The following is a 57,671-nucleotide window of genomic DNA, read 5'->3' as shown; positions in this document are numbered from 1 at the left end:
TCAATGGAATATCATCTAGCCCATAAGTAGTGGGTATATTTAGTGACTGAATATTATCATCTTCAATAATAAATAACCCTGCATAACCTAAATATAATTGCTGATCACCAATATCATAGTTTAGAGGATGATACCAACAGGTTGCTGCTTCTTGTTGAATATGTAGTGTAGTATTCCAGCTTTCTTTTGGCGGTATTAACAAATGTGGACTGCCATCAGCATAGCTTGGTATTTGCAAACCATGCCAATGGTTCATAGTAGTCATATTGGTTTGGTTATTGATAGTCACCCCAACTACATCACCACGCTTTACCTTTATAGTAGGCCCTAAGTAATTCAATTCATGCTGATTGGTAGATAAGCCTATAGAAGATGATGATTTTTCTGGAAAAAAGCTATAGGTGCTATCCTTGACGGTTATTGATGGAAGCTGATAAAAATCTGCTAATGGTTCATATAAAAGAGGCGGAATAAAAAGTAAGTTATCACTTTTAGTGATTTCATATTCAGCCTCACTAGATTTGGAAAAAGAGTAGACAGTACCTAATACTCCTAACCCTGCAGTAACTGTCAAAAACTGCCTTCTATCCATTTTCTTCCCTTTAAACAAAACTTTTCGTTATAATCAAGGCTTAACTTTACCATGTTAATACTCATCATTAAAACATCATAAAAACATACAAAAACCAGGATTTGAATAGTCAAGAAATTGAAAACGGCAACTGTAATAAATCATAGATAATAACCACTTTATTAAAACATTGCATAACAATCAAGCTATTGCTAAAACTATCAAAAGTATAAATTGTCAACATTCATACTAACATGTAAATAAATGTAAACTATATTGACTAACTTTATAAAAACCCATATTAAATTACAAGATTGCCAAGCAACGGACCGCTTGTTTGCACATTAGTTAACATAACAAATTATTTAATAAAAATTGCTTAACAATTTTCCTCTAGCTTTTTGTATTAGAAACATATTACAGCCTAACTTACACCACAAATAAAACTTATAAGCACATATAAATTTACATTTCTATTAAAATAATGAGAGACTATTACATGGATCGTAGAAATTTTATCAAATATGGAGCTATATTTTCATCGGGAACAGCATTGGCTTCAGCAGGAATATCTGCAGTTGGTAAATCTAGACCATTAGAGGGGCTTACTTACCAACAAAAAAAAACCATTGCTGATCATAACCACCTACATATTCCGCCATTATTATATAACCCTTATGCAAAGCGTTATCGCATGCCAACACTTTATATACAAGATACCTTGCATGAGTTTTATCCAGGTAAACAATCCTATGCGACAGGCTTGTCTACCTTACAACACCATTGCTCCTATTTAGGCCCTACCATTAAAGTCAAACAGGGAGATATTGTAGATTTTTCTGTCGTTAATTTACGCTCAGAGCCTGTAACCAACCACTGGCATGGGCTGCATATACCTGGCCGTTTAGATGGCGGCCCTCATCAAATGATTCAGCCAGGAGAAACCTGGAATATCACCATGCCGATCAGACAAGAAGCAGCAACTTGTTGGTATCATGACCATACTCATCATAAGACAGGCAAACAAGTGTATTTTGGCCATGCAGGAATGTTTATTATTGAAGATAATAATAGCAGTTCTCTAGGTTTGCCAGATATCTATGGAGTAAATGATATACCATTAATTATTCAAGATAAGCTTTTTAATGAAACTGGACAACAGGTTTATGAGTTTGAAAGGAATCGAGTATTTGTAGGTAATAAATTTTGTATAAATGGAGTTGCTAATCCATTTATATATGTAATGCCAGGGTTTGTAAGATTCAGAATCCTAAATGCATCGAATGCGAGACCTTACAACCTATTCTTAAATAATACTAAATTTTATGTTATTGCTTCTGATGGTGGTTTTTTAAACCATCCTGAATTAGTCGAAAAAATTCTATTACTTCCTGGTGAACGAGTAGAAATAATAGTTGATTTCACTAAATTTAGAAATGATACATTAGAAATGATGGCAATTACACTACCTGAAGATCCCTTTGATCCAAATTATATTACAGTGAGTATTGCAAAATTAGTTGTAAGCTCTCATAAAACAAAAGAAATAATGTTAACTAAAAGCTTAAGAGCGAGTAAAATACAAAGGGATAAAATTACTAATAAGATATCAGCAGTATCTAGATCATTTGAACTTACAATTGATGATGAAATATCAAAAATGAGCATTAATAATCAAGAGTTTAATATGAATTTTATTAATGAAAAAGTAAGTATGGGCATACCTGAAATCTGGGAAATCAAATCTTTGACTGGTGGACATAACTTCCATATTCATGGCTGCTCATTTTTGATTATTGAATTATATGGAGAAGAGCCAGAAAATACACTGAAAGGATGGAAAGATACAGTTTCATTACCAAAACGTGTTGGTGAAATTAATACTGGTGAATATCATACATGCAAAGTATTAGTAATATTTCACCATGATACTTACCGAAAAGAATGTATGGGAAATATAGGAAGTCATTCAGATATAAACTGCCATATGCCGTATATGTACCACTGTCATGTTCTTGAGCATGAAGACAAAGGTATGATGGGCCAATTTATAGTATATCAACCATGATTAAGCTTATATTAAATACACCTTTAAAAATTGAAAGGAAGTGCAACCTATTTCAGGTAACTACTCATTCATGAATAACTTCCTCAGTAGATTCAATTGAATAAGCAAAAAAATGCTAACATACAAGAGTATCAAAAGCTACTAGAAATGAAAGAGCAAAGTTTTGGCTATCTGTATTTTCAGGACTCAATAATAGAGAAATTAATGGTATCCTGATTGACTATGTAGATGGAATTATGATTTTTCCTGATACTAACTAGCACCGCTATATTCTATAAATACATCAGCAAAGCTATGTATTATTAATCTAATTTGTAAAATAATTAAGAGTCAAATATTTCATTCTGAAAAATAAGTCACAAAATGGTGTATTTGACTACACAGAATTCAGCTAAAAAATGAAACCTGCCCATCAGTATCTAAGGTTTGACTATTCAATCTTTTTTAAGCTAATCAGCAGGTCTATCTCGTTTATCTCATGATATCGACTGATCTAAACTAAAGAAATCAAGATCTAATATTAATTTTGAGTTCACTACTTATGAGCACCACTACTCATAATATGCAGCCTGATTTTTAAGGATGTCCATGAGTATCTTAAGTTTTCTAGCCTAATCACTAACCTCCTCATCATATACAATAAATTGCCCCATCATACCTTTATCTTCATGCTCTAATAGATGGCAATGATACATATATGGAATATGATACTTTAAACCTTTAATATCCTCATCATCTTGGCTCAATATATTTGGCGATCTATAGGTGTCATGATTAAACTCGACCAATACTTTACAAGTATATAGTTTACCTATAGGAGTACCTGGTTCCGGAATTGGTAATACCACTGTATCTTTCCAACCTTTAAACTCCAAGGGAGGCGGTTCATCAACTACTTCAAGAATTAAAAAAGAGCATCCATGAATATGCAATGGATGTCCTCCAGTTAACGATTGAAACTCCCATACCTCTTTTTTCCCCTTTGGTACATACTCATTAATAAACTGCATATCAAAAGCCCTATCATTGATATACATTTCAGTAAGTGTTTCATTACTACTCAATTTGAATGATCGCGTTACTTCAGGAGCATTTTTAACTTCTTTGTCCCAATCAATAGGATTATTTCTAAGTTTCTCAGGTAAAATAGCCGGTAGTGCTTTGTAAGAAGTTATAGCTAGCTTTAGAATTTCTACATATATATCGCCCCCCCCAGTATCTACTACGATTGTCTTAGCCATTAAGTCAACAATACCTCCACTATCCTTTGTGAAGTCAACTACTATTTCAACACGTTCACCTGAGTAGAGAGTGATTTTATTTAATTCAATAGGGCTATTTAATAAACCCTGATCACTACCAATTACACTAAAACTACGTCCATCTTTGAAATAAAATTCATAGTGTCTATCATTTGACCCATTAAGTATTTTGAAACGAACAAGGCCAGGTGATAAAGCTAAAAATGGCTTTATTGTACCATTGACAATCATATCATCACCTAAAAAAATTGGTCCTCCTCTTACATCATAAATTTGATCCCCTCCAGAATTAAATAGCTTATCTTGTACAACTAAAGGTATCTCATTCTCTCCATAGTAATTTGGTAGGCCTAATAAATTGCTGTATTCATCTTCAATCATAAATAACCCTGCATGACCAAAATAAACATGCTCGGCGGTTTTTCCACAAGTATGATCATGGTACCAACAAGTTGCTGCTTCTTGCCTGATCGGCATGGTGATATTCCAGGTTTCTCCTGGCTGAATCATCTGGTGTGGTCCACCATCTAACCGCCCAGGTATATGCAACCCATGCCAGTGGTTGGTTACAGGCTCTGACCGTAAATTAACGACAGAGAAATCTACAACATCTCCCTGTTTGACTTTAATAGTAGGGCCTAAATAGGAACAATGATGCTGTAAGGTAGACAAGCCTGTCGCATAGGATTGTTTACCCGGATAAAACTCATGCAAGGTGTCTTGTATATAAAGCGTTGGCATACGATAACGCTTTGCATAAGGGTTATATAATAATGGTGGAATATAAAGAAAGTTATAATCAGCAATGACTTTTTTTTGTTGATTAGTAAGTCCTTCCATTGAATTCGAAATACCTAATGCAGAAAAACCGGCAGTACTCAATGCTAAGCCAGATGAGAGAGTTGCACTATATTTTAAAAAATTCCTACGATCCATTGCTATGCTTCCACTATCACACTTTACTATTGGCACGCTATATTATTAACCTTTCTTTTTTAGTATATTTTAAATAGTCAGTAATCCTTTTTTACATAACTTTTACATTTTATAGCAGTAGAACCAATTTAAAACTTTTGATTTAATACAAATATATTTCACTAAAATTACAATGTAAGATTTGTAAAACTCATTGCTCAACCCACACAAAAACTATAAAAACTTAACTACTAACAAGCTAAAACAAAAAAATGATAAGAAGAACTTTACTTACATTGGCTTTATTTCATATTTCTTTTTATGCAAAAAGCCTTGATAATTTATATGGCAAAAATAAAGTCTATACTGATCAACCAAAAGCCATTGAAGGTATATTTAGCCATAACCTTATTGATATCAGTATAGTAGAGTGTGATCTTGAAAATGACATCTCCCGTATTTGCTACAAACTAATTTTTAACAGTAACCCTATAACAGATGGCCCTTACTGCCCACTAACTATTGATGAAGTTGGTGGGCTATATATATACGACGGCTTGACCAATCCTGGATTTCAAGCCCTTAAACGAGCCTTTTTTGAGGCAATGGAAAACGATGGTTTTAATATTGTAGATGATGAGGGTAATATCAGAATAAGTCCACCTAAAAATACTGATAGTAAATTCAATTATTGTTTCGAAGCAGAACGTGATGATAGTTTAATCATTACTTATATTATTCCTGCCTTTCCCATTAATTTAGTAAAGCCTTCACCAAATAATACTGTGTTTGATATGGTGGGGTTTACACTAAATGGCATACCTATAGAAGGACCAGCCCCTTCAGTTGTAAACGGTCCACCATTACCAGATGGAGGAACTGGGGTTGCGGGTAATGTTCCAGCCATTGATCCATGTGGTGGGCATGTAGATCCCTCTGGTTATTATCACTTTCATATGCAGCCTGAAACAATAAACCAAGTACTAAAGAAGCATGAAATCAATGATGTATTGTGTATAAATGTTACACAAAAATTATATGCCCTTATCGGCTATGCTATGGATGGCTACCCCATTTATGCCAACAAAGATTTACCTGGCATGACACAAATGAAACTTGATCAGTGTAATGGACATTTTGGCCCGACATTTGATTACCCTTTTGGTATTTATCATTATCACGCCTCAAATGATTCAGTTCCTAATACCCCACCATGCTTGAAAGGTGCAAAAGCAAAATATTCATTTTCTATTGAATAAATGGTTAACTTAGATTGATACTCTTAAATTACCAACCAAAAATTTATACACTTTTTCTTAAATGAAAGCATCACTGACTTCTCTTTTATATAAATAAGCCCTAGAACCTGTTAACACTATTTGAACAGGCCCTAGCAAAAAATCCATGCTAGGGCTTTTAGTTTAAAATTCTAAATATCCTTTTCTATTAACCTAACAATTAACTATTCACTTGCAACACCAACTGGCTTTTTAGAAAAACTACCATCTGCCATACCTAAATAAACCAAAGTTTTAGGTGGATGTTTTGGATTGGGCTTTGGATCTGCAGTTGCACCATGATCATCAGGTCTTGGCCGGGGTTTCTTCATTGGTGGCATTACAGTCACTATTTTATCAGCACGCCCATCATTAGTTACATCAGCAAAGTTAAGAATTTTAGGTGCTTTTTTAGGTAGATGCTTATCACCATGAAAGATCGCTTTTTTACTAAAAGTACCATCACCATAACCTAGAAAAGTAACAGATTTAGAATGTCTGGGAGAGCCCCAAGCCACTTTATCTAAACTTCCATCACCATTAATATCTACAAATGCTTGGCGAGGTAAAGGTGGAGGTCTTTTTGGCTTCCTTTTCTTATCTTTTGGATCACCAGGCTGATCAGGATTTATATATGAAGATTGGTCAACTGTATACTGATCGTTCAACGTGGTATTTTCCGCAGATACAATACCACATATACATGTCGATAAAAGTAAAGCAAATGATTTTGTTACAGTATTTTTCATGATGTAATCCCTTACAATTAATTTATTGAATATATTTCTACGATTTATTTTATTACTACACAAAAACTTCATTCACAATGACACTCAAACACCCAGCAAAGTAGCAGAAATTTTTGAGCTTGAAAAATAATATATAGCTTTATCAACCAATATATTAAAACTCATTATTAAATTGCAAATATACTTCTAAAATGGTGGTTCAAATGGTTCATCATCAGGCAGACAGTGTTTATTACCTGTTAGTAGTATAGAATGTCCAGTAACTTCTTCTATGGCTTTTACATTATTTGGCCTATATAATAATTCAAGAATTTCTTGATAATCAGTACCTAGTTTAGTGAACTCTTTTGCTATATCAATATAATAATGCAAGCGAAGCCATTGAATTAGAATAAAGTCTTTAAATAATTTCTCTGATTTTAGCTGATTATAGTAAGAAACATGTGCTTTTTTAGCTTGTCTTAAATAAAGTTGTAAATGATACATATAAGCTGCTGCACTATCCATCGCATTACTTGCTTCATAGCCATCCACATATTCTCCTACAACTGCTACTCCAATTAGGCCAGTCAACCCTGCATTGAGCTCACTTAACACACCTTGCATTAGATAACTTCCTTGAGTACTATCTCGTAAATAAATATCATCCCATGGTTTGGTAACGTTGCTTTCTAATAAAGGAATAATTTCGTTACGCGGAAATCCCCCATGAATTGGTACTTTGGGTTGCCAATATTGATTCACAAATGCCGTTAGTTTTTGCTCCCAATCTGTCCGGTTTGAATCAAGATCATACATGTGTGTTTCTTCATGAATAGCTACCATCAATGATTCAGCCATTTTATTAAAGCTATTCTTATTAACAAACTGAGAAAAATAAGGATCATTAGCCTGAGCTTTTACTAGTACAACACCACTTTTCCAGCGTTTTTGATAAACTGATTGAATAGTTTGCAACCAATTATAACGATTAAATCTCCCTTTCAAGTCAGATATATCAGTATTACTTTGCACTGCTTCTTTATAGCAAAAACCAGTATTACTAAAACTACTAAACATATTTTTTTTATATTCATTTACTGTATTCACAAGTAAAGTAGAATCATTATTTTTTTCAATTTTTAGATAATATAACCCTTTATCGCTGATAGTTGCGACACAAGCATTTTTAACATTACTTATTGAATATGAAGTACACTTTAGTTCATAGCTATCTTTCTCTTTGCTCATAACAACATTAAATGTCTTTATTAAACTCGAAAATGATATAGTAGAATCACTTTCAGTAACTATAAGTTTATAAACTCCTTCCTTACTTTTGGGGCCGTTTAATAATAATACATTTGGTGAGATAGTGATTATATTATTTTTAACCTCAACAGGTAGTGACATTACTTGCCCACTGCATAATGCAGCAATAAAAAATATAGCTTGCTTTGAGCTATTATTTATCTGCTTCATTTCATTTATTCCTTATAAGCAAGGTTATTCCATTACCCCAACAACCATGAGTATACAAGAAAGAAAATAGAAAGAATAATCACCAGTAATGTTGTTTAAAATTTTACTACTCAATCAGCAAGCACAACCACTAAAAAAATTATTTTCAATAAATAAAATTTATAGATAACAAGTCAGATCAAGCAAAAAAATTTACATTAATTTACAAACAACATAAACCCCAATATATATACGCAACAAATATACTAACACCAACTAAATTCCAAAATACAATTTATGAACAAGAGTACAAAATAGTTAAAATCAGTAATTTTCCAACTCAGCTCTATATTTCAAAAAATATTTTTATAGCCATTCCTATATTAGGTTTTTGAATTTAAACCACTAATTACCAAAAGATATTTTTAATGCTAGATTTATAAAATAACGGTAATGTCGTTTTAGAGTAGTAATATGAAAGTAGTAGCAATCATTATAGGTATTTTACTTTTAATAACTATTTGTCTAATAGGCATAGGCTATTACTTCTGGAGTAATTACGGCGAACAGTTTATAGCAGATACCCAACAGGTCATTAATGAAGCAAACACGTTCGCAACGAATTCAAACTCATCTGACTGTCTAAATAAAGTCGATGAAATGATGAGCAACTGCAAAGAGATAAAATGTACTTTACATAATAGATTTTTTTTAAGTGAATGTTTAGTCGTTGCAAAATATGAAGCTACATTTTGTCATGATATTCCATCTGAAACTGACTTCATAAATGCTGCAAAATGGAAAAAACAATACTGTAGTAAAATTCTAAAAGATGATGCTTACTGTGAAGGAGTCATAGAAGAAGTGGTTATCTTCTGTGATTCTAAAAGGGATTTATTATAACTACGGAGACTGTCCTATAGCTTTAATTTATTTTGGCACTTTCATGCCATGACTAAGAAACTAAGTAAACGTCTGATTCGAGCATCTCAAGGTGCAGTATTTGCTTTAGGCGCTCCTTTAGGATGGTTATTAATTCGTTATTTTCAAGAATTTGCAATTTGGGAAGAATTAGCCAACTATGCTGGTGTTTACCTTTATATGTTGATAGGGACGACTATTACGTTTAGTTGTTTTGGCTGGTATGTCGGACACAATGAAGGTTTATCAGATGAATTAGCCATTAAAGATCATTTAACAGGGCTGTATAATTTACGCTATTTTCAAAATAGGTTAGCTGAAGAGGTCGCGTCCTCTAAACGGCATCAAATTCCTCTTTCTTTAATTATTTATGATATTGACTATTTTAAACAAGTGAATGACTTATATGGTCATCCGGTTGGTGATAAAGTATTAATCGCTATATCTGATGCAGCACAAAATAACCTGAGAAGTAGCGAGGTAATAGCACGAGTTGGTGGTGAAGAGTTTGCTGTATTGCTACCTTTTTGCTCAAAAGAGCATGCTATTCAAACAGCTGAACGAATTAGAGAAACAGTAAGCCAAGTATGCATTCCTATTGCTAATCAGGCTGTTATCACTCGAACCATTTCATTAGGAGTTGCTTCACTACATAAAGATGAAAACTGTGATTCACTATATCGACGTGCAGACACTGCACTATATCAAGCAAAAAACTCAGGTAGAAACAAAGTGATTGTTAGCACAACTTAATCTTGTCATCTTATAGGTTATTTTTAGTAACTATTAAGTGCCTACAAATTGATTTTTTATGTCTTAAGTGAGCCAAATGCTGCCACACCCACCAGCGCATAGCCTCCCAGTTAGCTCTATCTTTTCTATTTTCATTAGGAAGATGGGGAAACCAATCTAAAGGTGCATAGATATGAGTGCCATCAACCAAATAGATATCTATATGATCGAAGGTCATTGTAATATCTTGAATTTTCGCAAGATTTTTTTGATGAGAAGCCATGCTACAACCTCTTATATAGATAACACATAGAAAGCATGGACTCTTTAAGTATAGTGGTTACCAACCATTGGTCGCCAGTATTACTTTAATATGAAAGACTATAAACTCACCAAATAACTTATAATGAGTTAAAGGCACATCTAATACGATCATAGCGATAGGGAAATCACGTGTACAAAGCAGCCTTCTCCTCAATTACTTTTATCATGACAGTATCAATGCTTGCCTTTAACTTATTTTTTTGGAGTATCCTAGAAAAAAGTACGTTGTTTGGCACAACTACTCAATCACAGTGGCTGAAGTTATTAACATTTAACCCTATGGAATGGACAGAATCCTTTGGTTTACCTTTCTTACTATCCATTTTTTTTCATTCTTCTACAGAGCATCTGATATCTAACTTAGTAATGCTGCTTATTGTTTCACCTTTATGTGAGAGAAAGCTTGGGAAAATTAACTCACTTTTACTATTTTTTATAATACATTTATCTTCACTGATAATTATAGCAATTTTTTATGAGCTCAATTTATCAGAAAAACCCGTTATTTTATCTGGCGCATCTGTAGCTATTTTTGGCATGCTGGCATTTTACTTGTTAACCGTAAAAAAATGGTTCATTTGTGTATTTTTTTTCTGTCTTCTCTTACTCAATCAAACTAATATAATTAGTTTATTTCCGTATAAATATACTTTGATTGATCCTCACCTAATCGGTTACACAATAGGCATTATTAGTTCAATCTTATCTTCACAGCCAGTGTTAAAGAGTATTCTCATATTCAAGTGACAATTTTCGTATATTACCTTCTATGTCAACTGTAATCCAGTTTGATGCAATAGTAACAGCACTAGCATAAGTCTTTTCCCACTTGCCCTGCTCCTCTGTAGGCAAATAATGATAAAGCAGCTTACCTGTTGTCGGGTTTAAAAACATGATACCTTTGTTAGCTGTTGTATAGGCCAGAATATTTGTATCAGAATCATATGAAACAGAAGTCATATGTTTCCCAGTTACTTGAGAGTCAAAGCACCACTTTTTAGTTCTTTTATTGGTATCAACTCGACATACATTTCCAGAAAGATCACTGAATATTATGTCGTTATTCAGCACAAAAGGAATGCCAATAACAGGCTCTTTATTCAAGATACTGTATTGAGGCTCACCTGTTACTTTATCATAACAGTTTACCCCGCCCAGTTTTGTTTTAAAATAAATCTCTCCCATAATAAAACAAGCATGCTGGTTAGTTATTGCTGGTTCCATCCAGCTTGATGCTGGCATCTCATGTTTCCATACTTCTTTTCCTGTCATAAAATCGTAAGCGATTGCATAAGAACGGTGCTTTTGACTGTCTCCTTTTTCTCTACCAGTACCCACATAAACAATACCATTATCAATTCTGACGGCCGCATCCATATGCCCAGGAGTTTGGTGCCATACTTGTTGCATTGTATAAGGATCAATTGCATGTATCCCATCACTTCCAGCAACAGCAAATAACAATGTTTTTCCTTGAAACTCACCAATTACGGGCTGTCCCTCAGTATGACCTTTTGTCGTATAGTGTGCTTCATGTTTACCAGATGCTAAATTAATCTTATAAATACGTGCATGATGGGTATCGTGTGTACCTTCACCTGCAAATAAATAACCATCAAAAACTATTGGCGAAGGTGTTACTATTGTACCAATAAAAAATTTTCTTAACGTTAAACCATTTTCAACTGATAATTCATGGATATAACCATCATCAGCTCCAAGAAACAGTGAATTACCACTGACAGCGCCTGCTCTAAAGGCCCCCATAGGTATTTTAACTTTCCATTGTTGTTTTATAGTGTTAAACGTTTTAGGTAACAGTTTCGATTCTAATGCCTTATTAGGTCTATGAAGTACATTGGCATAATTGCTTTGAGTCTGTGAAACTGCTTGATGTTGATTATTAATAACCCACTCAAATGATGGCAAATTATTAACATATTGATAACTTTTATATCCTCCATAAACCAATATATTAACAACTAAAGCCATAAATAGTACTTTTGGCTTTAACAACAGTTCAAGCAATTGTTTAGGGCCTTCCGTTTTTAATTTTATTCCGAACAAACCAGCAATAAATGCAGCAACCACACTTAGTGCAACACTTAACATTGTAAAAGGAATAAGTACTGTAGGTACAATAAGAGGAATGTATTCTACACCATCGCTAATGTAACTCATAACTAATATGTCCATTATTTCCATCTAAACAAATTTTTTGTCCATCTCTAAGACGATTAATGCAGTTTCTAATACCACTAATTGCTGGTATTCCCATTTCTCTAGCAACAATGGCAGAATGAGATAGAATACCTCCTTTTTCAACAATAATTCCAACAGATCTTGTAAATAATGGCGTCCATCCAGGGTCTGTAGATTCAGCTACAATAATAGTGTCTTCAGGTAAAGATTCTAAATCACATTGGCTAATATCATTTACTATTTTAACAGTGCCATAAACCAAACCAGGAGAAATTGGTTCACCATTTAGACTATCAATATCTTCTGATTGATTTCCAGCAATAAGCTCATCAAGTTTATTTAAACTAACAATCATAGGCAGTGAGTAGCGCTTAAATACTAATCCTTGCTGCTTTCTTAATTTTATTTTTTCTTTAATTTCATTAGAAATATCAGCAGTTATAATAGCTTCATTATTTACAATTTCATTAATATCTAGCAAGTAAATATTATCAAATAATTTACTACGCTTACCAATTTCTTGAGCAATATATCTAATATGAGCAAAAGGTTTCAAAATTTCCATTTTCCATGATTCCCTCAGCTCAAGCATAGACTTCAAAAGTCGCCACTCTTGCAAAATTATTGACTTTTTAAATGTCTTTAATCCATTTATCTCTTCTTCTACTTTATCAGAAGTATGACTACTCTGTTCACTTGTTAAGCTTGTTTTTTTTAAGTTAATAAAAGCGTTTGGGCCTAACTCAATCCACCTAGGGTTTGATAAATCAAGCTCACCTGCACCTCGATGGCCATACCTAGCCATGAAAAAAGGTTGCTTACTAGGATCTTCACATGCTCTTTTAAAATACCTATTCATTTCATAACTAACTGTTTTTAAACCAACAGCCATCCATCGTTTTAAAGTTTTTTTTGCTTTTTGCTCTCCCTCCATATTGGTAAGAATGGTCTCAAGTGAATGTAATGTAGATTCTGTTAAAATAATTAAGATAAATGGCCATAATAAACTATTCTTAGTGAAAACATGGCACTCTTTAGCAAATCTCTTAAGTAGTTTTATATCATCCCAGCTTTCATACATACTTGGATCAATGGGCCTATCCATCTTATGCTTAAATTTTGCTAACTCTCTTAAACATTGATCTTGCCAATATCTTCGTCTACTACTCAAATTCCACCCAACTTTTACCATATTGTAAATTGCAACAGGTGTTCTTATCAAAGTTTGTGCAGTTAATTCTCTAATATTAAATTTTAAGTGGGGTCTAGGTTTTAAATCTATTGAGTATGGAATAGGCCCAAAATACAGCGGAAACATTTTATTTAGGTTTATATAAGCTCTACCAAAAACCCTATCCAAAATAGACTCATGAGGAGAAAACTCACTTTCAACAAAACTTAAATAACCTAGTTTTTTCAATGCATCGCCAAATGCATTATGTGGTGAAAAAGCTTTTTGCCACAGTGTATAGGTTAAATAGCTTTGTATACCTGTCCATTCAGCAAATGTTTGTCCGTCCCAGGTTGTTTTTTGATTATATTGTTGATGAAGCCTTTGCAATTCTTCTTCAACTATTTTCAAATGTGTAGAGTAAGTATATGCTGCTGTAATTGGTCTTGCTTGCAATAGCTTTAACTCATCTTGCTCATTAATGGCCCACTCCATATCAACTTCAACATTAAGTAATTTTTTTACTTTTTTACCCATTTTCTGAATATTATCAGTAAATGTGCTTTTCCAGTGAGGGTGATTATCCTGTTGAGAACCATCATAAACCCTATATGGAGTTTTCTTTCCTGACACTAGGTCCTCTCCATAACCTTCTATAAATTCAATTAAATCACCAGTATTTTTCCCTCTTGGGTCAGTGGAAAAGTAAACTCCAGAAAACTTAGGCTTAACCATTTTCTGCACAAGAACATTCATATTTCCACTGCTTGCTTTTCCTAAAAAATGCTCACGATAAACTTTAGAAGAATATTTATTTATTGAATCAAAGCATTTAGTTATTGCTACTTGTAATGACTGATTATCTCGCACATTCAAATAACTAGTATTTTGCCCTGCAAAGCTTAATTGTCCATCATCCTCATCACTTGCAGAACTTCTAATAGCAAGCGGTTGATATCTAATATTATTCCACCAGTCGAATATTTCATTCCACTCATCTTGTTGCATTGGCAACGATGTTAATATAATACCTTCTGGTACAGGAAACTTTCTTTGATATAAGTAGGCTAAGTTAAAAGCCTTACCACCAATATCTTTATTATTTTGTTTAATATCATTGAAATATAATAATGTCACAATCACTCCTTGATTATAGACATACTAAAATAAGATAAGTGTGCCCACTCAAAGGCATTAAAATAAGTAAAAACAAGTCAGGACTATGGATCACTAATGTTTTTAATAGACGCCCATAGCCCTATCTTATTAGATAGATATTTTCGATAGATTGCTCAACTTGCTTTTTTAATTTCTATTTTTTTAGCTTTGCTAGCTGGAAGCTCTTTTCGAGGAAATGTTATACATAGAACACCATTTTTAAATGATGCATTAATCTCTTCAGCATTTGCATCTTCTGGTATTGTAAGCATCCGTTGAAATTTCCCATAACTGCGCTCAACTCGATAAAGGTGCTCATCTTTTTCTTCTTTTTCATGTTTTTTTTCACCACTAATAATGAGCGTATTATCTCTCATTTCAAGCTTAATATCATTTTCTTCTACTCCTGGCACTTCTACGCTAATTATATACTCTTTATCTTTAGCACTAATATCAACATTAGGTTTAAACATGTTATTTGGAATTCTAGACCATTCCTCTGAAAAATTTGGAAAGCCGACTCCTTTAAACATACTGTCAAACAACCGATCAACTTCTTTATGAAACTGAATTAGTGGGTTTGCCATCGGGTCATAAGTCCCGCTAACACCTAATTTTTTACCTTCATGTTCTTCTTCATTTTTAAGCCAATTCCAGGGGATTAAGTCCTTTACGTTCATAACATAGTTTCCTTTTATCAATAGTTGAATTGATTTAAATCAATGTATACTATTTTTTAATACAACATATATATTACTTTAATATACATGTAAATTATTGTATATATATACAACAGACAAACACATCTATTTATAGCATAAGAAAGGATTATATACCTATAATATAAAAAAAATACCAAAAATAAAAAGAGATTAGCTTTCCGAAAGCTTTCTATCATAAATAATTAGTTACATTTTTTTATACTTATAGTTATGAGTGCAACTATTATATATCACTGCTGTCCCACATTTACAGCATCCTCATTTGCTTATGATCATCTGTATTATTCGGTGGTGAGGGTGTAAATAATGCTTTAAGCTCTCTACGCTCAAACAAAGTGAGTTGCATGAGTCGAGCTATTTGAGTGATCGATAGTGTTATTCCATGAGAAAATTTTAGATAAGCGACGAGCAAATAAGCACACATGGCTACCCATATCTGGGTTAACACGGCATTTTTAGAGGTACCGACAAACGATTTTATCTTTAGGTTTTGCTTTATCCACTTAAAAAATAGCTCTATTTTCCAGCGTTCTTTGTAAATAGCTGCAATGGTGCTGGCTGCGAGCTTACTATTATTAGTTAAAAAGTAATATTGGTTGCCAGTCTCTGGGCATTTAAAACCGATACGACGTAAATGACCTTTATAAACAGCCCCTTGTTGGCTAGTCAACTGAATGTGCTGATCAGAAGTGACTGTACTGCTATTGTCGGTAGGCTGGCGCTTTAGTACACGGTATTTGGCTTGCTTTTTTAGTCGGGTTACAAAGAAGATTCCTTGCTCATTTAAAGTATTAAACCAGCGATAATCAGTGTAGCCACGGTCTACAGCAAGAATACTCCCCTTGGGGAGATCAAGGCTGCGTGCTATCTGTATTTCATGACATTTCCCTTCAGTAATACTCATAAATGCAGGCAAGTAGCCATTATGATCAAACCCAACATGTAACTTGATAGCACCTTTACTTTTTCGAAAATCTGCCCAAGGAAACATGGATAAACACAAGTCGATCACTGATGCATCAAGAGAATACAATGGATTTTTAAAACGAAACTTATGCCCTGGCCGATGATGATGACATTTATTTAATAGCTTATAAAACAAGGCTTCATAAAGCGTAGCGGGTTGCTGTTCATTGACACGGGCCAAACTACTTCTGGTGATATTTCCAATACCATGGTGATAGCGTTTATGCTGCTGAATCGATAGGTGATCAATGATGTCACGCAAACTATTGCGACCTGAGAGTTGACCAAATAATAGCGCAACAAACTGCCCCCACCGAGTCATTTTACGTAGCCGTTGACCCGTATGATGCTGATTGGCTAGTGATTCAAACTCATGTCTAGAAAGCAACTGAAGTATTTGGTGCAAGATTGTGTTACGATGAGCCAAGGCTTAAATCCTCTGGTTTTGCAGTGTTTGGTTGCACTCTCATTGTAACAACTTATGGGGACTTAAGCCTTTTTTGTTTCAATCTTATGGGACAGCAGTGATTATATATACAATGTAAATTGCATATCACGCAGTTTCACTTTGGACCTGACACTATTTGAATATCACTGTTGTGATCCACATAGTGTTAACAGGCCCTAATCATTTCGCCCTGTTAATTGGTACTCACTTTTTATTTGCTTACGTCATTTGCTCCAGAACAGTCAACTTCAAATAAATAATAGACCTCTTTCGAAACCTCTTAACCCAGCTCAAAGTTGTGAATTCCAGCAATCAAATTAAATCGTAAAGAAAATCGTTTTCGCCGGTTGCGATAACGGCACGAAATAACTTTGAATCGCTTCAATCTCCCAATAACATGCTCATTCAACGCCCGTTCTGAAGCCCGCTTTTGATTCACTGATTTGGCCTCAGAGGTAAGCTCTTGGCCTTTTCTTTTTTTATCGGCAACGAAGTCTTCGCATGATCATGTAGAACCCCTTGATAGCCTGAGTCGACCTTCATCTCCGTCTCCTTCAAAGGCTTCACTTTCGATGACTGGTACAGCTTAAAATCATGCCGCTTACCTTCACAAAAATATGTACAAATAACCCGTTGGCTCTGCTGATCAACCACCACTTGGCTTTTTAAGGTATGCCTTTTTTTCTTTCCCGAGTAGTATTTTTTCTGCTTTTTTTAGGCCTTTCTATCGGTGTTTCAGTCGCATCCACCAAGATCACTTCTATTGGGTCATCGCTGGCATAGAGGGCTTTTTTTCCCGGTAACGAGAAACTTCCCTCTTTGATGAGTGTGTCTTCAACCCACTTTATTGTTTTATAAGCACTACTCTCACTAATACCAAAACTTAGAGAACAATGCATATAGGTGCGATACTCTCTCCAATACATCAGGCTCATGATCAACTGTTGTTCAATACTCAACTTATTGGGCCTACCTCCTTTCGATTTTTTGATCTTCTGCGCTTGGCTTAAAATAGCTTTCATTTTGTCAAATGTAGTGCGCTTAACCCCCGTTGAGCGACGAAACTGATCGTCGCTTAAACGCAGTAATCGTTCACAGTTCATACAGTCTTATTGCTTAAAAATCTAGGGATTATAAGCTATTAAAACTTAATTAGCTGGTTTCGAAAGAGGTCTAATTTATAAAATTTTACGGCCTTTTGTTATTGACATAATAGGATACAAGTCACTGCTGTCCCATAAGATTGAAACAAAAAAGGCTTAAGTCCCCATAAGTTGTTACAATGAGAGTGCAACCAAACACTGCAAAACCAGAGGATTTAAGCCTTGGCTCATCGTAACACAATCTTGCACCAAATACTTCAGTTGCTTTCTAGACATGAGTTTGAATCACTAGCCAATCAGCATCATACGGGTCAACGGCTACGTAAAATGACTCGGTGGGGGCAGTTTGTTGCGCTATTATTTGGTCAACTCTCAGGTCGCAATAGTTTGCGTGACATCATTGATCACCTATCGATTCAGCAGCATAAACGCTATCACCATGGTATTGGAAATATCACCAGAAGTAGTTTGGCCCGTGTCAATGAACAGCAACCCGCTACGCTTTATGAAGCCTTGTTTTATAAGCTATTAAATAAATGTCATCATCATCGGCCAGGGCATAAGTTTCGTTTTAAAAATCCATTGTATTCTCTTGATGCATCAGTGATCGACTTGTGTTTATCCATGTTTCCTTGGGCAGATTTTCGAAAAAGTAAAGGTGCTATCAAGTTACATGTTGGGTTTGATCATAATGGCTACTTGCCTGCATTTATGAGTATTACTGAAGGGAAATGTCATGAAATACAGATAGCACGCAGCCTTGATCTCCCCAAGGGGAGTATTCTTGCTGTAGACCGTGGCTACACTGATTATCGCTGGTTTAATACTTTAAATGAGCAAGGAATCTTCTTTGTAACCCGACTAAAAAAGCAAGCCAAATACCGTGTACTAAAGCGCCAGCCTACCGACAATAGCAGTACAGTCACTTCTGATCAGCACATTCAGTTGACTAGCCAACAAGGGGCTGTTTATAAAGGTCATTTACGTCGTATCGGTTTTAAATGCCCAGAGACTGGCAACCAATATTACTTTTTAACTAATAATAGTAAGCTCGCAGCCAGCACCATTGCAGCTATTTACAAAGAACGCTGGAAAATAGAGCTATTTTTTAAGTGGATAAAGCAAAACCTAAAGATAAAATCGTTTGTCGGTACCTCTAAAAATGCCGTGTTAACCCAGATATGGGTAGCCATGTGTGCTTATTTGCTCGTCGCTTATCTAAAATTTTCTCATGGAATAACACTATCGATCACTCAAATAGCTCGACTCATGCAACTCACTTTGTTTGAGCGTAGAGAGCTTAAAGCATTATTTACACCCTCACCACCGAATAATACAGATGATCATAAGCAAATGAGGATGCTGTAAATGTGGGACAGCAGTGGATACAAGTATAACCATCTCTAAAAGAGATAAATATTATGGGGTTAATTCATAGCGTGAACACAAGGAAATTAGTTACTTACTATAAACACTACAGCCCAAAAGAAGTAACTCCCTCTCTAATAGAAAAGAATGCAACAATACTTCATCAGATTTTCTTGCTAACGCATACTAATATCAACTTTGCCAGTTTTAAACGTAAAATCTTACCACGGTCAGGAATTGACTCACTAGCATTATTTTATAATGATAAAGACTTAATTATCGGCTTCGCTGTTGTAAATATTGATTGGGAGAACATAAACGATGTAAACCTTGTTGTTTTAGGAACAAGTTTTTATTTTAACCTACAATACAAACCAACTTACTATAAAGTCGGATGAAATGAATACCATCAGTATGTGGGTAAAAGCCATAAGTACTGTAAATAAAGGATTCTTGAATCACTTATATTACTATACGGTATCCTTTGCTACCGATTTTTTAGTATCTGTTAGTTAATTATTTCATTAATTCCTGGATAAGATTAAAATTAAGCAATCCTTTTACTAATATTGTATGCATTTCATCTACTACTTCTCCTGCTTCTTATTTATTTCACGCCAAAAAAGTGTATAAATTCTATCCAAGCTATAGGTTCAACCCTACTCCTTTAATAAATAAAATTGTGTATAAAGTTGCAATATCCAAAAACTGCCAGGTAGCGACCAAAGACAATCCATGGCAATTCAAAGTAAAGCCTACAATAATAAATATTAATCGGCTTAATAATAGTCTTAACAGTAGTTTTCCTCATTGTGAGTATTATAAATATATAAACCCTAACTTTTGCTCTGGTATAGGGATAAGAGTATATGTACCTTTAACTTTATTTAATTTTCTAGCTACCACTTTAAAAAATATAAAGCTGCTACTAACAAAAAATGATCAATAAAAAAACTAAAGAACTTGTATATAAAGTAAAACCTTATATAAATACAATACTGACAAGTGCAGGTGCTGCTAGAGTGTGTTTATATAATAATTTATCATCTCTGTCTAAGACTCTTGAGGTTGCTGAAAAGGAAGTAGAGCCCACACTAAAAAAATATGCATCTATTTATACAACTACTATTGTGGCAAAAGTGATCGGTATTACTGGCAGCTGCGGAAAAACAACTACTAAAGATATGATTTTCCATGTATGCAAGGATACTTTTAATACTATTGCCACTCCTAGAAATTATAATAATTCCATTGGAATTTCTTTTGCCTCTTTACAAATACAAGAAAATACAGACATAGCTATCATTGAAATGGGTACTAACAGCCCTGGCGATATAGAAGAGTCAGTTAACGTAATAACGCCACACTGGTCCATTATCACTAACATTCAAAATAGTCACTTAGAAGGTTTAAATAGCTTATATGGTGTATTATATGAAAAAAGCAATATCATTATTGATAAGCCTGGTTTTACTACTTTTATAAACTCTGATGATGATTTACTTAAACAATCTATTAACATTCATCATGCAGAATTTATTACTTTTGGTATAAATAGCAGCAAATTTAAACCAAGTCTTTTATTATGGGATGAAGAACAACTACCTTCGTTTATTATAAATGACACTTGCTTTATTTTACAGTTACCAGGTATTCATAATTTGTATAATGCTATTGCATGTATTACAGTTTACTCGAAGCTAGGTATTCCACTCCTCATAATTGCAGAGAGACTAAGAAGATTTAAACCTGCAAGTTTACGTTCAGGAATCATTTTTACTCCCTATGGAAAATGGGTTTTAGACTGTTACAATGCTAACCCATTTGCTGTTAAGCAGGTATTATTAAGCATCAGTAAAATGAAAGTTAAGGGTAAAAAAATTGTTATTCTTTCTGACATGCTTGAGTTAGGTGAAAAAAGTGTATTCTTTCACATTCAAATATTAATACAACTATCTTATTTAAACATACAGATAGTCATTACTATTGGGGGAAATTTTGCTCAAGCTCATTCTGAATTTAAAAATACAGATTATCAACTCTTAAGGTTTACCTCAGTTGATAATATTGCTAACTTTATTTATAAAAATGCGACTGAAGATGATCTAGTACTAATTAAAGGATCAAGAAAGTTCCACCTGGAACAATTGACAGAGCTAATATCAAGAAGTGAAGTTTTTTAGCCAAGATACTTCCTCTAAGATCAAAGATTCTAAGCATTTTGGCTAAATAGATTGCTTAATTTTCTAGAAACTCACTTTAGATCAAAGGCCTGAGAGACAAACAGCTTGGCTACTTCATCCCGATATATGAAATAACCAAGTCTTTAACAGAGTATTATTTTTTTACTGACTTAGGTTTTTTCCCGCCTTTTCCTTGCCTGCTGCTATTGCTTTTACGTTTACTACCCTTAAAAGCTTCTTTCTTTTTATGACGTTTGGGCTTCCGTTCCACTACAGGCAGTTCTTTGCTAGCTGCAGAAATATTCAATTTTTGGTTGCAAACATAAACCCGTTGTAGAATTTGCAGCACATCCTTAGGTATGCCTTTAGGTAAGTCAACTGTACTAAATTCGTCATAAATACAAATTTCGCCAATATACTGGCTTTCGATATCAGCTTCATTAGCAATAGCACCAACCAGGTTACCGGGTTTTAAACCATGATCACGCCCTACATCCACCCGATAACGTTTCATTTCAATATCTGGATGAGCTTTTAACGGCTCTGCCTGATGACTATATTGTCTGCGCCTACCTTTTTTATCACTCGCTTCTTCATCTACTAGCTTTTCTGACTTTAAATTAAGCAACAATGGTTGTTCACCCTGTACCATTTTTGCCAAGGCAGCCGCTATGTTAATAGCATCAACCTCATGCTCAACCTGATATTCTGATACTAATTTATAGAATAACTCCAACTCATTACTGGCTAAGGTATCAGTAATTCGCTGTTTAAAACGCACAATCCGTTGGTCATTAATATCCTTTGGAGATGGCAATGTCATTGCGGTAATGGACTGCTTAGTCGCTTTTTCTATTGCCCGCAGCATCCTCATTTCTCGAGGTGCCACAAATAATATCGCCTGCCCTTCTCGACCAGCACGCCCTGTACGTCCAATTCGGTGAATATAAGCTTCTGTATCATAAGGAATATCATAGTTCACTACATGGCTGATACGCTCAACATCTAAACCACGTGCAGCAACATCGGTAGCAATCACAATATCAAGTTGCTGTTTTTTCAGCCGACTTACAGTCATTTCCCTTTGCTTTTGTGGCATGTCGCCATTTAATGCCGCACAGGAATAACCACGCGCCTCTAGTTTTTCTGCCAGCTCAATAGTCGCTGTTTTAGTGCGAACAAAGATAATCATCGCATCAAATTTTTCAACTTCTAAAATACGGGTTAACGCGTCTAATTTGTTCACCCCACGAACAGACCAATAACGTTGGCTAATAGTTTCAGCTGTAGCCGTTTGCATAGCAATTTTGACTTCTTTGGGGTTTTTTAAATGCTGTTTGGCTACTTTTCTAATAACGGTAGGCATAGTGGCAGAAAAAAGCGCCACTTGTCGTGTGGCTGGCGTTTGCTCCATAATCCATTCCACATCATCGATAAAGCCCATTCGCAACATTTCATCTGCTTCATCTAATACCAGTGCCTGTAAGTTATCCAACTGCAGACTACCACGACGTATATTGTCCATAACCCGCCCTGGTGTACCGACAACAACATGTACTCCCCGCTTTAACTGCCTTAATTGCACCGAATAACTTTGCCCACCATAAATAGGTAATACATGAAAGCCTTTCATATACTTGGCATAGCTTTGAAAAGCTTCGGCTACTTGAATAGCCAATTCTCGAGTAGGGGTTAATACTAATACCTGGGGTTTGGTTTCCTTCAGGTTAAGTCTGGCTAGCAGTGGTAAGGCAAACGCAGCAGTTTTACCACTACCCGTTTGGGCTTGACCAATAATGTCACTACCTTCCAGCAAGTGCGGAATACATTCAGCTTGGATTGGAGAAGGTGTTTCATAACCCACTTCGTCCAAAGCTTTCAGTAATGAATCAGTCAGAGCCAAATCCGCAAACGTTGGCTGCGAAGGTGTTGAAGACATTAAGTTATTTCCTCAGTAATGGGGTAGGCTACAGCAATAGAGGCCAAACCAATCAGTAGATGTTAGAAATTGCTGTAGCAAGTTTATCATATTTCTAGGCTAAGCCTTACTGTTTTGTGTTGGTAGGCATTAGTTGTCTACACTAGACAGACATGAAGCACTTACATAATCCTATTCTGAGCTTAATAGGGCTTTGCACCTGTTCTATTACAATGGCTGAGTTTTGTGAAAAGCCTTTAACCATTAGCTTTGATAATCGTGCCGAACCCTGGTCTTATCTTAATCAAGCAGGTCAGTTGACTGGCTTAGACGTCGAGCTGATCACCGCTATTTTCAATCACACTGGTTGCCGTTTAAACATTCGCTTAAACATCCCTTGGCAGCGCCAGGTATTTTGGGTTAAACAAGGTAAACTGGATATAGCCGCACAAGCATCAAAAACCAAAAAACGGGAAGCATTCGCTTATTTTTCACAGCCCTATCGTCAAGAATACATTGCAATTTATATTCGTGCTCAAGACCAAAACAAATTTAACTTTACCAAGATAACAGAGTTACCTGACTTAAAATTTCGCCTTGGTATTCGTAGAGGTAACTACTATGGCGAAGCGTTTAATCAACTAGCTCAAAATAGTTTATACCAACAATATATTCAAAAAGCTGAAACTGAGCAGGATAATTTTTTAAAATTAATTGCTAACCGAATTGATGGTTTTATTGGCTATCCACCTGGTACGGAAATAGATTTGAAAAAAGCCAAAGTAGCAGCACAAATTATCAGGCACCCGATGCCAGCTGTTGATACTGGGGATATTCATGTAATGTTTAGTAAAAAGGCTTTTGACCAAACCATTGTTACGCGCTTCAATCAAAGCCTGCAAGCAATTAAAACAAGTGGTGAATACAACAAGATTGTCAATAAATATAATGGTAATTCAATCAACAGTGAACACTAATTGAGGGTAGATATACGGAGTACAAGGCTTGTGTAAACCTTTACTCAATTTAGATAAATACTAATAACCATATTGACTAAAATAGTCTATAAAACTATCTATACTCACTACGAATCATTTGGAAGTAGGTTATATAAAATGAAGCGAACACTTTTTACTTGCTTGTGCATCTGTTTATGCATATTTTCCACAGTGATGAATGCTGCAGAAACAGCATCTACAGCTCAAGACACAGTTAAAAGCTACTTGATGCAAAAAGTAAAAAAATCAGTAACACTGCATCTTGTTTCAGGCAAAGAACTCTCTGGCACCGTTGGCACAACTGGCCAACACCTGGTACAGCTGAAAAGCCTAACAGGCAAAGAGTTTTATGATGCTATGGTGCCTTACGATAAAATCGTGGCTATTGAAGTAAGAAATCGCTAACAATTTGTTAGCAGTCGTTGCTATCCCACCAATAAGATAGTTGGCCTAGCCACCGAACAGGCACCTTCTTCTCATACTTGAAGGTGCTGGCACCCTCCCTACCTTTACCCCACTATCTGGCAGATTACTGTCAAATTGGCTAATATCCCCACCTTTGTTGATGTTTTAGGGTAGAAATAAGTTATGTACAAATTGCAGTTTGCAACACCTGCTGCATGGGTTGAAGCAGTAATGGCTGATTTTGATGCCTTTTTACTAGATCATGCAACCGCAGAAAAAAAAGCGTCTGGCATGGCAATGTCAATGGTGTCTCACTACCCTGATAAACCTGAGTTAATCAAAGCCATGATCGACTTAGCTATTGAGGAACTAAGCCATTTTCGCGAGGTATCCCAGTTGATTTACCAACAAGGGTTGCAGCTTACTCCCGATGCTAAAGATCCTTATGTAAATGAGTTTCGTAAGGCTATTCGCCAAGGTAAAGAAGCTTATTTATTAGATCGTTTATTAATCGCCAGTATTGTAGAAGCACGGGGGCATGAGCGGTTTGGCCTAGTGGCAGAGGCTTTACCTGAAGGTAAGCTAAAGAAATTTTATACAGCCATTACCCGATCAGAAGGCCGTCATTACGAACTGTTTTTAGAGTTAGCCTATCGCTATATAGATAAAACCACTGTGAATGAACGCCTGCAGGAGTTACTTTCATTCGAAGCGAATATTGTTGCCAATTTACCAATTAGAGCTGCTCTCCATTAATTCCAGCTTTAGATTTCAAGAAATTATATGGCCAAGAATCCTGTCAGCCAGTATTTAACAACCTATGCAGAACCAGAAGTACTACTGGCCGCTAATATATCGCAAGTATTTCATCAGGCGTTAGTAATCCCTGTTTATAATGAAGATCCACTTTTTTTGCAGCAAATTTCGCCAGCGTTTAAAGCAGTTACTGCTCCCTGCTTACTGATTTTGGTCGTTAACCGACCAGAGCAAGCCAGCAGTGATAAAATAATAAAAAATAATGAGTTAATTCACTATATTAACCAAAACCTGCAAAAAGAGTGGCAACAGCAACATTTAACGCTTTACCAATGGCTTTCTGATCATTACCTATTATTAGTGGATAAAAATCAACCAGATCAATTAATTCCTATTCAACAGGGCGTTGGTTTAGCTAGAAAAATCGGAGCAGATATTGCCTGCCAGCTCTTCCAACAGCAGCAGTTATTAAACCACTGGTTGTTTTCATCTGATGCAGACGTTATCTTACCTGTAAACTATTTTAATGCTTGCCAACATTTAACCAATAAGACATCAGCTGCCGTATTTAATTTTATCCATCAAAGCATGGATATTAACGGCACAACACAACTAAATTGCCATACACAACAAGTCGCGCAATTGCTATACGACATTAAGTTAAACTATTATGTCGCTGGACTAAACTGGGCTAACTCCCCATTCGCCTACCATACTATTGGAAGTTTGTTAGCGATTAATATTCACCACTATTGCCAAGCTAGGGGCTTTCCTAAACGAGCCGGTGGCGAAGATTTTTACTGTTTAAACAAGCTAGCCAAATTAGGCGCTATTGCCAAACTAACCACTCAAATAAAGGTAAATGCCAGACTATCAGACCGAGTACCATTTGGCACTGGGCCAGCTTTGAATACTATTTGCCAATTAAATACACCATTAACCGAATATTATTACTATCACCCAGACTGCTTTAGCTGGCTAAAACTAACGCTTCACTGGTTAAGCAAAAACTTATCCATTTTGCTAAGCCCACATACCAACTGGCAACATGCTCTTACTGAGTATTGTTTACAACAAGGGCTGTCTCAGAACAACAGCCAATCAATACAACAAGTATTAACATGGCTTGGGATTAATAAATTAATCCAACATACTCTAAAACAACCACCGACTCCACAACAGTGGCCAATATCCATTAGCCACTGGTTTGATGGTTTTCGAACCCTTAAGTTTATCCATTTATGTAGAGACAACTTTCTGCCATCCCTACCTCTGTATCAGCTAATCGAAACACCTGTCTTCAAAGAGTTGTCCCTCTGGGGAACAGAGCCTTTACCAGATTTACAGGCGAACTTAGTTGAAGGATTGGAGGCAGTGCTGATTAAGTTACGAACTACTTAAAATACACATTAACACGCCTGTTATGGCGGCTTTTTTTCTCTATTTTACGCACATAAACTTCACCAATCTCATTGATATTGTTTACATGGGTTCCACCACAAGGCTGTAAATCAACACCTTGAACGCGAATCAGCCTAACTTGGCCATTATGAACGGGTGGAGAAACTTTAGCCGTTCTCACTAAAGCTGGCTCATCTGCAAGCTTATTACTAGGCCACCATTCAGCTAATACATCACCGCCCTTGCTTATCAGCTCATTTAATTGATCCGACAGTTGTTGCTTATCTAGTGTACTTTCCTGCAAATCAAAATCTAACCGCCCTTTTTCAGCTCCTATAGAACACCCTGTCACATCAGCCTCAACTAAACTACAAAGCAAATGCAGACAAGTATGCATACGCATATGTTTATAGCGTAAATCCCAGTTTATAGAGGCCTTTACTGGCTTGTTAGACAAATCTTCAGGTATGTTATCAACATGATGCAAAATTGCACCATCCTGATCGAAGGTAGTATTCAACACTTGTAGTATTGAGCCATTGTTTAATTCTACTTGTCCTATGTCTCCAGGCTGACCTCCTCCTTGAGGATAGAATATCGTTTGGTTTAGAACAATGGCATCTTCCCTTACTTCTGTAATTGAGGCATTACATTCCTTTGAATAAGAGTCCTTCTCATACAATTTTTGGCAGGATAATTCCTTCTGACTGACTATCTCACTCATCATCTCGTCCTTTTATATAATACAAATAGCAGGTGTAGAAATAGCCTGTTTCTTATACCCTCTGTAGTAACGAATACATTGAAGCAAATCTGGAGGAGAAAGCATAACTACTTCTTCACCATAATCTTCTATTTTTAAATGAACGGTTTCAACCTCTGAGATTACAGGAATAGTCACTTTTACTTTTATAAAAATAGATGTTTTCTCAACAACTACAGGATAAAGATCGGCGACAACCTGAAAGTTAGCGTCCAGTAACTTTAAGTCTGGTTTAATAAATCTATTTCCAAACAAAACTATATTGTTTTCTGTTACTGTTAACCCAGAAACTCGTAAACGGCGTATTTTATTTGAATAAGATGTGACCTGCAGTTGATTAACAATACTTATCCGGCTGTTAGCTGGTATTGATTCCGTTACAACAGAAAAAGGGGCTATAAAACTATTATCACCAATTGATATTGGGCCAAGTAGCCTAGCCCCAGCCCCCACTTGTACATTATCACCCAATGAAGGATGACGCTTGCCACAGGGGTTATTGCTAATACCATAAGCTCCAATAGTAACATCGCCTAAAATATAACACTCATCGCCAATAACAGTGGTTTCACCAATGACTGTATTGACACCATGATCTAATACAAATCGTTTACCAATATCAGCCGCTGGGTGTATCTCTGCTCCTGATACACTTTTTGCAAAACTAGTGATTTCTAACGCCAGCTGTTTTGCAAATTCACCATTACACTCCCCCAATAACCAACAGGCATGAGCTAGCCGATAATGCAAAACTGCCGTAAAAGACGAATAGCATAATATTCGCGCTACTTTTTTATCTGCTGCTGGATCATGAAGAGCAAACCAAGCTAAGTCTTCGACTATCAAATGGGTTATCGTGTCAATATCCAGCAGCGGGTGTAGTTTTACTCCTGCCTTTGAGTCTAATAATGAGTCAAGCTTTTGCTTAATCTCATTAATATGCCCGTAGGCAGTATCTAATATATCACTGTAATGCAAACTCATTTTCCCGCACCGCAGAATCATCAAAATAGCTTAAATATGACTCAATACTATCGTAGGCTATAGTTAGCAGGTTGCTACCTGAAACTAACTCTTTAGCCATTCCAACAGTTGCAACAAGGTTTGCACCTGTCGAAATGCCAACACTAATACCTTCGTATTTAAGTATTTTTTGCACCATATCCACTGCTTGCGATTTAGCAACTGGGTACATCTGGTCAATAATACAGGTATTTAAAACATCCGGAATTACTCCAACAGATAAACCCTGTATATCATGAGCATTAAACTTATTTTCCAGCAAGCTGCATTCTTCTGGTTCAACTCCGATAATTTTTATATTCGGATATGACTCTCGTAATATTTCCCCAATACCAGTAATATGTCCACCAGTACCTATGCCTGCAATAAAACAAGCTAACTCTTGTTCTGAAAAGTCTGATAAAATTTCTCTTACTGTTGTTTTTCGGTGCATATCAGGATTAGCAGGGTTTCTCTGTTGATTAAGCATTACCCACTCTGGATTTTCCAATACTAACTCCATAGCTTTTTCCCCATGAGAGTTATTTCCTAATCGGCTATCAGAAAGAACAATTTCTGCACCATACATTTTCAACAGCCGTTGTTTTTCTTTACTGTAATTATCAGGAATAACCAATACCAACTTATAGCCATAAATAGCTGCAGCCATTGCTAGGCCGATTCCTGTGTTGCCACCACTGGGTTCAATAATGGTTTGGCCAGAGCCTCGTTTTAAGACCCCTTTATTTTCAGCCTCATGAACCATATTAAGCGCTATTCTCGCCTTGTGGCTACCACCAGGATTTAGACTTTCAAGCTTGATAAATATATTACAGCCAAGCTTCAGGGCATGAGTTAAGCGTGATAATTTAATAACAGGTGTTTTTCCAATTGCAGCCAAGATTGAATCATAAATCATGGAACTTCTCATACTAAGAAAAAGATTATCAATAGTTTTTTATTCTATACAAAATTTTGTCTAAAAAATTAGACTACAACCATAGACTGATCGATTTCTTTAGCCCACCGTAACATACCACCTTTTAGCGATTTCACATTATGAAAATCATTTTCAAGTAATATCTGCACTGCTTTATCGCTTCTGACGCCAGACTTACAAATAACAACTATTTCAGCATTTTTATCCAAACTATCAATTTTTAAAGCCAGATCAGCTAAAGGAATTTTTATTATCGAAGGTAAATGACTTATTTTTGTTTCCTCTAACTCTCTCACATCTACTAGCTGCAAACTATGCTTATCATTAAGAATTTCTTTTAATTGCTCTGGCTCTATATAATTATTTTCTGATAAATAAATCTGTGTGCTAGTGTTGCATACAGCAATAGGTGGTTCTAATCCTGAAAGGTCAGCATTTTCACCACAAGCAAGACAGTGTTGTCTTTTATTAAAAGTAAATTCATTAAAAGTTAAGTTCAGCGCGTCATAACGCAAGAGACGCCCAACCAGCGGCTTGCCTATATTCAGTATTACTTTAATTGCTTCATTTGCTTGTAAGCAGCCAATAACACCAGGCAATACACCCAACACCCCACCTGCCGAACAACTGGGCGCTAATTCTGCTGGTGGAGGTTCAGGAAATAAGCATCGATAGCATGGCCCACCATCATAGTTCATTACTGATAACTGGCCTTCAAATCGATATATTGATCCAAAAATATAAGGTTTATTTAACTGTACGCAGGCATCACTTAACAAATAACGAGTTGTGAAATTATCAGTGCCATCTACAACCAAATCATATTGGCTAACCAATTCAAGTACGTTATCTTTAGTAAGTTGTTCGTTGTATATTTTAATATTGATAAAACTGTTTAATCCTTTAAGTCGTTGCCGTGCTGACTCAACTTTGGTAACTCCTACAGTACTTTCTGAATGGACTACCTGTCGTTGTAAATTACTACTGTCCACTACATCAAAATCAATCAACCCAAGCTGACCTATTCCTGCAGCTGTCAGATATAACGATACTGGGGATCCTAAGCCACCAGTCCCAACAATAAGCACACGACTTTTTTTTAACTTATCCTGCCCCTCTAAGCCAACTTGGGGTAACATTAAATGCCTTGCATATCGCTGCACCTCATCATTATTTAATTCATAATCAGCTAGATTACCACCTGAAGTAGCTAACATTAATTCAATAGTATCATCATTGGTTACTTGCTGATCTTGCTTTCCCTGTTCGCCTTTAACAGAAATAATAAAATGCTCTTTAATATCACCGCTGTCATGAAATAAATGCTTTTTTAAGCTTGGCCAGAGTAAACAAACGTTCAATAATACTTGTGATACGGTATTACCTTCAACTTGAATGGTTAAATTAGAGATTTGACAAACTCGACAAAGTACATCTGGGAGTACAACATTAGCCATAATATATTCCTTTGACTATTAATAACAAAGCCAATTTTGGCAAGTGTAAAACTTTGTAGTGCTATATTAAGCAACCCAAAATTAATTAGGTGCCTCTAATAATTGAAGGACATAAAAAATTATTAGAGGTATGCATCAGAAAATAATAATTTACTGTCATCTAACAAGGTTAATCAAGGGGACATCAACAAATCCCCCCTGATTAAATTGAAATAAACGACAGTCTTCTGCCATGCCATTTCTTGTTTCAACTACCAAATAAGCTACATCATAAATAGGTTCTCCAGCAAACAAAGCTTGTTTGGTATCCTCCTCAGAAAAATAGGCTCCTGCATCTGGATGTGAATGGTATATAACAACAACCTTATTATCGCTATCAAAAGACTTATTTAGTATTTGAATATCTTCAAATGAAAGAGAATAACCATTTTTAGCTGTTCTTGGGTATTTAGTTGGGTCTTGCTCATGTAATTGATTTTGTATGTTTATCCCTTGATGAACAGTACCGCTAGCGAATACAAACCCACAACACTCTTCTGGATAGGTAGATTCTGCATGCTGATATATTTTTTTTATTGCATCAGAAGTTAGTGCATCTTGTTTGTTACTCATTTTAGCTCACTTTTTTCTATATACCGCCGCTTAAGCCCTAACAAACTTGTCATCTCAAACTTAGTAATCGCAAACCCTATTAATAAGGTTGCTACAAAAAAATACGATTCAGCCTGCATTTGCTGTTGCTCATACCAACTACTGAGAACTAGAGCAAAGACAGGGAAAATAACAAAAATAAATGAAAGGACTACTGTATTTACTTTCTTTAACAAGTAGAAGTAAGCAAGAAAACCACCTGCTGATGCAATTATACCAAGGTATAATGTGCTAAGGATTGACTCAAAACTAAATTGACTCCATTGCGGATCTTCAAGAATAATACCAGCAAATAATAAAACAAAACCAGCAATACCAATAGGTAGTGTATTATAAGTTATTACTGGTATTTGAGTGCCTTTGAGCTTTGTATAGACATAAATATATGCATGCATGAGTGCTGCAGCTATAATAGCAGTTATGCCTAGTGCACCATCATGATCAATAGTAACACTTTCAGACCTGAGGACCATAAATAAACTAACAAAGCCAATAACAATACCAATCACTTGATTGGTATAGACTTTGACTTTTAGCATAATCATTGAAAAGATAATGATCCAGACAGGCATAGAACTAAAGAGCAATGATGTTAGCCCTGAACTGACAAATTGTTCACCATAGTTAAGAAAAAAATAAGGGAGTATAAAATAAACAATAGTTACTATATAAAAGAAACTATTGTGCTGTTTAGGATATTTAATTGGTTCCTTAAGAAACTTTGCTAACACAAAAAAAAATGGGAAAGCTACTAAAAATCTGAGTCCTGCTGCCGTCAAAGGTGGAATGGTATCTACAGCAACTTTTATTCCCAACCAGGTAGAACCCCATGTCCAACACACAACTAAAAACAATGTAGCCAACCATAAATTACGAGTAAACTGGCTTTTATTTTCTGAATAGATATTCATATTTCAAATCACTTCCATCGTAGTAAGTACTTCCATACACCTAGAATATTAAATCTTGCTCATTATATTATTCATATAATATTGAGAAAAGCAGTTTAATACCTTAATACTAATTTTGGTATAAAAATATAATATTGACGTTATACTCAAAGGTCAGTCTAAAAATAAAACAACAACTCCTATCACTTTTTGCGAGCACTTACTTGCAATAATACATTTTAGCTATTACTCTTTAAACAAGAAAGGCTATAGTCTACCCTAGTCTTTTCAGTTATATTAGACTATATAGCTTCTGCTATTTTATACATAATATATTCAATAAAAAATAATGGCCTCTTAATATTATTTGAATCACCGCAGCCTCAGACTATTTTTTCGCCCAGCAAAGCACAAGGAATGCTGTGTAGTTATTCTACATAAATGACTTGCAACACAACTGAGTGAAAAAATAAAACTCAGCTCCACTTGATTGCTGATAAAAATACTAGCGGTTAGTGAATATTGTATTGAAACTATAAAATAATGGTGGTAAGAAAAAAGATGAAAAACCTTGATATAAAAAATGATAATGGAATTCTGCGTGCTTTTGAGGATGGTACCGATATCCTTATTGATAATCCATCTATAGCTGATATTCATTGGACACCAATGAGTAGAAATTTTAACACATCTCAAATTAAAGCAAATGAAAAAGCACTCAATATTCAACTCCCGTCTTATTATTTTGACTGGCTTCTTGCCTGTAATGGTAGCAAACCAAAAATTCCTGGCAAAGAAGGGTTTGTTGGTGTTCATTGCAAAACTCGTTTAGGTGGAAAAAGTGAATTTACCTTTCCTTGGGAAAAGTACTTTACTCCGGATGACGACAATATCGTATCTGAGATAATTGAGGCTCAATATTTTTTGGATGGACAACCTGATGAAATTACCAGAGAAGTCAAATCCATTCAACTATTTCCTATTTGGAGCTGTAATGGCAATTTACTTTGCCTAGACTTTAGCACAAATAGAATTCACCCATCCATTTCGTATGCAGATATTGAAGATGAAAAGCTATTTCCAGTTACTGATAGCTTTCGTTCATTGTTATTAGCATTAACCTTCAAACATGAAAATGCTTATTAATACCTTATCTACACTGAGAAGATTTTTAGCTGGTATATGAGCCAGTACTGTAACTACAGTCCTGTTACAGACCAGAAAGGGCATTCGTACATTTTTTACAGTTTCATAAATAAATATTTGTGAAACTGGCATAAATCCCATTAAATTTAGCTTTAACCTGTCAATAAGCTCAGACAGTTTTTTAGGACTCAAAAGGAAAAAGTAGTTAATAATGTTCAAATTACCCACTCCAGTTCAGCAAGAAACTGTCACTCATTGGGCTAAGAAGGAAAAATATGCTGCTTTTACACATTTGGTTAGAATGAGTATAGGGCATGGTTTTGGTCAAGATTTTGACCTCTGCCCGGAATTAATTCCCGGTTTTTATTGAAATAGTTCAACATGAAGATGTACATCAAGCCATATTGAACTCTCTATTAGATTTAGTGGCTGAGAGTGATTTCTATGTGGAATATCATTCTCAGCAAAAAATTAGCAAAACTAAAACTGTATTTAACAGACTTTTTAACTTTTGATTTTTACAAGTGCTTCTTGGGTAGAATTATCGTAAAAATAACACCAGATAAGTCATCTAGGTTAGATGCACTGACTTCACCTTCATAAAAATCAACAATTAATTTAACTATATATAACCCAAACCCTAAGTGCTGCTTATCACTAGATTCTTTGCGTACAGAAACCAGCGAATCAAATAGTTGATGACGCATCGTTTCTGGTAATAGCGGCCCTTCGTTGCTAACTGTAAGTAAATAATCATTTTCTAGCACAGCTAACTCAATGGTAATTTGTTTATCATTAGGGGTAAAGTCTGCTGCATTACTGACTAATTTATCCAGCATCTGACTGATTAATTCTGGCTCGCCCGATAATTGACAGCTATTTTCAGTAATATCCAGTTTAATTTTTTTATTAGGGTATACACTTTGATAAGCTAGTCCCATTCCTTCAACAACGGACTTCAAGCTAAATAACTCAGGTTCAGCACTAGCAATACTTTGCTCAACCCGGTTAGCCTCACTCATGGCTTCAATTAAGTAACGTAGCCGATTTACTCCTTCCCTGGCACGAGATTGATAGACCTTTACTGTATCGGAAAGTGGCTCTAGTGCCATATTATCCAGTGAAGACTTTATGACAGCGAGAGGTGTACGTAACTCATGGGCTAACTTACTGGATAGCCCTTGTAAATAATGGGTATAATCCATTAAACGGCTATGCAACACGGCAAAGCTTCGATTTAAATCCCCCACTTCATCCTGAGCATGAGAAACAGGAAAATAATGAATTAATTGGCCTTCTTTAGTCAATACTCGTTCAGCCAATTGGCTTAACCGCTTTATCCTAAATGACAGCCAACTAGCATACCCAAATAAAGCAAATACACAAATTGTGACAACCAATAAAGTTATTTGTAATAGTTCACGCCAGGCAGAGTTAGTTAACGATAAGATTTCATCACTACTATTAATTAATACAATAGCACCTATCACCCCCAACTCATTTTTGACTGGATAAGCTACAGCTACCTTAGTTTGATCACTAGAAGAACGATACCATTGAGCGTTTGCTTTACCCTGCAAAACAGCTTGTACTTGTTCATTATATAGTCTGCTTTCAACTTCAGAAAAGGTCGCTAACTGACGCTTATCACCGAGCAACAGTCGGTATAGCCAGCGCCAAAAACCATAGCTATAACTTTCTTCAAAGTCATCTGAGTCCGTATCTTGATGCCGATAAGTACGGGCCAGCAGCCAACCCTGTTTATCAACTACTAATAGCTCATCCACATTATTAGCGTAAGGTTCAATTTGTTCAGCTAACCTTGGTTTGGATCTAATTAAATACCCCTCAGGTGGTGGCAACAACTGTAAATGTTGATGCAACTCTGGCATAGTCAACAACTGTGGTGGATATCCTGTTTTATACATCACCACTTGATCTGTCGCTGGCTGATAATCCAAGTAGCTGACTGCTATTCGCTGTCCAACTATAGATAACGGCATTTGTAACTCAATGGCTACTCCTTGGGCTGACTCCTGCCAATAGCCACTGATATCATCCCTTTCTATCCGTTCTAATTGTCCAAACTGATGAGTAATTTCCGCCGCTCTCAATAATCCTGGTGCACTAGTATCCAGTAAATAGGCTGAACGGGTACCCCAGGGATGCTGCAGCTCTATCAATACTGCATCTGATGCAATGGCCCGCTTTTCCCGATAAGGTCTATAGTGTAGCTGACCGTCTTTAATATTAAGATATAAATACAATGAGCCTGATGAGAACTGCTGTTGCTGATAAATGCCTATACTGACGGCTAACTGGGTATGTTCTGACCCAGCCCGCACAGGCCACCATTTTACCTGTTGTTGTTCTGTTACCCAATCATCAGCATAACCATCCACAATCATCGGCCTTGCCAACTGATAGGCATATAATTGTCTATCAGCTTGAGGTGGTTGATTAACAAAGGCAGTTGTCGGGTAAAACTGCTCAACATCATCAAGTGACTGTGCCAATACTTGAACACTTGCCAATAAGGTGTTTTCCTGCCCCTTACGTAATGCTGACTCCAGCTCTTTTACATATTGGCAACCAGCCCAGGGCAATGCAAGCATAAATAGACTGATAAATAACAACTGTAATGGAAGTCGCATAAAAGGGTAAAATCAGTGAGGTTGCCAACGGTAGCCAAATCCATAAATGGTTTCAATGGCAGTAAAAGCAGGGTCAAGTTTCAGAAATTTTTTTCTAATACGCTTAATATGTGATGTAATAGTACTATCATCTAGTACGACATTTGCCGCATCCATCAACTGTTGTCTATTTTTAACATGTCCAGGATGTTTGGCTAAAGCGTGAACCAACCAAAACTCAGTCAATGTTAATGGCACTGGGGCATCTTTCCAAACTGCAGTCATTCGGTCCAAGTCTAATATTAGAGGTCCTTCCACTACCTGTTGGGATTCTTCTTGTGATTGCTTTAACGAGTCTACTCGCCGAAACAAGGCAACAATTCTGGCAACCATATGTTCCAAGCTAATGTCTTTGGTCAAATAGTCATCAGCACCTAATCGTAACCCAGAAATTGCATCAAACTCACTGTCCCTTGCAGTTAGGAAAATAATCGGCAATTGGGGAGCCATAGAACGTAGTTCCCGACACAACTCAAAGCCGCCTTCCACTTCATCTTCCAACCCCACATCAATAATGGCTAACTCTGGCAACTGTTCACGAAAAGCTTTCATTGCCGTGGGTCGGTTACTATATAATGACACATCATAGCCATAACGGGTTAATACTGCCCGATAGTTTTCCCTTATAGCCGCTTCATCTTCAACTACAGCAATTCGTCGCTTCATTAGCTACACTCACGCTTTGCACTGATTACACCCTATCAGTAATTATTCCTTGCTTACTACTGACAGGCAAGCCATTTATCTACTTCCTCTCTAGTTTGGTCAAGTTGGCTTCTTAGCGGTGATTATAAGCTTCTTAAATACAACTCAAAATTATCAGCTAAAAATCCAATAAACAGATTAGTGTAAAACAATGTAAATCTAATAAATACCAACTATTCTGACAACCCTTAATTTAAGTTTAACTTTATCTTTTCAGCGATGAAAAATCGCTCAATGGCCATTACCCTAATCTTCTCCTCTTATACGTTTCAGGTTATCTTTTATTAACTCAACCAACACAAACTTCAAATAAAGCCAAAGATATTGTAGTGCCTTGGTTTAAGAAACCAACAGGGATATTCATGAATCAAAACCTTAGCAAACAATTCTCTTTTATAAGGCTACTTAATATTACAGCTATTAGCGCTTCTGTGCTGTTATCAACATATTTATCAGCAAAACCATTGATTCCAGACGAACAAAACGCTGCAAATAACTTTAGCCAAGCGATAAAAGATAAGTTTTATTTATTTACAGATTCGTTAGATAACACACTCATATGGTTTGTCTCAAAGAATGGAGGAATTGAAGCAAGAGGTGGCGCTCCAAGTTTATCGATAAGTAAACACACCTGGAGTAGCGGTTTATTTACTGGACAAAGTTACCTGAAAATTAATGGCATACTCTCTCCATTAGCGAAGGCAAAAGATATGCAATTATTAAAGTCAGAAGCACACCAATTAGGGTTTTCCTTACTACCAGCCTATGCAAAAAAAACAAGAACGATATATAAAATTGGTAATATAGAAATCGATAATCATGGCACAGCAAATGTTGTCTGTAACAGCTCTACTGAGCCTGATTGCCAAATGCGAGACCGTTTCGGCAACTATATTGATGCATCAATATATTATTCACTCAAGGCATTTTCTCCTAAAGATGGGGCCAGCACCAGTCAGTCCCTACCGTTTACAGCCACTACTTTGCCAAGTATAGATAACTTATTTAGCTCAGCATTAGCCCATACAAAAAATTGGAATCAACTCTTCACAGCTTCCACACAATGGACGATAGAAGTTTTACATCAAGGCAGTGCTGAAACCATCACCGTAGAAACAACGATGGAAATCGAGTGTGTTAATGGTTCAATCACACTACCACTATGGTTTTTAAATACTAATGAGAAATGTCGTGAATATATGGAATTATGGGGCAATTAATGAGCAAATAATTTTTAGGGAATATTGTCTTTTATTCCCTAAAAACATACAAAAATAGAACAAACATTAAATCATTTTTTATAATACCCTTCCAACAGCAAGTCGTAATATTTTTCATACATCCCTTCTTTTTTTATAACTTTCAGGCCTTTATTAAAAACCTCCAACAACATTCGTGAATCAGCTATTTTTTTAGGAAAAATCAAATGATTAGTATTAGAAAAATAAGGACGAGAAAAAAAGGTAATAGTTCCAACTTGTTCTTTAGAGAATTCTTTTAATAACAAACTATAGCCTGGTACAGTTGCAGATAAAAATAAATCAATTCTCTTTTTAAGTAGCATCTTAAAATTAATCTCATCAGAACTATTAACAATAATATTTAAGCTACCATTCTCATATGCTTTCCAAAATTCTGGCGTATAAGTATAACCCCTAGTTGCACCAATTCTATATTCTTTCAAATCTTTAAGAGAAAGCCAATTTTTAATATCAGTTGTTTTCAGATGAAAGAAAACAACATCTTCTGTAAACAACGAATCACTATGGTAAAAATTTTTTTCTCGTTGTTTTGAGTAGTACCAAAACATGCTAGCATGATATTTTCCACTTTGCGCTTCTTTAGCAGTTCTCGCCCAGGGATAATAAAAATAACTCACTTGATACCCAGCTCGTTTATATATTTCTGAAGTCATATGCTGAGCAAAACCACCATGCTTCATACTTTTTGAAATCCAAGGCGGGTATTCACCCGTAACAATATTAATAACTTTTTCATCTTCATTTTTTGCTAATGAAAAAGTGCTTATAAAAATTAATAGAGTAACTAAGCATCTCATTTTGTACCAACTGTACCCTTTGCCCTTAATCTTTAAAGGGTTACCCCTATAACAGCTCACTCTATAAAAGGCTTTACTTAAGTTATATTTACAAACTTATTAAAAGCTTAGCAGCTCTTTAACAGTAATAGTGACCCATACACAAAATAAGACAAATGTTCTAAAAACCAACAAATGACTAATCAGTCTATTTCGTTTGGTTGTGTTAAGTTAAATAATGTAGTAGTTTTTTCTTCACATGATCAGTTAATCAGGATAATTGCTAGACAATCAAACATCATAAAAAAGATAAAGAAAGTTAAGAACAAATTAAGCGGCATATTAAAACCAAGGTAGTTTATACATATTTGTTAATTTATCTAAAAATAAAATAGCCTTATACTTTAATCTAATATATTAATTATTAAATTTTCGTATTAAATACAGAAGCCACCCATACAAAATAAATACCTAGAAATTTATCAGGCTTTCGTACCAACTAAAGCACCCATATAAGGAATAAAATAATAATGAAAGTCAAACAAATTGCAGCTTCAACCTTATCAACTCTACTATTAAGTAGCGTCAGCTTAACTAGCTTTGCTCAATCTGCCATTGAGCCACTTCCTCCTTTAACTAATGCCAAAGGAGATATTATTGAGCAAACAGAAACAGCGAAAAAGCCAAGACGATTCAGACGCAGTATTATGTTAGAAAATACTGCAGAAATTAAAGATTGGTTTAATAAGAGTCCTGTTCTCGATGGCATTGAAGGCTCTGGTGTAGACAGAGTGTACAATGAACTGGCACCCCATAGCAATTATAAGCCAGTAGTCGTTGCCGTAATTGACTCTGGAGTGGATGTTCACCACGAAGACCTACAAGGAAAAATTTGGAACAATACTGGGGAAATACCAGATAATGGTATTGATGACGATGGTAATGGCTTTATAGACGATATTTACGGTTGGAACTTTATTGGCGGAAGAGACGGTAGTCATGTTAACTTTGATACCCTTGAAGTTACTCGTGAGTATAAAAAATACTTAGACTTGAAAGCTTCCGGCCAAGAGTTAACTGAAGAGCAAAAGAAATACTTCGAGAAAGTCAGCAAAGACTACCACGAAGAATTTGACAGTGCAAAAGAGTCTCTAGTTAGATCAAAAGAATACCAAGAAAAGACGACCGAATATAAACAATTACTTACAGAAGTACTTGGTATTGATGACTTCTCTAAAGAATCACTGGAAAATATATCAAGCACTGATGATAATATCATTGAGGCAAAAGATTACCTACTATCAGTTCTAGACAGATTCGGCAATTACGAAAAAATCAACGACTATGTTGAATACTATTCAAACAAAGTAAACTATTATTTTAATACTGACTTTAACCCACGTGCAGACATTGTTAAAGATGATCCTAATAATTTGTGGGAATCTGACTATGGAAATAATGATGTTATTGGGCCAGATTCTAACCATGGCACTCACGTTGCGGGTATTATTGCTGCAGACCGAAATAACGATATAGGTATTAAAGGTGTTGCTTCAAATGTAAGAATTATGGCATTACGTGTCGTACCTAATGGCGATGAACGAGATAAAGACGTTGCAAATGCCGTACGTTATGCTGTTGATAATGGAGCAGACATTATCAACATGAGTTTTGGTAAGAGTTATTCACCCAATAAAGATATTGTTGATTATGCCTTTTTATACGCCGCCAGAAAAGGTGTATTACTAGTTCACGCAGCTGGTAATGATAGTCAGAATAATGACGAGGGTGATAACTTCCCTAATCGATTTGTTAAATACTACCCTGGCTATCGTAACCAAAACTGGCTTGATGTAGGTGCTTCTTCCTATAAAAAAGGTGAAGGCATGGTGGCAAGTTTCAGTAACTTTGGTAAACGCACTGTTGATCTGTTTGCCCCTGGCCATAAAATTATGTCTACCACCCCTGATAATCAGTATGCCGCTTACAGTGGAACCAGTATGGCTGCCCCTGTCGTTTCCGGTGTTGCAGCACTTGCCTTATCGCAATATCCTTGGATGAGCGGTCATTACCTAAAACAACTGTTGATGTACACTACCAGAGACTATCCAGGCTTAGATGTGAAATCACCAGAAGATCCTGAGAAACTGGTGAAATTTTCCAGCCTATCAAAATCCGGCGGGATCGTTGATGCGTATACGCTACTTAATGTATTAAAGTAAGAAAACTCAGATTACTCCCCCTTTTTCAAAGGGGGAGGCTGAATCGCAACGCAGTTCTTGTCTCCTTTTTACGATAACCCCCTCTGAGTTAAGGAGATAAAAATTAAGACCTGATTTTTTCTCTAGCCTTACGGTATAGATCCATATTATCTTTTGTTTTGACAACTGGTTTGCCGATGTTGACAAAATTATCTTCTTTATCAAATACACACATAAAGCTAATTTCCCCTCCACCTTCTGCTGTAGCAGATAGGTCTACAGAGAAGAATGAGTCTCTTTTTACTTCCCCATTAACAATATAACGTGAATACTTGCGAGTAGTGGCTTTTGCCCATTCTGGCTCAATAGGGATTTGTCCCTTAATTTCCGAGAGTAAATTTTTACACTTAGATATTGCAACCTGCTTTAACTCATTCGGTACGCAAATACCAATCTTTTGACAAGCTCTCAAAGCTCTGTCATCTTCAGCAAATAAATGAGTGGATAATAATAGTCCAACAAAAATTACACTGAGTTTCACTGGAAACATCCTTGTATTTGTCTGAAATTAGGCTTCCGATAAAACAACCCTGTCTATGACACAAAGTATTGTCATCTAATCTATGACTGTTAATGGCGTAACCGAGCATCCAACTCATCTACTACTTCAGCCCAGTCAGAGTCTTCCTCTATAGCTGCTCTTAAAAACGCTGCTTGCGATTCACTCCAAAAATCAGCGTCACTCAGTTGTGCGTCTGGCTTTAAGGAATGGGCAGTCAAAAACTGGTCGATGGCATCACTACTTGCAGGCAAACCAAGCTGTTGAAACAAAGTGCCAAGATTGTGTAGCGAGGTATCCATAAGTACCTCCTCTCAAGTGACTATCTTTTGTTCAAAGTATAGTTGACAGCACAGCTGACTACCAACGTGTCAGATTATGATTTGAGATATATAAAGCAAGTGAATATTCCACCACACAATCCAGTATAGACTTACTCAGGTTAGAGTTTAATGACGCTTGTTCATAATCTTAGCACTAGCAAATTTAAACAAAGCAAAAATAACAATAGCGATAACAACTAAGCTTTCTATTGAGGCAAAAAAGCCGATAAAAAAATGAAATCTTTGTAATACTAAAATCATGAGGCAAGTTAACAACATCAACAACATCAGTCCTGATAGCCTGCCAAAACCAGGCAAACGATCATAATCAGTTTTTCTAGCAACTTGTATAAATACCAATACCATTGAAATGACAGGAAGGAAGTAAACCAATGCATCCACTTCAAGTAAGTTATCGCGAATAATAAATAGTGTATAAAAGATTAATGAAAAAGAAATAATGCCTGGGATAGAGGCTAGATAAACTATACCTGACAATAAGTAGTCTATCCAATTTAGCTGTGTAGTACGCTTATATATGAGTAGCAATACAAAACTAACCACTGGCAAGCTAACAAAATAACTAACTATTACTAATCGATATTCAGCAATTAGAGACAGTAATTCGTTAACACTCATTAAGGGCACCTCTAATAATTGTTTATGGCCTCTGCGCAACCTGACGGGTTCTTGCACAAGGCAGCTAGTGAAGGACTGGTTGCCTTTCTAAACAAACCAACACTGTGCATGTGCTCGTCAGGACTACCTTTCAGGGCCTTCTGGTAAACAATTATTAGAGGTACCCTTAAAACGTCCTTAATCAATCCATAGATTATATAGTATGCTCCTCTTCTTCAAACAACATGTAATATTACAAAAAACTATTACCTTAACTTTTTTGGTATTATTCCTCACTAATTGCAATTCTTATCAATATTGGCGTTATTTGCCCGATTTACCTCAAAATGAACGAACTGCGTTTATTGTAAGTCATGGATGGCATACAGGGCTGGTGATTGCTGCTAACAACCTAGGTACAGAACTGGCGTTTCTACAAAACTATTTTAGTGATAGCCTATATTATGAAATTGGCTGGGGTGATCAGGATTTTTACCAGGCAAACAAAGTAACCAGTGGCATGGCTTTACGCGCAGCACTTTGGCCAACCAAAAGTGTACTACATGTTGTTAGTTTACCTATCGAACCTGACAAATATTTTTCTAATAGTCTGGTTATTCCTATTAAATTATCAGAATTAGCTCATCAACAGCTTAATTTAGCCATTGCTAAGTCATTCACAAAAAATTCGAATGGTACTATTGTACCTATCAAAATAGGAATTTATGGAACTAGTAAATTTTTTAGTAGTAATGAACGATTCTATTTAACAAATAACTGTAATAACTGGACAGCAACAAAACTATCAAGTGCAGGTGTTCCAATTAGTAGTAGATTTAGCTTTACCGCAACTAATGTCATTAACCAAGTAAAAGAGGCCAATAAACATTATCAATGCTGTCGCCAATCATTATAGTGCCCACACACAAGCAAAAAAACAACCAGTCGAATATCGACTGTTCGCTAAATTAATATTTATTTTAAACAATCATATTTTCCAACTATTTTTATAAAATCCCTTATGTGACATTTTTTTTACTTTTTATTATTACAACTTTAGTATTATTCACTAAGAGTTTACTTACCAACAACACTAAAAAAATAGAACACTTAAGAATCTTTCTGTAAAGTTTAATTCGAACAGTTGTATAAATAAAAAAATGGTGCTAGCCTCACTCAACCAATAGGAGAAGTTTGCTAATAACCTTTAGCTAAACCTAATGTGCCGTATACATACGGTCATACAAATATAAAAGCAATTCCACAAAAAATAATCCTATTTCTTGATTTAAAAAATATAACAACAATTGGAAACTTAACTAATTATGAAAATAAATAAAGCTTTCGTACTATTAACAGCTTTAACCCCCGCTATAGCAGCTGCACTTACCCCAGGAGAAACCAGAAGAGAAATTGCCTTAGAATTGGCTAGCAAGTCAGAAGTGTTAGCATTTAGTCTCGCGGATAATAATTATAAGCTGGACTTAAGTGATGTAGTAAAGGCTGCTCCTGATAATAGCAAGCTTAACAAATTATCTCATCGAGCTAATAAATCAGCCATCACCAAATATGGTTTGGAAGGTTATGCTAAAAATGTCATGCAAGTTCGACTAGTCACCCCAAAAATGACTGATATGGATGCTGATAATGAAGTCCTAATTAGCTACGTACCTGATGGAGATGAGTCTGAATGGTCTGCAATTGAAGCATTTGACCGACAAGGTAATACAGTTTATCTCGATGTATATAATCAACCCAATCAACCTGTAGTGGTTATTGGCACAGATGATAAAAAGATTAAAAAAGCCGGTATCAGTCTATTAAACGAAAGATTAGGTGGTGCTTTGCCAAAAGGTATGCAACGCAACCGTAAGTCAGATAACAGCGAAACCTTAAACACCAGCATTTTGAAGAAAATCCACTTAACTTCTGACCAAGAGCCATGGATTTTAGGCAAAGCAGAAATCTACGCAATTGTTACAGGGGTTTCAGCAGAGCGTGATAAGCCACAAATAGATATAGTTGACATGCCTTATTTAGATGAAGATGGTAAAGATTACCACCCAAATCAGGTGTTGGTATATTGGGAAAGATACCGTTGGGGAGTAGCCGATATTTTACTGTTTGAACAAGATAGTGACTACAACTACAAAGAGCTGGCCAAACTGTTACTTGAAATTGTTGGTAAAGGTTTAGAGCTAGGGGGCATACCTGAAGCAAAACCCTTTATTGGCATAGGGCAAAGAGTGCTTTCTGCAATGAAAGACAGCTGGTTCCAAAATGATGATGATTATGTGGATTCATTTTACGTGCTTGAGACTGCTCGCACTTATAACAGCTATATTGGCGCAAACAGCAACGCTACTATTAGTCTACAACCAAGACAATTTACAGCGTTTTAAATCTTCCGCTTTTATTCAAGCATAATAACTAACAACTTAATTCCAGCCAGCTCCAACTGGCTGGAATTTTTTGACTAGGTTTAAGATTAAAAATAGTTGCTTATATTACGCCGCTACTACCCCATGAGGATCTATCACGTATTTCTTAGCCGCCCCCTCATCAAAATCAGCATAACCTTTAGGTGCCTCATCCAGAGAAATAACCTGCACATTAACAGCATCTGCAATTTTTACTTTATCCCATAAAATAGCCTGCATTAACTGTCGATGATATTTCATCACTGGACACTGTCCGGTATAGAAGTAATGAGATTTTGCCCATCCTAAGCCAATTCTAACACCAAGTTGGCCCATTTTTGCCGCATCATCAACTGCACCTGGATCGCCTGTCACATACAAGCCAGGAATACCTACACCACCGCCTGCACGGGTAATTTCCATCATGGTATTTAAGACAGTTGCTGGCTGCTCCTGGTGATGGTTACAACCATGACAGCGGGCTTCAAAACCGACACAATCAACACCAGCATCAACTTCAGGTACACCTAATACCTGTTCAATCAACTCAGGAACCGTCGCATCCTGACGAAGATCAACAGTTTCACAACCAAAACTGCGGGCCTGCTCAAGTCGTGATTCGTTCATATCACCCACAATAACACAAGCAGCACCTAATAATTGTGCAGATACCGCTGCAGCCAGACCAACAGGGCCTGCTCCTGCAATATATACAGTCGAGCCAGGCCCTACACCTGCTGTCGCAGCACCATGAAAGCCCGTTGGAAAAATATCAGATAACAGGGTGAGATCGCGAATTTTATCCATGGCTTGATCACGATCGGGGAATTTTAGTAGGTTAAAGTCAGCATAAGGCACCATCACATATTCAGATTGCCCTCCTACCCAACCTCCCATATCAACATAACCGTAAGCTGCACCAGGACGAGCAGGATTAACCTGCAAACAAATACCGGTTTGCCCTTCTTTACAGTTGCGGCAACGGCCACAAGCAATATTAAACGGCACTGATACCAGATCACCTACTTTTAAAAACTCGACATCAGAGCCACACTCAATAATCTCACCCGTTATTTCATGACCTAAAACCAAACCTTCAGGTGCAGTGGTTCTTCCCCTGACCATATGCTGGTCACTACCACAAATATTAGTAGAAACAACTTTTAAAATGACTCCATGGGAACACTTCCGTTTGCCTAAAGCCAACTCTGGAAATGCTATTGATTGAACTTCAACATGGCCTGGGCCCATGTAAACGACACCACGATTTGACGCTGAGCACATAGTTATTTTCTCGCTTTTATTAATTGAGAATATTCTAAAATACGCTACAATATCCTCAGTTTGTTGGGACATTCTTGTATGCCCATTAGTTTAAGCTATATCTGTTTTAGTAAGCATTAACACACAAATAGATTTGCACTTATACAAACTAACGCGAGAGAGCGAATAGCTGCTTAGCTGGAAGAGACAAGCTTATTTCAATTCAAGACACTGTTAGCTGTCCTAGTGCAATTAAGGGCTGTAATATTCAGTTTGTACTCCACTTGTTTATCAACTACTGCTTAATATGATCCGCTAGGTCTTGTGATGACGACAACTATCAGCATTACTGCATATAAAAATGTTAGTTTTTAATATCACTTGAAATACCATCCAAATCCTACATTTATTTAATATAAAAACCTGTAACTCAAAATCATCTTATAATAAATTTACTACCTTCAAAAAAAGTAAACACTATCAAACTAATTATATATACACCTCACAGCGCTTGAATAATTCCCCTCATAATTTATATCTAAAAATTTCTGCCCTCATTAAATAGACTTTATTTTCAATTTAACGTCATAGTTTTCAGTCTATACTTAGCCAGAATTGCCATAGACTCTGATATTCAATGAAATATTCGAGCTTGAAAGATTAAAATACAAAAACACATAACTCGAAGTATACCAATTGGAGCCACCTTAGTGACTAAACAACACATAATGCTTGCTTATACGTTGACAATTTTTTCCAGTCAATTAATGGCCATTGAAAACCTGCCCAACCAGCCAACTTTTCTGACTGCACCAACTAATTTTTATCAAGCTAAAAGGGTCCTAAAAAACATTTACAGAAATAATACAACTACCTTTTATTGCGGCTGCCAGTTTAATTATGACGGCAATAAATTAGTGTTAAATCATCAAAGTTGTGGTTATCAACCTAGACAGAATCTAGAGCGAGCGAATCGAATAGAATGGGAACATATAATGCCTGCTTCTTATTTTGGCCATCAGTTAGATTGCTGGAAACAAGGAGGACGAAAATATTGTCAAAAGCACAGTAAACAATTCCGCTTAATGGAAGCAGACCTACATAACTTAGAACCAGCTGTTGGAGAAATTAATGGCGATCGTTCCAACTACTCCTTTGCAACAGTAGAGGGAGAATACCGGAATTATGGTCAATGTGATATTGAAATTGATTTTCAACACAACCTGGTTGAGCCCAAGCCCAGCATTAGAGGAGACATCGCTCGAGTATATTTATATATGGCCAAAAAATATGACATAACCCTTTCAAAGCAAGAACAAGCAATATTTATCAAGTGGGCTAAACAAGACCCTATAACCAAATGGGAAAGGGAAAAAGCAACCCTAATTGCCAATTATCAACCAGGGTTAACACCTGTAGATTAAGGCCTGTTAGCAAGCCCTAGTAAAACGTATAAGCCAGTTGTGTTTTAGATGCAGCCTGTAATACCAAACTGCAAGGCAATGAATAAAACTGAAAACTCAACAGCTTTTGCTTATTTTTATGTTTAGCAGCTACTTGTCTTAATTGACTAAAACGAGACTTACAAGAATAGAAGTCGGCTTGTAGCTGCTGCTGGTCGGTCAGATAACGGTTATAAGCTAACTGCTTTTTATCGGCTAATGCTGTACGCCATATAGCACAACTAATCTCATTATAATGTTTAGTTGAACAAAATTTTTCGACCCGAGAGATAAGCAAATCAAAATCACTGGCTAGCAAATCTTTCTGATAGGCATTTTGCATTTTATCCTGCCACTGGGGATAAGCAGAACAGAATCGTTTATTGGCTTGTTGCTGATAACCACATTGCTGACGTTTATAAAAAAACTCCGTCCAGTGCATAGAGGCAAATATATCATCCTGCTGCAACTGATTTCTATTTAGTTTGATATCTCGTTGTTGCTGCCAGTTTTGCTCAACTATATTTTTTGCTGTATCACACACTTTAGTTTGCCATACGGCTTCAGCTGCTGCAGGGCCTTGCGCTTCATAGCTTGCTTGGGCTTTTGCTTCACATTTTAATAACGCCTGTTCGGCTCTTTCTGGGCTGCTAGCAAAAGGTTGATCATCTTGAGAGACACAACCTGTATTCAATAAAATAGCTAAAATAACCAATGATGAGCTATACAACTTATTCATCACAAACTAACTGCTCTCAATTGTGTGGTTATACCCTTCACAAATGATTTCTAGGTTTTGTTATCTTCATTGACCACCAAGGAAGTAGAGAATACAGTTTATGCATAGTGGTATGAATACCACCAATTAGAGCAATGCAGGAGCAATTGCTGAGGAGCATTTAACTGTCCTCACCCCAATCACCTATTATTTATAGGCTCATGGGGCCTTGTCACTCGATGGCCGCACCTAAATACCATTTGTATTGGGTATGGTTGTTTTCCTAGGTTCCATTCAGGAAGCTTGTGATAATTATCTCAGACGACACGGGGAATTAATGTGGAGACTATCGCTAAAAAAGCCACACCAATTAAGTAAACGAATTGACATAATTAAGCTTGCAAAGAAATTCAAGCTAGTTTTTTTAACTCAAACAAAGAAAGAGTGAAAGACATAACATAATAAATTAACGCACACTCAACTGGCCTCTTCCCTAAGGCGAATCGATAACCAGTGTTAGAATATATGTCTTGTATATTTTCGCCACAACCACACTTGTTGCTAGGAACTATTATTACTCTTATCATAGTTAGTCAGCTGATCTCGCCCCCAAGCATTCTGATAGCGGTTGCGGATGGTATCCAAGATCTCTTCATAACTGGGCACTGGTACTTCTGTAATTTCTCCCCCCTCGTTTAAAAAATCTTCAATTTGCTTTTCGATCTCTATTCTTTGTTTTGCTTTTTCGCTGACCGAAGCATTCGCTTTCATCTATAAACTCCTAGTTGAACTTAAGAGCACTCAAACGTCATCTATTGAGTGCTCTTTACTTAAAACCTTAATCATTGCCAAATTAAACAATATATTAGTAAATATCATGATCTTCATGACAGCGTGATGTAGCTGTCACATAGTATTCCTATAGATCATATTTATTATTACTTCAACTAATGGTCAAAAATAATGTTATTGAATCTTCATCGCCACTTTCCCCAACAAAACCATTAGTGAACCACTTCACTTACTAAGATTGAAGCTTTACACATGGTTACATTACGCTTAAGATACTTGTTTATTTCTATATTCTGAATAACGAAACAAAGCAATTATAACTAAATGGAATTAGTAATAGGATGAAAACCACAAATGGACTAACTAAACATTTACCCAAAACATAAGGCTATGCAATCAAAGCATAGGGTGTATCAATGTAAGTTAGGATGAACAGTTTTTGAATTTTAAAACTGCTCAAGCCAGCCAACTATCGCCTCTTCACTATCAGGTTTGGTAATGTTTAGCATGAAGCCACTGCATGAAATTAATCTCAATTTATTGGTTTGCCTACACGCCTTATATGAAGAGCGCAACGTAACACGTGCCGCTCAACGGTTAAATATGACGCAGTCTAATGTGAGTAAATCATTGTCACAGCTACGTCGTATAATGCATGATCACTTACTTTACCGAGAAGACAACACACTTAAATTAACGCCACTTTCTATTGCAATAAGAGATAAAGTTGCCTTTATCGTCCAGAATGCCCAAGACGTATTTTCGGCAGGTTTACGTGGTAGCTCTCTTGCTAAGCAGCGTTTTACTCTTGCCGCTAGCGATGTAAGTGTACGCTATGTATTCCCTAAATTAATGCCACGCTTTATTGAAGAAGCACCTGATGCATTAATTTCACTTAGCCCTTGGCACGAATATAACCCTGAAAGTTTAGTTCAAGGCAAAGTAGACCTAGCCTTATGTGTATTTGAAGAAGAAACCAGTGGTTTAATTTGCGAAAAGCTGGGAACCACCGACTTAAGCTGTATTGTTAGAAAAAAACACCCCGCTGCTGAAGGGCAAATTCAATTAGAGGACTACCTCAGCTATAAACACATAGCCAATACAGGCAATGCCAATTATTGGCGAATTATTGATAAAGCCTTAGCAGAGAGAGGTTTGCATCGCAACATCGTACTAGAAATGCCTTTAGTTGTGTCTGTTACAGAAGTAGTAGAACAAAGCGATTTAGTGCTAACTTTGCCTACCCCTCTTTGCAGACTGGTTAGTGATAATCCTAACCTATGCATGATTAATTGCCCCGTTAAAACCCTATTGGATTACGGCTTAATGTGGCACCCTAGAATGGATAAGGACCCAGACCATATTTGGTTCCGTAACTTAATTAGGGATGTCACCTTTGAAACACCGGAGTTTGTTAGAAGTCTTGTAGCATGAGTCACAGTCAAAAAATTATGTCTACCTTCAGTTTATAGTGACTTAGCATTATGCTCACCTGATATTATAAGGTGAGCAGTAAACTCGTGTTATGAATTTATACAAAAAATGACTGATAATTTATAATTATTTGCAATTTATCTAACAAATTCTTTTTTAATTACTAAATAGCCTCCATTAGAACACCCCAAGATACTTGGTGTGTCGTTCGTTTTCCAATCTACTCCTTTTTATCCATAATTCGTACAAATTATAAAACTTCAGTTACACTAATTTTATACACCTTTTACTTTATGCAGTTTTACCATGATGTATACACAGCCAAAACTTATTCAGCTTTTACTCATCGTATTAATGCTTACTTCTCCCTTTTGTTATGCAAAAGAAGTACTGACGATTGTAGGCTCAACAACTGTCACCCCTATTGTAAAGGCCAGCGAAGCATCATTTAAAAGCCACTCAAACATTGGGCTGATTATCAGACCAAAAGGGTCAAGTGCAGGTATTGCTGCAGTAGCCAAAGGTGAGGCAGATATCGGCATGGCTTCTCGCCCACTCAAACAATCAGAAAAAAAAGAATGGCCACAACTGAAAGAAATTACCCTGGCTGAAGACGCCATTGTTCTCCTTGTAAGTAGTAAAAACCCAACAACTAATCTAACTAAGCAACAAGTTACAGAAATTTACTCTTGTAAATACAGTAACTGGCCCGAGGTAGATAAAAGCCTTAATTATGATTCATTAAGAAGCCAGAAAATTAGTCTTATCTCAAAAAAAGAAGGGCATGGTTCCCTAAGTGCCTTTATTGACTTATTTGATTTAAGTAAGCCCAAGGTAACTGGTCGTAAAATGTATTTTAAATCCAAAGATGGAAGCGAATTTAGTCGGATAGGTTCATCTCAAGTGGATACAGCAAAACAAGCTATGACTTTAGTAGCAAGAATAACAAATTCACTAGGTTATGAATCACTTGGCGCGATAGAAAACCTGAAAAAAGATTCTCTCTATAGCCAAATTAAAATTCTCAAAATTGATGGTGTTGAGCCATCAATAGCATCAGTATCTACTGGGCAATATAAAATCAAACGGCCCTTATTATTAGTGGTTGACAAGAATAAAACTAATCCTCAAGTGGCAGAATACCTTAAATATATGTCATCTCCTGAAGGAAAAAACCATGTTACTTCTCTTGGCTACATTGCTAAAGATTAAATTTTTTATCTTTCTTTCAACCCAATCCACTCAAGACAGGTGTGTATAACCCAAGCGAATAGATTTTAGGGGATAACCAACTACTGCAAATCTTGCTGTATCAGACTTACCCCCATAATTTATGTTATGTATTTATAAATAATTGGGGAAGAGTATATCAATACACTGTTGCGCTTGATGGACAAATGATACTAATAACATTAATTGCTTCCATCTGAGCAAAGCCTACCGCCTCTTCTAACTGGTCTACCTGAAGACCCGTAATTTTCCATGCTTCCGGTGCAATAGTAGCAGTATAATCAAACTGTTTTTCTTCTGGTAAAGCAGCACTTAAACTTTGATTAGCTGCTCTACTGGCAATATGGATAATTGCAGTAAATAAGTTCTGTTCCTCACTATCAGTTGGTTTTAAAGTATGCTGTCCTGCAATAGGTTTCCACAAGTCTTCAGGAAGGTGCCATAACTGCAATAACTCGGCACCACACTCAGCCCAGCTAAACCCAAATAATTCCTGTTGTTTTTCCCAAGGTGATGTGCCTGAAGTATCAGCCAACACTTGCTGAGTCAGTTCAGCATTGTTATCTAAAGCCACTAGTTGACCAATATCATGCAGTAACCCTGCAACAAATAACTTTTCTTTTTTTCTAACTTTACAGCTTGAAGCAAGTTCTCTACCTATCAGGCCACAATGCACTCCTACTTGCCAGAAGTGATCTATATCTATTCCTTTTACATTTTCAGATACAGCAGATACAGCCGATGTAGCCAAAGCTAAATTAAACAGTTCTGCCATACCAATCACCGAAATAGCGCGATTAACGGTATCAATTTGTGAAGAAAAGTTATACAGCGGGCTATTCGCCAGTTTTAATATTTTGGCTGTCAGAGCTGGGTCCAGCATGACCACTTCAGAGATATCAGTCATAGAGGCACTATCACTCTCTATAAGATCCTGCAAACGTATAACAATATCAGGCAGCGTAAACAATTCACCTGCTTTTTGAGCATACTCCAGAGCAGAGGCCATAGTAAGATACCTTTAACGATGTGCCTTGGTTTAGGGCTTAGCATTTCGTTAAAGAATAGAATAAAAAGCATCATCCTACAGCCTCATTAAATTAACTAAAAAGATCAGAAAGAAGTAAAAAAATTGTTTAAATTACTTTCAGGATTAAAGGTTTAACAAAATCCGTAATTGCATATCTCACTGGCTGTCAGATCATAGACATCGTATTTACCAGGTGCATAATAAGTATCACCATATGGGCTATATACCTGAAAGATATACCAACCACTTTTGTCATTGGTAGCAGGCTGAGCAACAAACCCATCCTTACATTGATTATTAACCTCTTTATACTCCCACTTATACACACTGAAATACTGTGCATATCTAAAATTTACCAATGGATAACGTCCCCAAGAGCCAGAAATAGTGACTTGATTATCATCACCATCTTTCAACCAATACCAGTCACTACCGTCTTCCTTAGCACAATAAACATTCGCCCATGCGGCATACACTGCCGAGTGAGTTAAACAAGCAGCAGCAAACACCAGCCCAAGATAGCTTTTTTTTATTAGACTCATTAGTTATTCCTTATAAATTAGAAAATCCAGGCTAGTTTATGAAAACAGTAACTTATATAAATCAGTAGTTGTGTATATAAATGTAAATTGTTGTAAGTACATGGAACAACGGTTCTAATTTTACTTGTTAGCCCCCCCTATCTCTTATATATATTTGAATACCCCATATATAACCTTAGTCATTTTCAGATAATCTAATCGCTCATAGGTATCACCTGCTGTATGGTGTTTAAAATTTCGATGATCAGAATAACCAACTCCCTGTATAAATGTAGGTACATTAATAGAAAAAGCAGCCAAATCTGTATGGCGGTTTATAGCAGACTTTACCCCCTAGGCTTTATTTGAAAATACTTCATCAACCACAACAATAAAATTGCCTTTATTAGGGTAAATCATCTCAAGCAATTTTGAAGGATACTTTACGAATTATCTTCCTCACTAAAATAGCCAATCATTTCAAGCGATATCATAATATTTTTTTAATTCACCTGATAAATTTTGTGCATGAACAGCACTTCCCATATATTGAGTAGCAAAAAAAGGCTTATCATCAAGATAAACAGAACCATCAAATTACGGAAAAACTTTATTAACTTACTCACGCTTTATAAAAATCAAGTAAAGTATACATTGTTAATTGAAAATTACTTAATAATATCAAGTTGACATGTAGATCCTATATTCAACTTAAAAATAATAGTTATTTTGAAACTGGCATATTACCCTAAAAAAGCTATGCTAGTTTGGGAAAGAAATGGGATTTTTAAATGATAAAAGCATTAAGTATTACAACTTTATTATGTTTTTTAACAACAGTATGGGGAAGCGGAGCTTTGGCGCGCCCTCGCCCACCACAAGAGGCATTTAATGCCTGTAAAGAAAAACGGCAAGGCAATAGCTGTCAAGTACAAACACCTCATGGTAGACTAACTGGTAATTGTCGCCAACCTCCTGCAGAATCCCAACTAGCATGCATACCCAATAGAAGACAAAGTGACCAAAATAGACATACAACACGAGAGGGTAGACCAACACATAGGCACACAACCCAGCAAACGACTGGTTTAGATACAGTCCCATTAACCACTAAACCACAAACAAATAGCCTGGTAGAAGTTAAAGTAGTAAACGGTTACCGTATTATTCAGGCTAATGGTATTCCCAATCATTTAACTGGTAACTTCCCAAATAATGGCAACCCAAACAAAATCAGAGCGCAAAGTTACTCACTAAAAGTTTCTGCTAAACCAAAACTCACTGGGCAAATAACCCCTCTCAGCATGCGTTTTTATTTCGGTATTGGTACTAATGGAATCCCTTTCGACCCTGGTGCAGATGAATGGTATTTAGGTAACCGGGGCGGAAAATGGCAGTATGAAGCATTATCTGGTGCTATTGCTTTAGGAATAGATGACAGTCATGCCCATGTTCAGCCTAATGGCGCCTATCATTACCATGGTTTACCAACAGGATTATTGGGTAAGATAAAGTTAGCTACAAATAAACACTCACCGTTAGTCGGCTGGGCTGCAGATGGTTTCCCCATTTATGCCATGTATGGTTATCAAGATGGTAATAACCCACTATCAGACATTATTGAAATGAAGCCCAGTTATCAGTTACGTGAAGGCTCCCGACCTTCAGGTAAAAACAACCCTGGTGGTATATACGACGGAACTTTTCTAGCCGATTATGAATACAAAACAGGTTCAGGTGTACTAGATGAGTGCAATGGTCGTATAACCATCACACCAGAATTTCCAAAAGGTACTTATGCTTACTTTTTAACTGCAGACTGGCCTGTGATTCCTCGCTGCCACAAAGGAGCCATATCACAGGATTTTGCTAAGTAAGTCATACTTACGAATACTGGCTACAAATAATTATGCTCATCAATAAAATAGCTTCTATTTCAGCCAATGTTTTGTGTTACATCAACACAATTTTTCCCACCCACGTAGTTAATACTGACAATATCATCTAAGCCAGTAGTAGGAAAGTTATGGTACCCTATAATCCATATCACTGCTGTCCCATAAGATTGAAACAAAAAAGGCTTAAGTCCCCATAAGTTGTTACAATGAGAGTGCAACCAAACACTGCAAAACCAGAGGATTTAAGCCTTGGCTCATCGTAACACAATCTTGCACCAAATACTTCAGTTGCTTTCTAGACATGAGTTTGAATCACTAGCCAATCAGCATCATACGGGTCAACGGCTACGTAAAATGACTCGGTGGGGGCAGTTTGTTGCGCTATTATTTGGTCAACTCTCAGGTCGCAATAGTTTGCGTGACATCATTGATCACCTATCGATTCAGCAGCATAAACGCTATCACCATGGTATTGGAAATATCACCAGAAGTAGTTTGGCCCGTGTCAATGAACAGCAACCCGCTACGCTTTATGAAGCCTTGTTTTATAAGCTATTAAATAAATGTCATCATCATCGGCCAGGGCATAAGTTTCGTTTTAAAAATCCATTGTATTCTCTTGATGCATCAGTGATCGACTTGTGTTTATCCATGTTTCCTTGGGCAGATTTTCGAAAAAGTAAAGGTGCTATCAAGTTACATGTTGGGTTTGATCATAATGGCTACTTGCCTGCATTTATGAGTATTACTGAAGGGAAATGTCATGAAATACAGATAGCACGCAGCCTTGATCTCCCCAAGGGGAGTATTCTTGCTGTAGACCGTGGCTACACTGATTATCGCTGGTTTAATACTTTAAATGAGCAAGGAATCTTCTTTGTAACCCGACTAAAAAAGCAAGCCAAATACCGTGTACTAAAGCGCCAGCCTACCGACAATAGCAGTACAGTCACTTCTGATCAGCACATTCAGTTGACTAGCCAACAAGGGGCTGTTTATAAAGGTCATTTACGTCGTATCGGTTTTAAATGCCCAGAGACTGGCAACCAATATTACTTTTTAACTAATAATAGTAAGCTCGCAGCCAGCACCATTGCAGCTATTTACAAAGAACGCTGGAAAATAGAGCTATTTTTTAAGTGGATAAAGCAAAACCTAAAGATAAAATCGTTTGTCGGTACCTCTAAAAATGCCGTGTTAACCCAGATATGGGTAGCCATGTGTGCTTATTTGCTCGTCGCTTATCTAAAATTTTCTCATGGAATAACACTATCGATCACTCAAATAGCTCGACTCATGCAACTCACTTTGTTTGAGCGTAGAGAGCTTAAAGCATTATTTACACCCTCACCACCGAATAATACAGATGATCATAAGCAAATGAGGATGCTGTAAATGTGGGACAGCAGTGAATCCATATATAGAAATTACAGGTGGATTAGAAATGATAGAGCTTCAATCAGGTGGAAATATCAAGTTAAATAATGACTATATCAATATAACGATTGAATGGGACCATCCATTAATCGATAAAGATAACATTGACACCTCTGCATTTTTGTTAAATGAACAAGGCAAAGTAAGATCAGATGCTGACTTTATTTTTTATAATCAGCCTAATTCAACAGATAATAGCGTAAAACTCTCATCAAACATTAATAAACAGTCTTATGCTGTTAACCTTACCAACATTCCCCCAGACATCCACAAAGTGGCTTTCGCTATTGTTATCCATTCTAACAACGATTTTGGTTCCGCAAAGTACATCAGTTTAAATATAGAAGGAATTGCACATTACCAACCCAGTACTCAAGGTATGAAAGAAAAAGCCTTAATTATGGGGCAGCTCTATCGCCATCAAGATAACTGGAAGTTTAAA

The 57,671-nt window shown here is 36.2% G+C and carries 51 protein-coding genes and 1 pseudogene (2 of these 52 only partly in view); 24 read left to right on the top strand and 28 right to left on the bottom strand.

The window, feature by feature from the left end; translation table 11 throughout:
* Nucleotides 1-592, bottom strand: the 5' end (the start) of a protein-coding gene (locus tag G4Y78_RS04870; RefSeq protein WP_163831960.1) for a multicopper oxidase domain-containing protein. Its footprint begins 929 nt before the window's first position; only the first 592 of its 1,521 coding nucleotides appear in the window; it begins with the start codon at nt 590-592; its stop codon lies beyond the left edge, outside the window.
* 478 nt (nt 593-1,070) lie between these two features.
* Here G4Y78_RS04870 and G4Y78_RS04865 point away from each other — a divergent pair, with 478 nt between their 5' ends.
* Complete coding sequence (locus tag G4Y78_RS04865) at nt 1,071-2,639, top strand: multicopper oxidase family protein (RefSeq protein ID WP_163831959.1); 1,569 nt, start codon at nt 1,071-1,073, stop codon at nt 2,637-2,639.
* 611 nt (nt 2,640-3,250) lie between these two features.
* On the opposite strand, the gene G4Y78_RS04860 is transcribed toward G4Y78_RS04865, so the two are convergent.
* Nucleotides 3,251-4,837, bottom strand: coding sequence for a multicopper oxidase family protein (locus G4Y78_RS04860; protein WP_163831958.1), 1,587 nt, complete (start codon nt 4,835-4,837; stop codon nt 3,251-3,253).
* A gap of 251 nt (nt 4,838-5,088) precedes the next feature.
* Here G4Y78_RS04860 and G4Y78_RS04855 point away from each other — a divergent pair, with 251 nt between their 5' ends.
* Nucleotides 5,089-6,075, top strand: a complete 987-nt coding sequence (locus G4Y78_RS04855) for a YHYH protein (RefSeq protein ID WP_163831957.1) — start codon at nt 5,089-5,091, stop codon at nt 6,073-6,075.
* Nucleotides 6,076-6,278: 203 nt separating this feature from the next.
* Here G4Y78_RS04855 and G4Y78_RS04850 read toward each other — a convergent pair whose 3' ends face one another.
* A complete protein-coding gene (locus tag G4Y78_RS04850; RefSeq protein ID WP_163831956.1) occupies nt 6,279-6,914 on the bottom strand; it encodes an FG-GAP repeat domain-containing protein in 636 nt (211 codons plus the stop codon).
* Between the two features lie 114 nt (nt 6,915-7,028).
* Nucleotides 7,029-8,303, bottom strand: a complete 1,275-nt coding sequence (locus G4Y78_RS30610) for a hypothetical protein (protein ID WP_178124450.1) — start codon at nt 8,301-8,303, stop codon at nt 7,029-7,031.
* A gap of 453 nt (nt 8,304-8,756) precedes the next feature.
* On the opposite strand from G4Y78_RS30610, the gene G4Y78_RS04840 reads away from it, so the two are divergent.
* The gene (locus tag G4Y78_RS04840) at nt 8,757-9,185 is read left to right on the top strand and encodes a hypothetical protein (RefSeq protein WP_163831955.1); all 429 of its coding nucleotides are present in this window, start codon (nt 8,757-8,759) and stop codon (nt 9,183-9,185) included.
* A gap of 48 nt (nt 9,186-9,233) precedes the next feature.
* Nucleotides 9,234-9,956: a GGDEF domain-containing protein gene (locus G4Y78_RS04835; RefSeq protein ID WP_163831954.1), complete on the top strand. Its 723-nt coding sequence runs from the start codon at nt 9,234-9,236 to the stop codon at nt 9,954-9,956.
* 10 nt (nt 9,957-9,966) lie between these two features.
* Here G4Y78_RS04835 and G4Y78_RS04830 read toward each other — a convergent pair whose 3' ends face one another.
* The gene (locus tag G4Y78_RS04830) at nt 9,967-10,218 is read right to left on the bottom strand and encodes a DUF2442 domain-containing protein (protein WP_163831953.1); all 252 of its coding nucleotides are present in this window, start codon (nt 10,216-10,218) and stop codon (nt 9,967-9,969) included.
* A 170-nt stretch (nt 10,219-10,388) separates the two neighbouring features.
* On the opposite strand from G4Y78_RS04830, the gene G4Y78_RS04825 reads away from it, so the two are divergent.
* Entirely contained in the window at nt 10,389-11,006 is a 618-nt protein-coding gene (locus G4Y78_RS04825) for a rhomboid family intramembrane serine protease (RefSeq protein ID WP_163831952.1), read from the top strand.
* On the opposite strand, the gene G4Y78_RS04820 is transcribed toward G4Y78_RS04825, so the two are convergent.
* From G4Y78_RS04820 to G4Y78_RS04800, 5 genes and pseudogenes are all read right to left on the bottom strand, one after another.
* Nucleotides 10,980-12,455 (bottom strand): outer membrane protein assembly factor BamB family protein, encoded by a 1,476-nt coding sequence (locus tag G4Y78_RS04820; protein WP_163831951.1) that lies wholly within the window; start codon nt 12,453-12,455, stop codon nt 10,980-10,982. The genes G4Y78_RS04825 and G4Y78_RS04820 overlap by 27 nt on opposite strands.
* Nucleotides 12,427-14,769 (bottom strand): PEP/pyruvate-binding domain-containing protein, encoded by a 2,343-nt coding sequence (locus tag G4Y78_RS04815; protein ID WP_163831950.1) that lies wholly within the window; start codon nt 14,767-14,769, stop codon nt 12,427-12,429. The genes G4Y78_RS04820 and G4Y78_RS04815 overlap by 29 nt, the downstream gene beginning before the upstream one ends.
* A gap of 155 nt (nt 14,770-14,924) precedes the next feature.
* Nucleotides 14,925-15,470 carry an Hsp20/alpha crystallin family protein gene (locus G4Y78_RS04810; RefSeq protein WP_163831949.1) on the bottom strand — a complete coding sequence of 182 codons (546 nt, stop codon included), beginning with the start codon at nt 15,468-15,470 and terminating at the stop codon, nt 14,925-14,927.
* Between the two features lie 289 nt (nt 15,471-15,759).
* The gene (locus G4Y78_RS04805; protein WP_163830996.1) at nt 15,760-16,905 is read right to left on the bottom strand and encodes an IS4 family transposase; all 1,146 of its coding nucleotides are present in this window, start codon (nt 16,903-16,905) and stop codon (nt 15,760-15,762) included.
* Nucleotides 16,906-17,206: 301 nt separating this feature from the next.
* Nucleotides 17,207-18,029: pseudogene (locus G4Y78_RS04800) on the bottom strand (IS5 family transposase).
* 222 nt (nt 18,030-18,251) lie between these two features.
* Here G4Y78_RS04800 and G4Y78_RS04795 point away from each other — a divergent pair.
* The 3 genes from G4Y78_RS04795 to G4Y78_RS04785 all read left to right on the top strand — a co-directional run bounded on the left by G4Y78_RS04795 (nt 18,252) and on the right by G4Y78_RS04785 (nt 21,580).
* Complete coding sequence (locus tag G4Y78_RS04795) at nt 18,252-19,397, top strand: IS4 family transposase (protein ID WP_163830996.1); 1,146 nt, start codon at nt 18,252-18,254, stop codon at nt 19,395-19,397.
* 53 nt (nt 19,398-19,450) lie between these two features.
* Complete coding sequence (locus G4Y78_RS04790) at nt 19,451-19,795, top strand: hypothetical protein (RefSeq protein ID WP_163831948.1); 345 nt, start codon at nt 19,451-19,453, stop codon at nt 19,793-19,795.
* 540 nt (nt 19,796-20,335) lie between these two features.
* The gene (locus G4Y78_RS04785) at nt 20,336-21,580 is read left to right on the top strand and encodes a UDP-N-acetylmuramoyl-tripeptide--D-alanyl-D-alanine ligase (RefSeq protein ID WP_163831947.1); all 1,245 of its coding nucleotides are present in this window, start codon (nt 20,336-20,338) and stop codon (nt 21,578-21,580) included.
* Nucleotides 21,581-21,734: 154 nt separating this feature from the next.
* On the opposite strand, the gene G4Y78_RS04780 is transcribed toward G4Y78_RS04785, so the two are convergent.
* On the bottom strand, nt 21,735-23,519 hold the full coding sequence (locus G4Y78_RS04780) for a DEAD/DEAH box helicase (RefSeq protein ID WP_163831946.1): 1,785 nt from the start codon (nt 23,517-23,519) through the stop codon (nt 21,735-21,737).
* A gap of 212 nt (nt 23,520-23,731) precedes the next feature.
* Between G4Y78_RS04780 and G4Y78_RS04775 the strand changes: the two genes are divergently transcribed.
* The 4 genes from G4Y78_RS04775 (at nt 23,732) to G4Y78_RS04760 (ending at nt 27,058) form a co-directional block, all read left to right on the top strand.
* Entirely contained in the window at nt 23,732-24,475 is a 744-nt protein-coding gene (locus G4Y78_RS04775) for a substrate-binding periplasmic protein (protein ID WP_163831945.1), read from the top strand.
* A 138-nt stretch (nt 24,476-24,613) separates the two neighbouring features.
* On the top strand, nt 24,614-24,901 hold the full coding sequence (locus G4Y78_RS04770) for a hypothetical protein (RefSeq protein ID WP_163831944.1): 288 nt from the start codon (nt 24,614-24,616) through the stop codon (nt 24,899-24,901).
* Between the two features lie 183 nt (nt 24,902-25,084).
* Nucleotides 25,085-25,657 carry a tRNA-(ms[2]io[6]A)-hydroxylase gene (gene miaE, locus G4Y78_RS04765; RefSeq protein ID WP_163831943.1) on the top strand — a complete coding sequence of 191 codons (573 nt, stop codon included), beginning with the start codon at nt 25,085-25,087 and terminating at the stop codon, nt 25,655-25,657.
* Nucleotides 25,658-25,684: 27 nt separating this feature from the next.
* Nucleotides 25,685-27,058 carry a hypothetical protein gene (locus G4Y78_RS04760; protein WP_163831942.1) on the top strand — a complete coding sequence of 458 codons (1,374 nt, stop codon included), beginning with the start codon at nt 25,685-25,687 and terminating at the stop codon, nt 27,056-27,058.
* Here G4Y78_RS04760 and G4Y78_RS04755 read toward each other — a convergent pair.
* The 6 genes from G4Y78_RS04755 to G4Y78_RS04730 all read right to left on the bottom strand — a co-directional run bounded on the left by G4Y78_RS04755 (nt 27,051) and on the right by G4Y78_RS04730 (nt 32,782).
* The gene (locus tag G4Y78_RS04755) at nt 27,051-27,785 is read right to left on the bottom strand and encodes an alanyl-tRNA editing protein (protein WP_230425700.1); all 735 of its coding nucleotides are present in this window, start codon (nt 27,783-27,785) and stop codon (nt 27,051-27,053) included. The genes G4Y78_RS04760 and G4Y78_RS04755 overlap by 8 nt on opposite strands.
* A 9-nt stretch (nt 27,786-27,794) precedes the next feature.
* Complete coding sequence (locus G4Y78_RS04750; protein WP_163831941.1) at nt 27,795-28,805, bottom strand: serine O-acetyltransferase; 1,011 nt, start codon at nt 28,803-28,805, stop codon at nt 27,795-27,797.
* Nucleotides 28,786-29,742, bottom strand: a complete 957-nt coding sequence (locus G4Y78_RS04745) for a PLP-dependent cysteine synthase family protein (RefSeq protein ID WP_163831940.1) — start codon at nt 29,740-29,742, stop codon at nt 28,786-28,788. Before G4Y78_RS04745 ends, G4Y78_RS04750 begins: the two co-directional genes overlap by 20 nt.
* Before the next feature lie 68 nt (nt 29,743-29,810).
* Complete coding sequence (gene moeB, locus G4Y78_RS04740) at nt 29,811-31,220, bottom strand: molybdopterin-synthase adenylyltransferase MoeB (protein WP_163831939.1); 1,410 nt, start codon at nt 31,218-31,220, stop codon at nt 29,811-29,813.
* Nucleotides 31,221-31,376: 156 nt separating this feature from the next.
* Complete coding sequence (locus G4Y78_RS04735) at nt 31,377-31,832, bottom strand: Mov34/MPN/PAD-1 family protein (RefSeq protein WP_163831938.1); 456 nt, start codon at nt 31,830-31,832, stop codon at nt 31,377-31,379.
* Nucleotides 31,829-32,782 (bottom strand): DMT family transporter, encoded by a 954-nt coding sequence (locus G4Y78_RS04730; protein ID WP_163831937.1) that lies wholly within the window; start codon nt 32,780-32,782, stop codon nt 31,829-31,831. Before G4Y78_RS04730 ends, G4Y78_RS04735 begins: the two co-directional genes overlap by 4 nt.
* Before the next feature lie 540 nt (nt 32,783-33,322).
* Here G4Y78_RS04730 and G4Y78_RS04725 point away from each other — a divergent pair.
* Together G4Y78_RS04725 and G4Y78_RS04720 are read left to right on the top strand one after the other, a co-directional pair.
* Nucleotides 33,323-33,907, top strand: coding sequence for an SMI1/KNR4 family protein (locus G4Y78_RS04725; RefSeq protein WP_163831936.1), 585 nt, complete (start codon nt 33,323-33,325; stop codon nt 33,905-33,907).
* Nucleotides 33,908-34,118: 211 nt separating this feature from the next.
* Nucleotides 34,119-34,277: a hypothetical protein gene (locus G4Y78_RS04720; RefSeq protein WP_163831935.1), complete on the top strand. Its 159-nt coding sequence runs from the start codon at nt 34,119-34,121 to the stop codon at nt 34,275-34,277.
* A gap of 148 nt (nt 34,278-34,425) precedes the next feature.
* Here the strand turns inward: G4Y78_RS04720 and G4Y78_RS04715 are convergent, their stop codons facing one another.
* Both G4Y78_RS04715 and pdsR read right to left on the bottom strand, forming a co-directional pair.
* Entirely contained in the window at nt 34,426-36,561 is a 2,136-nt protein-coding gene (locus G4Y78_RS04715; RefSeq protein WP_163831934.1) for an ATP-binding protein, read from the bottom strand.
* A 12-nt stretch (nt 36,562-36,573) separates the two neighbouring features.
* On the bottom strand, nt 36,574-37,266 hold the full coding sequence (gene pdsR / locus G4Y78_RS04710; protein WP_163831933.1) for a proteobacterial dedicated sortase system response regulator: 693 nt from the start codon (nt 37,264-37,266) through the stop codon (nt 36,574-36,576).
* 401 nt (nt 37,267-37,667) lie between these two features.
* Between pdsR and G4Y78_RS04705 the strand changes: the two genes are divergently transcribed.
* Complete coding sequence (locus G4Y78_RS04705) at nt 37,668-38,525, top strand: hypothetical protein (RefSeq protein ID WP_163831932.1); 858 nt, start codon at nt 37,668-37,670, stop codon at nt 38,523-38,525.
* A gap of 71 nt (nt 38,526-38,596) precedes the next feature.
* Here the strand turns inward: G4Y78_RS04705 and G4Y78_RS04700 are convergent, their stop codons facing one another.
* The gene (locus G4Y78_RS04700) at nt 38,597-39,364 is read right to left on the bottom strand and encodes a substrate-binding periplasmic protein (RefSeq protein WP_163831931.1); all 768 of its coding nucleotides are present in this window, start codon (nt 39,362-39,364) and stop codon (nt 38,597-38,599) included.
* A gap of 509 nt (nt 39,365-39,873) precedes the next feature.
* Between G4Y78_RS04700 and G4Y78_RS04695 the strand changes: the two genes are divergently transcribed.
* The gene (locus G4Y78_RS04695) at nt 39,874-41,565 is read left to right on the top strand and encodes a S8 family peptidase (protein WP_163831930.1); all 1,692 of its coding nucleotides are present in this window, start codon (nt 39,874-39,876) and stop codon (nt 41,563-41,565) included.
* Nucleotides 41,566-41,668: 103 nt separating this feature from the next.
* On the opposite strand, the gene G4Y78_RS04690 is transcribed toward G4Y78_RS04695, so the two are convergent.
* The 3 genes from G4Y78_RS04690 to G4Y78_RS04680 all read right to left on the bottom strand — a co-directional run bounded on the left by G4Y78_RS04690 (nt 41,669) and on the right by G4Y78_RS04680 (nt 43,065).
* Nucleotides 41,669-42,085 carry a hypothetical protein gene (locus tag G4Y78_RS04690; RefSeq protein ID WP_163831929.1) on the bottom strand — a complete coding sequence of 139 codons (417 nt, stop codon included), beginning with the start codon at nt 42,083-42,085 and terminating at the stop codon, nt 41,669-41,671.
* 89 nt (nt 42,086-42,174) lie between these two features.
* Nucleotides 42,175-42,405, bottom strand: coding sequence for a DUF2789 domain-containing protein (locus G4Y78_RS04685; RefSeq protein ID WP_163831928.1), 231 nt, complete (start codon nt 42,403-42,405; stop codon nt 42,175-42,177).
* Between the two features lie 147 nt (nt 42,406-42,552).
* Nucleotides 42,553-43,065, bottom strand: coding sequence for a hypothetical protein (locus G4Y78_RS04680; RefSeq protein ID WP_163831927.1), 513 nt, complete (start codon nt 43,063-43,065; stop codon nt 42,553-42,555).
* A gap of 307 nt (nt 43,066-43,372) precedes the next feature.
* On the opposite strand from G4Y78_RS04680, the gene G4Y78_RS04675 reads away from it, so the two are divergent.
* Nucleotides 43,373-43,960: a DUF2459 domain-containing protein gene (locus tag G4Y78_RS04675; protein ID WP_163831926.1), complete on the top strand. Its 588-nt coding sequence runs from the start codon at nt 43,373-43,375 to the stop codon at nt 43,958-43,960.
* 409 nt (nt 43,961-44,369) lie between these two features.
* Entirely contained in the window at nt 44,370-45,446 is a 1,077-nt protein-coding gene (locus tag G4Y78_RS04670) for a DUF3103 family protein (RefSeq protein WP_163831925.1), read from the top strand.
* Nucleotides 45,447-45,551: 105 nt separating this feature from the next.
* Here G4Y78_RS04670 and fdhA read toward each other — a convergent pair whose 3' ends face one another.
* Entirely contained in the window at nt 45,552-46,748 is a 1,197-nt protein-coding gene (gene fdhA, locus G4Y78_RS04665; RefSeq protein ID WP_163831924.1) for a formaldehyde dehydrogenase, glutathione-independent, read from the bottom strand.
* 689 nt (nt 46,749-47,437) lie between these two features.
* Here fdhA and G4Y78_RS04660 point away from each other — a divergent pair.
* A complete protein-coding gene (locus tag G4Y78_RS04660; protein WP_163831923.1) occupies nt 47,438-48,151 on the top strand; it encodes an endonuclease in 714 nt (237 codons plus the stop codon).
* A 16-nt stretch (nt 48,152-48,167) separates the two neighbouring features.
* Here G4Y78_RS04660 and G4Y78_RS04655 read toward each other — a convergent pair whose 3' ends face one another.
* On the bottom strand, nt 48,168-48,908 hold the full coding sequence (locus G4Y78_RS04655; protein WP_163831922.1) for a hypothetical protein: 741 nt from the start codon (nt 48,906-48,908) through the stop codon (nt 48,168-48,170).
* Nucleotides 48,909-49,448: 540 nt separating this feature from the next.
* Complete coding sequence (locus tag G4Y78_RS04650; protein WP_163831921.1) at nt 49,449-49,658, bottom strand: hypothetical protein; 210 nt, start codon at nt 49,656-49,658, stop codon at nt 49,449-49,451.
* A 528-nt stretch (nt 49,659-50,186) separates the two neighbouring features.
* Here G4Y78_RS04650 and G4Y78_RS04645 point away from each other — a divergent pair.
* Nucleotides 50,187-51,113: a LysR family transcriptional regulator gene (locus G4Y78_RS04645; protein WP_222937642.1), complete on the top strand. Its 927-nt coding sequence runs from the start codon at nt 50,187-50,189 to the stop codon at nt 51,111-51,113.
* Between the two features lie 306 nt (nt 51,114-51,419).
* Nucleotides 51,420-52,325, top strand: a complete 906-nt coding sequence (locus G4Y78_RS04640; RefSeq protein WP_163831919.1) for a substrate-binding domain-containing protein — start codon at nt 51,420-51,422, stop codon at nt 52,323-52,325.
* 157 nt (nt 52,326-52,482) lie between these two features.
* Here G4Y78_RS04640 and G4Y78_RS04635 read toward each other — a convergent pair whose 3' ends face one another.
* Together G4Y78_RS04635 and G4Y78_RS04630 are read right to left on the bottom strand one after the other, a co-directional pair.
* Nucleotides 52,483-53,352 (bottom strand): HDOD domain-containing protein, encoded by an 870-nt coding sequence (locus tag G4Y78_RS04635; RefSeq protein WP_163831918.1) that lies wholly within the window; start codon nt 53,350-53,352, stop codon nt 52,483-52,485.
* A 152-nt stretch (nt 53,353-53,504) separates the two neighbouring features.
* The gene (locus tag G4Y78_RS04630; protein WP_163831917.1) at nt 53,505-53,915 is read right to left on the bottom strand and encodes a hypothetical protein; all 411 of its coding nucleotides are present in this window, start codon (nt 53,913-53,915) and stop codon (nt 53,505-53,507) included.
* Between the two features lie 770 nt (nt 53,916-54,685).
* On the opposite strand from G4Y78_RS04630, the gene G4Y78_RS04625 reads away from it, so the two are divergent.
* From G4Y78_RS04625 to G4Y78_RS04615, 3 genes are all read left to right on the top strand, one after another.
* Nucleotides 54,686-55,771: a YHYH protein gene (locus G4Y78_RS04625; protein ID WP_163831916.1), complete on the top strand. Its 1,086-nt coding sequence runs from the start codon at nt 54,686-54,688 to the stop codon at nt 55,769-55,771.
* Nucleotides 55,772-56,041: 270 nt separating this feature from the next.
* On the top strand, nt 56,042-57,187 hold the full coding sequence (locus tag G4Y78_RS04620) for an IS4 family transposase (RefSeq protein WP_163830996.1): 1,146 nt from the start codon (nt 56,042-56,044) through the stop codon (nt 57,185-57,187).
* 13 nt (nt 57,188-57,200) lie between these two features.
* Nucleotides 57,201-57,671 carry the start of a VWA domain-containing protein gene (locus tag G4Y78_RS04615; RefSeq protein ID WP_163831915.1) on the top strand. 873 nt of this gene lie beyond the right edge of the window, so 471 of the gene's 1,344 nt are visible here — the first part of the coding sequence; its start codon is at nt 57,201-57,203; its stop codon lies off the right edge, out of view.

Origin of the sequence: Spartinivicinus ruber (assembly GCF_011009015.1) — a bacterium.
In the GTDB taxonomy this organism is placed as follows: domain Bacteria; phylum Pseudomonadota; class Gammaproteobacteria; order Pseudomonadales; family Zooshikellaceae; genus Spartinivicinus; species Spartinivicinus ruber.
Note: the sequence above shows the minus strand (reverse complement) of the source record. Positions and strands in the feature narration are given on the sequence as shown.

What these genes read in the sequence shown, in the direction of transcription:
- G4Y78_RS04865 (WP_163831959.1), top strand. Translation starts at nt 1,071, where the DNA reads ATGGATCGTAGAAATTTTATCAAATATGGAGCTATATTTTCATCGGGA.
- G4Y78_RS04860 (WP_163831958.1), bottom strand. Translation starts at nt 4,837, where the DNA reads ATGGATCGTAGGAATTTTTTAAAATATAGTGCAACTCTCTCATCTGGC.
- G4Y78_RS04855 (WP_163831957.1), top strand. Translation starts at nt 5,089, where the DNA reads ATGATAAGAAGAACTTTACTTACATTGGCTTTATTTCATATTTCTTTT.
- G4Y78_RS04850 (WP_163831956.1), bottom strand. Translation starts at nt 6,914, where the DNA reads ATGAAGTTTTTGTGTAGTAATAAAATAAATCGTAGAAATATATTCAAT.
- G4Y78_RS30610 (WP_178124450.1), bottom strand. Translation starts at nt 8,303, where the DNA reads ATGAAGCAGATAAATAATAGCTCAAAGCAAGCTATATTTTTTATTGCT.
- G4Y78_RS04840 (WP_163831955.1), top strand. Translation starts at nt 8,757, where the DNA reads ATGAAAGTAGTAGCAATCATTATAGGTATTTTACTTTTAATAACTATT.
- G4Y78_RS04835 (WP_163831954.1), top strand. Translation starts at nt 9,234, where the DNA reads ATGACTAAGAAACTAAGTAAACGTCTGATTCGAGCATCTCAAGGTGCA.
- G4Y78_RS04830 (WP_163831953.1), bottom strand. Translation starts at nt 10,218, where the DNA reads ATGGCTTCTCATCAAAAAAATCTTGCGAAAATTCAAGATATTACAATG.
- G4Y78_RS04820 (WP_163831951.1), bottom strand. Translation starts at nt 12,455, where the DNA reads ATGGACATATTAGTTATGAGTTACATTAGCGATGGTGTAGAATACATT.
- G4Y78_RS04810 (WP_163831949.1), bottom strand. Translation starts at nt 15,470, where the DNA reads ATGAACGTAAAGGACTTAATCCCCTGGAATTGGCTTAAAAATGAAGAA.
- G4Y78_RS04790 (WP_163831948.1), top strand. Translation starts at nt 19,451, where the DNA reads ATGGGGTTAATTCATAGCGTGAACACAAGGAAATTAGTTACTTACTAT.
- G4Y78_RS04785 (WP_163831947.1), top strand. Translation starts at nt 20,336, where the DNA reads ATGATCAATAAAAAAACTAAAGAACTTGTATATAAAGTAAAACCTTAT.
- G4Y78_RS04780 (WP_163831946.1), bottom strand. Translation starts at nt 23,519, where the DNA reads ATGTCTTCAACACCTTCGCAGCCAACGTTTGCGGATTTGGCTCTGACT.
- G4Y78_RS04775 (WP_163831945.1), top strand. Translation starts at nt 23,732, where the DNA reads ATGGCTGAGTTTTGTGAAAAGCCTTTAACCATTAGCTTTGATAATCGT.
- G4Y78_RS04770 (WP_163831944.1), top strand. Translation starts at nt 24,614, where the DNA reads ATGAAGCGAACACTTTTTACTTGCTTGTGCATCTGTTTATGCATATTT.
- miaE (WP_163831943.1), top strand. Translation starts at nt 25,085, where the DNA reads ATGTACAAATTGCAGTTTGCAACACCTGCTGCATGGGTTGAAGCAGTA.
- G4Y78_RS04760 (WP_163831942.1), top strand. Translation starts at nt 25,685, where the DNA reads ATGGCCAAGAATCCTGTCAGCCAGTATTTAACAACCTATGCAGAACCA.
- G4Y78_RS04755 (WP_230425700.1), bottom strand. Translation starts at nt 27,785, where the DNA reads ATGATGAGTGAGATAGTCAGTCAGAAGGAATTATCCTGCCAAAAATTG.
- G4Y78_RS04750 (WP_163831941.1), bottom strand. Translation starts at nt 28,805, where the DNA reads ATGAGTTTGCATTACAGTGATATATTAGATACTGCCTACGGGCATATT.
- G4Y78_RS04745 (WP_163831940.1), bottom strand. Translation starts at nt 29,742, where the DNA reads ATGATTTATGATTCAATCTTGGCTGCAATTGGAAAAACACCTGTTATT.
- moeB (WP_163831939.1), bottom strand. Translation starts at nt 31,220, where the DNA reads ATGGCTAATGTTGTACTCCCAGATGTACTTTGTCGAGTTTGTCAAATC.
- G4Y78_RS04735 (WP_163831938.1), bottom strand. Translation starts at nt 31,832, where the DNA reads ATGAGTAACAAACAAGATGCACTAACTTCTGATGCAATAAAAAAAATA.
- G4Y78_RS04730 (WP_163831937.1), bottom strand. Translation starts at nt 32,782, where the DNA reads ATGAATATCTATTCAGAAAATAAAAGCCAGTTTACTCGTAATTTATGG.
- G4Y78_RS04725 (WP_163831936.1), top strand. Translation starts at nt 33,323, where the DNA reads ATGAAAAACCTTGATATAAAAAATGATAATGGAATTCTGCGTGCTTTT.
- G4Y78_RS04720 (WP_163831935.1), top strand. Translation starts at nt 34,119, where the DNA reads ATGTTCAAATTACCCACTCCAGTTCAGCAAGAAACTGTCACTCATTGG.
- G4Y78_RS04715 (WP_163831934.1), bottom strand. Translation starts at nt 36,561, where the DNA reads ATGCGACTTCCATTACAGTTGTTATTTATCAGTCTATTTATGCTTGCA.
- pdsR (WP_163831933.1), bottom strand. Translation starts at nt 37,266, where the DNA reads ATGAAGCGACGAATTGCTGTAGTTGAAGATGAAGCGGCTATAAGGGAA.
- G4Y78_RS04705 (WP_163831932.1), top strand. Translation starts at nt 37,668, where the DNA reads ATGAATCAAAACCTTAGCAAACAATTCTCTTTTATAAGGCTACTTAAT.
- G4Y78_RS04700 (WP_163831931.1), bottom strand. Translation starts at nt 39,364, where the DNA reads ATGAGATGCTTAGTTACTCTATTAATTTTTATAAGCACTTTTTCATTA.
- G4Y78_RS04695 (WP_163831930.1), top strand. Translation starts at nt 39,874, where the DNA reads ATGAAAGTCAAACAAATTGCAGCTTCAACCTTATCAACTCTACTATTA.
- G4Y78_RS04685 (WP_163831928.1), bottom strand. Translation starts at nt 42,405, where the DNA reads ATGGATACCTCGCTACACAATCTTGGCACTTTGTTTCAACAGCTTGGT.
- G4Y78_RS04680 (WP_163831927.1), bottom strand. Translation starts at nt 43,065, where the DNA reads ATGAGTGTTAACGAATTACTGTCTCTAATTGCTGAATATCGATTAGTA.
- G4Y78_RS04670 (WP_163831925.1), top strand. Translation starts at nt 44,370, where the DNA reads ATGAAAATAAATAAAGCTTTCGTACTATTAACAGCTTTAACCCCCGCT.
- fdhA (WP_163831924.1), bottom strand. Translation starts at nt 46,748, where the DNA reads ATGTGCTCAGCGTCAAATCGTGGTGTCGTTTACATGGGCCCAGGCCAT.
- G4Y78_RS04655 (WP_163831922.1), bottom strand. Translation starts at nt 48,908, where the DNA reads ATGAATAAGTTGTATAGCTCATCATTGGTTATTTTAGCTATTTTATTG.
- G4Y78_RS04650 (WP_163831921.1), bottom strand. Translation starts at nt 49,658, where the DNA reads ATGAAAGCGAATGCTTCGGTCAGCGAAAAAGCAAAACAAAGAATAGAG.
- G4Y78_RS04645 (WP_222937642.1), top strand. Translation starts at nt 50,187, where the DNA reads ATGAAGCCACTGCATGAAATTAATCTCAATTTATTGGTTTGCCTACAC.
- G4Y78_RS04640 (WP_163831919.1), top strand. Translation starts at nt 51,420, where the DNA reads ATGATGTATACACAGCCAAAACTTATTCAGCTTTTACTCATCGTATTA.
- G4Y78_RS04635 (WP_163831918.1), bottom strand. Translation starts at nt 53,352, where the DNA reads ATGGCCTCTGCTCTGGAGTATGCTCAAAAAGCAGGTGAATTGTTTACG.
- G4Y78_RS04630 (WP_163831917.1), bottom strand. Translation starts at nt 53,915, where the DNA reads ATGAGTCTAATAAAAAAAAGCTATCTTGGGCTGGTGTTTGCTGCTGCT.
- G4Y78_RS04625 (WP_163831916.1), top strand. Translation starts at nt 54,686, where the DNA reads ATGATAAAAGCATTAAGTATTACAACTTTATTATGTTTTTTAACAACA.